Here is a 57671-nt window from a genome sequence, read left to right as displayed (position 1 = left end):
CGTCTGGAAGACAAGATCGGCACATTGCAGCCGGGCACGGATGCGGACTTTTTGGTGCTGGACTACAACGCTACGCCGCTGCTCAGCTATCGCTTGAAGCAGGCCAATAACATTGCCGAGACGTTGTTTGTGTTGATGACGCTGGGGGATGACCGGACGGTGTTGCAGACGTATGCAGCGGGTCAGTTGGTGCACCAGCGCTAATTTCAGCAACACCACAAAACAAATGTGGGAGCTGGGCTTGTGTGGGAGCTGGCTTGCCTGCGATAGCATCACCGCGGTGTACCTGATACACCTCGGTGCCTGCATCGCAGGCAAGCCAGCTCCCACACAAGCCAGTTCCCACACTTTTAGTCCCAGGCGAACCTGGAGAATTACAGTTTGACTGAAGAACGCCCTGGCTTCTTGGTCTGCAGCAAATGCGAGAACACCGCGTGCAAATCATCCGACGCGCTTTCCTCGTCGAGGTTGAGCTTGCTGTCGATGTGATCCATGTGGTGCATCATCAAATTCACTGCCAGCGTCGCGTCGCGTGCTTCGATCGCATCGATCAGTTGGGTGTGCTCATCGTAGGAACAGTGCGAGCGGTTGCCGCTTTCGTACTGGGCGATGATCAACGAGGTCTGCGACACCAGGCTGCGCTGGAAGCTGATCAGCGGTGCATTCTTCGCCGCTTCGGCGAGCTTCAAGTGGAATTCGCCGGAGAGGCGGATACCGGCACCGCGATCACCCCGTGAGAAGCTGTCGCGTTCGTCGTTGACCATCTGGCGCAACTCGGCCAGTTGCTCAGCCGTGGCGTGTTGCACCGCCAATTCAGTGATCGCCCGCTCGACCAGACGCCGGGCCAGAAACACCTGGCGCGCTTCTTCTACACTTGGGCTCGCCACTACCGCGCCACGATTGGGCCGCAGCAGTACCACGCCTTCATGGGCCAGGCGCGAGAGCGCGCGGCGGATGATGGTGCGGCTGACGCCGAAGATTTCGCCCAGTGCTTCTTCACTCAATTTGGTACCGGGCGCCAGGCGTTGTTCGAGGATCGCCTCGAAGATATGCGCGTAGACGATATCGTCCTGGGTTCCGCTGCGACCAGCCTTGCCGGCTCGCGGTTGTTTCTTGAGAGGTTGCAACTGTTCGTTCATGGGCACTCGGGGTTTGGAGAACGGCGGCGAATTAACGGTAATACGTCAACAGCGTGTTGCTGGCAAGTATCACCTAAAAACAGGGCACATTGTACACAACCCAGTGCGCCAACACACTGTACGGCTATTTGCGGCGGCGGCTGTATTGCAATGAGTGGTTACGTTTGAGTTTAGGCTTGAATTCGCTTTTTCCCAGGTAAAAGGAACACCTCTCCATGACCGACGCCACTCAAGCGCCCTTGCGCCCATTGGCCGACACTTCTGCGTCGGCCGTCGTCGCCGGCTTCATTGCCATGATGACCGGCTACACCAGTTCCCTGGTGCTGATGTTCCAGGCCGGCCAGGCAGCCGGTTTGACCACGGCGCAGATTTCTTCGTGGATCTGGGCGATCTCCATCGGCATGGCGGTGTGCAGCATCGGCCTGTCGTTGCGCTATCGCACGCCGATCACCATTGCCTGGTCCACGCCCGGCGCCGCGCTGCTGATCACAAGCCTGGGTGGTGTAAGTTACGGCGAGGCCATCGGCGCCTATATCACCTGCGCGGTGCTGGTCACGCTCTGCGGGCTGACCGGCAGCTTTGAAAAACTGGTCAAGCGCATCCCCGCCTCATTGGCGGCCGCCTTGCTGGCGGGGATTCTGTTCAAGATCGGCAGCGAGATTTTTGTCGCCGCGCAACATCGCACAGGCCTGGTGCTGGGGATGTTTTTCACCTATCTGATCATCAAGCGCCTGTCGCCGCGTTATGCAGTACTGGCCGCGCTGGTAATCGGCACCCTGTTGTCAGGGCTGATGGGTTTGCTGGACTTCAGCGGTTTCCACCTGGAAGTGGCAACACCGGTGTGGACCACGCCGCACTTCTCGCTGGCGGCGACCATCAGCATCGGTATCCCGTTGTTTGTGGTGGCAATGACCTCACAAAACATGCCCGGCGTCGCCGTGCTGCGCGCTGACGGCTATACCGTACCCGCCTCGCCGTTGATCACCGCAACAGGGCTGGCCTCGCTGGTGCTGGCGCCGTTTGGCTCCCACGGCATCAACCTGGCGGCCATCAGCGCGGCGATCTGCACCGGGCCACATGCCCATGAAGACCGCAACAAGCGCTACACCGCGGCCGTCTGGTGCGGGGTGTTCTACGGGATCGCCGGGGTGTTCGGCGCCACCTTGGCGGCGTTATTCGCAGCGTTGCCCAAGGAACTGGTGCTGTCGATTGCGGCCCTGGCGTTGTTTGGCTCGATCATCAATGGTTTGAGTATCGCCATGAATGAGCCCAAGGAGCGGGAAGCGGCGCTGATCACCTTTATGGTCACCGCGTCTGGCTTGACGCTGTTTTCCATCGGCTCGGCGTTCTGGGGGATTGTGGCGGGGGTGTTGACGCTGTTGATTCTGAATTGGCGCAAGGCATAAAAAAACGGCGACCCGAGGGTCGCCGTTTTTTTAGTATCACTTAGCCGCGTTGATCGGCTTTTCCGGATACCACACGTCCAGCAGTGGGCTGACTTCAGCGCTTTTCAGCTCGCTGCGGCCTTTGAGCCAGCTTTCAACAGCTGCGCGTTGCTCTTCGTTGACCGAGCCACGCTTCTGCAGGCAAACCAGACCGAAGTCATCGCCGCCGACATAGCCCAGACCATTGGCTTCCATGGCTTCTTTGATGAATGCTTCGAGGAAAGCATCGGTAGCTTCTTCACTCAGGTCTTCTTTGAAGTCCAGGTTCAGTTCGAAACCCAGCTCTTGAAATTCATCAACGCACAGTTTTTTGCGCAGACGCTGGGAACGGTTAGTCGCCATTGGAACAATCCTCTTAAGTAATAACGGCCGGCACTTTAGCAGTTTAAGCCGACCTTTGCCCGACTCTATGGGACGGGCGGCCATTGGTCTGCAAAAAAACCCGAAATACCCGCTATCGTTCAGCTACAACTGGATCCACCTTGGGGCATAATGCCGACACTTTCGTGACCAATGAGGGATTTTCTTCCATACCCCTCACCTTTTTCACCCTTCTCAGCAGTAGGGTTTTATTCCTTATGATCAACTCTTTTCGTTCAGTACTCTTTGCCGGTTTTCTTCTACCTCTGGCTTTTTCCGTCACCGCCGCGCCGATCAACAACAGCCTGCCGCCAAATGTTCAGCAGGCACTGCAGAAAGCCAAAATACCCAATACTTCGCTGTCGTTGGTGATGCTGCCCCTCACCGGGCCCGGCACGCCGACCGTGTTCAACGCTGATGTTTCGGTTAACCCGGCCTCCACCATGAAGCTGGTCACCACCTACGCAGCCCTGGAAATGCTCGGCCCCAACCACCAGTGGAAGACCGAGTTCTACACCGACGGCACCCTCAGCGGTGGCGTGTTACGCGGCAACCTCTACCTCAAGGGCGGCGGCGACCCCAAGCTGAATATGGAAAAACTCTGGCTGTTGATGCGCGACCTGCGCGCCAATGGCGTACAGCAAGTCACTGGCGACCTGGTGCTGGACCGCAGTTTCTTCAATCAACCGCAATTGCCTGAATTCAATGACGACGGCAACGACGAGAACAAGCCGTTCCTGGTCAAGCCGGACGCCCTGCTGGTCAACCTCAAGGCCCTGCGCTTTGTCACCCGCAATGACTCGGGCCGGGTGATCGTGTCGGTCGAGCCGCCGATTGCGAGCATCCGCATCGACAACCAGGTCAAAGTCTCCAACGCCAAGCAATGCACTGGCGATGTGCGCTACAGCCCGGTGACCGCCGCCGATGGCAGCGTGACCGTGACGGTCAGCGGCCAGTTGGGCGATGGGTGCAGCTCGCAGACCTACCTGTCGCTGCTCGACCACGCCACCTACACCGCCGGCGCCGTGCGTGCGATCTGGCAGGAGTTGGGCGGCACCATCCAGGGCCGTGATATCCAGGCACCAGTGCCCAAGGACGCTAAAGTGCTGGCTCGTGCGTTCTCGCCGGACCTGGCGGAAATCATCCGTGACATCAACAAATACAGTAACAACACCATGGCCCAGCAGTTGTTCCTGAGCCTGGGCGCGCAGTTCCGCAACGACGCCGATGGCGACGACGCCAAGGCCGCGCAACGCGTGGTGCGTCAGTGGCTGGCGAAAAAAGGCATCACCGCGCCGCACCTGGTGATGGAGAACGGCTCCGGCCTGTCCCGCGCCGAACGCGTCAGCGCCCGCGAAATGGCGGCCATGCTGCAAGCGGCGTGGAAAGGCCCGTACTCGGCGGAATACATCAGTTCGCTGCCGATTGCCGGCACCGACGGCACCATGCGCAAACGCCTGAAAACCACGGCTCTGCGCGGTGAGGCTCACGTCAAGACCGGCACCTTGAACACCGTGCGCGCCATTGCCGGGTTCAGCCGCGACAACAATGGCAACACCTGGGTGGTGGTGGCGATACTCAACGATTCGAAGCCATGGGGGGCTTCTTCGGTGCTCGATCAGGTGCTGCTGGACCTGTATCGCCAGCCGAAGCTGACAGCCGCAGCGCCCGTCTTGTAACTGATCGTTCCCATACTCCGCGTGGGAACGCAGCCTGGGACGCTCTGCGTCCCAAAGCGTGACGCAGAGCGTCACAAGAGGCATTCCCACGCAGAGCGTGGGAACGATCAGGCGCGCAAGCGCTCGGCCTCCACCCGGTCGCGGCCCGCCTGCTTGGCCACATACACCGCCGAGTCCGCGCGCAGCAGCAGCCCGTCAATCCCTTCATCGATCCGCCAACTGGCCACACCGAAACTGGCGGTCACCACGCCCACCACCTCCATCGGTTCGGTGCGCAGCGACTGCCACAACTCCATCGCCAGGCTATAAGCCTGCTCGGCATCGGTATGCGGGCACAGCACCACAAACTCTTCGCCGCCCAAACGACAAAACACATCCGTGCGGCGCAGGCGCCGGCCGATGCGTTTGCACACTTCCTGCAACACCCCATCGCCCACCGCATGCCCGTGCTGGTCATTGATGCGCTTGAAGTGATCAATATCGAGCATGATCAACGACAATGTGCCCTTGGTTCGGTTGAGCCGCAGCATCTCGGCCTTGAGGCGATCCTGAAAATAACGGCGGTTATGAATGCCCGTCAGCGAGTCGGTAATCGACAGCGCACGCAGCTCCTCTTCGACCCGCTTCAGATCGGAGATATCCGACACGTAGCCATGCCACAACGTGCCACCGCCGGTTAACTCCTCCGGCGTGGCTTCGCCGCGAATCCAGCGCAGGCCGCGTTGCGGCAACACCACCCGGTACTCTTCGCGCCAATGGCTCAACTGCAGCGCTGACAGACGAATCGACAGGCGCACACGCTCCACGTCTTGCGGATGAATGCGTTCGAACACCTTGTCCGCGTCTTGCTGCAGTACGCCCGTGTCGATTTCATAGATATCGCGCATACCATCGCTGGCATAGATGAAACGCCCCTTCCCCTTGGGTTCGAGGGTGAACTGAAAAATCCCGCCAGGCACGTGGGCACTGAGCTTTTTGAGTAGTCGGTCGCGCGCGGCCAACGCCTCGTAGGCGCGTTTTTGTTCGGTCACATCCATGTAGATCGCCAGGTGCCCGATCCACAGGCCGTAGTCGTCCAGCAATACGGTTGTGAGCATATTCACCGTCAGGTAGCGGCCATCCTCGCGCAATAATGTCCACTCGCGCGCCTCGTGCAGATTGTCCGGGCTTTCCACCAGCATCGCCTGGCTCGCCGGAATACGCTTGCCCAAGGCCACGCTCAAACTGGCCGCGCGCGCTTCGAGTTCCAGGGCCAGATGCAGGCTTTCCAAGGTCAGTCGCCCCACCACCGCCTCGGATTTGAACCCGAGCATTTTCTCGGCACCGGCATTGAAGGTGTTGATCACACCCCGCAGGTCAGTGGCAATGATCGCAACATGGGTGGCGGCGTTCAGCACACTGCGCAATTGCCCGTGGGCTGCGCGAAGCTCCTGCTCACGCAGGTGCAACTGCTGCGTGCGTTGTTCCACCAGCTTGAGCGCGCGCTGGCGCTGGCTGACCAACACATACAGCAACGCACTGAGCAGCAGACTGAGGAGCACGCCCATGGCCAGTATGGTGTGCATCGACGAGTGATTGGCCTGGTCGAACACCTGGCTGGCGCGAACGCTCAAGGCATACACATGGTCGCCGAGGGTGAGACGACGCGTGGCAACAAGGCCGCTGTCGCCCACCGCGTTGCTGGACGCGTACAGCACGCGCTGCTGCGTGTCGGAAGTGTCGACGATCTGCATCACCAGGTTGTCGCGGCTGGGCTTGGGCAAACCATCGGCGACCAGTTGGCGCATGCTGATCACTGCCATCACATAACCATGGGGCTCGGTGTCGACGGGTTTGCTCACGGGCGCCACCAACAAGACGCCGGCGGCATAAGCCGGTTCTACGCCCACCAACTGCATGGGCTGGGACACCGCAGGCCGGCCGCTTTTCTGCACCCGCTCAAGCACCGAACGGCGCAGTGGCTGGGCCAACAGGTCGAACCCCAAGGGCGACCCCAGCAAGCTTTGGGTCTGGCTGTACAGCACCGGCACATACTCGTCGCGCTCGGGCGCCGGCGCCAGTTCACCCGAAGTGTTCAATTCTCTAATGGCGAAAGGTGTACCACGCTGACGCGAGATTTCCTGTTCAAAAGCGTTGCGCTGTTCGCGAAATATACGCGGCGCCCAGGCATAGGCGCGGGCGCGCAGAAGCAAAGGCTTGGCGAAACCATCGAACTCGGCGCGGGACACGTCACTGGAATTGACGAAGAAACGCTGCAGGCTGGCCAGGCGTTGCTCCTGGTCTTCGAACCGCTCCTGAAGGCGGGTGTAGCGCTCGTTGACCAATAACTGGAAACGCTGGCGCACTTGCTGTTTGTAGAGGTCGGCGGCCGCCCAGGCGACGATGACCGTCAGCGCTCCACCTGCCAATAACACCACCAATGCCACCAGCCAAGCCGACGCCTGCTCACTGATAAAGCCTAGTATTTTCGGGCGAACGGCTTGCATCGGCATAGGCAACACTCACAACGCCAGCGTGCGGGGGGTGTCACTTTGGCTAGGCGTTAAGTTATAACCATGAGGCCGGTGTTTGACCAGTGCAAAAAAGCCGCAAGCCCGGAATATTCCGGGCTTGCGGCTTTTTGGTGCAGCTTGAGTGTGGCGATCAGCGAGCGGTGATTTTCCAGGCCCGGTGAATCTTCGCGTTACGTGCGAAGTCCGGGTCCAGGGTTTTGTCGCTGATTTCCTCGACCGCATAGCGCTCGCTGAGGTTGTCCTCCAGCACGAACTTGCGGAAGTTGTTCGAGAAGTACAGCACGCCGCCAGGGGCCAGGCGCGCCATGGCCAGGTCGAGCAACTGCACGTGGTCACGCTGTACGTCGAAGATGCCTTCCATGCGCTTGGAGTTGGAGAAGGTCGGCGGGTCGATGAAGATCAGGTCGAACTCATCGCGGCTCGCCTCCAGCCAGGCCATCACATCACCTTGCTCCAGGCGGTTCTTGTCAGAGAAACCGTTAAGGGAGAAGTTGCGACGCGCCCAGTCCAGGTAAGTCTTGGACAAGTCGACGCTGGTGGTGCTGCGCGCGCCGCCCTTGGCTGCGTGCACACTCGCGGTGGCGGTGTAGCAATACAGGTTGAGGAAACGCTTGCCGGCCGCTTCCTTCTGGATGCGCATGCGCATCGGGCGATGGTCGAGGAACAGGCCGGTGTCCAGGTAGTCGGTGAGGTTGACCAGCAGCTTCACGCCGCCTTCGCTGACTTCGGTGAACTTGCCTTGGGCGCTTTGACGTTCGTACTGCTTGGTGCCGCTCTGACGTTCGCGACGCTTGACCACCACGCGGCTTTTGTCGACGTTCAGCGCCTGGGGAATCGCGGCCAACGCATCGAACATACGCGCAGAGGCTTTTTCCGGGTCGATGGATTTAGGCGCGGCATATTCCTGCACATGCACCCAATCGTGGTACAGGTCGATCGCCATGGAGTATTCCGGCATATCGGCGTCGTACACACGGTAGCAGTCCACACCTTCGCGCTTGGCCCATTTGCCCAACTGCTTGAGGTTCTTTTGCAGGCGGTTGGCGAACATCTGCCCGCCTTCGCTCAGGCGCGCCTGCTCAACCACCGGGGCTGGAGCCGGCTTGATCGGGTTGCCGTTCTTGTTGTACTGGCGCTCGACCGGTTCGGTTGGGGCTTGATCGTAAGCGGCTTGCTCACGCTCGGCCTGACGCTGTTCCGGGGTGCGGCGCTCGCCAGTGACGAACTGGTCCGGGTTGACCTTGATCAGCAGCAACTTGCACGGCAACGCGCCGTTCCAGAATGAATACTGTTTGTGGCTGCGGATGCCCATGCGCTTGCCCAGGTCCGGCGCGCCGGTGAACACCGCCGCTTCCCAGCCCATGCAGGCCTGGCGCAAGCGCTCGCCGAGGTTCTGGTAGAGGTACAACAGGCTGGCTTCGTCACCGAGACGCTCGCCGTAGGGCGGGTTGCAGATCACCAGGCCTTTCTGGTTCTGGTCCGGGCGCGGCTCGAACGTGCCGACTTCGCCCTGGTACACCTTGATCCAGTGGCTTAAGCCTGCGCGTTCGATGTTGTTACGCGCGGGTTGGATCAGACGCGGGTCAGCCTCGTAGCCACGCACCCACAATGGCGGCTTGTTCATGCCAATGGCAGCACGCTCGGTGGCCTCGGTGTGCAGCTTCTTCCACAGCGCCGGTACGTGACCGAGCCAGGTGGTGAAGCCCCACAGCTCACGATTGAGGTTGGGCGCCATGTCGGCGGCGATCATTGCGCCTTCCACCAGGAAGGTGCCCACGCCACACATCGGGTCCGTCAGCGCGCCGCCTTCGGCCGCAATACGCGGCCAGCCGGCGCGAATCAGGATCGCGGCTGCCAGGTTTTCCTTCAACGGTGCGGCGCCCTGCTGCAGGCGATAACCGCGCTGGTGCAGGCTGTGACCGGACAGGTCCAGGGAAAGGATGGCTTCGCCACGGTCCAGGCGCAGGTGAATGCGCAGGTCCGGGTTGATCTTGTCGATGGACGGACGTTCGCCGGTCGGGGTGCGCAGTTTGTCGACAATCGCATCCTTGACCTTCAGCGCGCCGAAGTGGGTGTTGTCGATGCCCGAGCCGTGGCCACTGAATTCAACGGCCAGGGTGCCGTCCGGGACCATGTGGTCGGCCCATTCGATATCCAGCACGCCGTGGTAGAGGTCCTCGGCGTCCTTCATCGGGAAGCGCTTGAGCACCAGCAGCACGCGGTTGGCGAGGCGCGACCAGAGACACAGGCGGTAGGCGGTTTCCATGTCGGCCATGCCGCGCACGGCCGAGGTGTGCTCGCGGGCTTCCTCAAGGCCAAGCCCGACGGCTTCCTCGATCAGCAGGCCTTCGAGGCCCTTGGGGCAGGTGAGGAAGAGTTCAAAACGGTCCGACATGGGGCATTCCAGGCTTTTCAGCAATAAATGAACGGGCGACGCATCGCCGGCTCGGTTTTCAATCAAGCACTTTTCTTGAAGAGTGCTCGCGTGGCACGAATGTGCCGTTCCACCCCGGCTACCGGGCGTTTGAGCCTGAATTGCCGGGGCAGATAAATAAATCATCGCAACAAAAAGAAATATTCCGACCCTTCGTCGAATAATAACCGACTGCAACAGGCGGGCATTCTCACTAAAGGATTAAACCCATCCTCTATGCAGGGCACATCATAGCTGGGTTTGCCTATTAAATGGGGCGAAAAGCCATCCCAGCTTATGGCTATAGCATCGTTATCGTTACGTGCTTATGACAAAACGATCATTGAATCCATGTGACCTATTGGTTAGAACTCAACACAGGTTGGCGCCGTAACGACGCCGACACATAGGCTCGCCACGCCGGCAGCGAGCCCACCAACGGCAGGAAAACCCTGCCCGGCCCCACGCGGGGCCGAAGGATATCTAGACAGTCAACAAGTGAGGGAAACACCCTATGAGAAGACTTAAGCGTGATCCGTTGGAAAGAGCATTTTTACGCGGATATCAATATGGCGTTCATGGTAAATCCCGTGAGCTTTGCCCATTTACTCTACCGTCGGTACGCCAAGCCTGGATCAACGGCTGGCGAGAAGGACGCGGCGACAACTGGGACGGTATGACTGGCACTGCGGGAATCCACAGACTCAACGAACTTCACGCCGTCGGCTGACACGGGGCACTTAATCCGACAACCACCTTGAAGATTTTGTAACGACTTAACCACGCACGTCCTATCCGGGCGGCGGGCTTCGGCCCAGGGGGCTCCTTTTGGAGCCCTTTTTAATGCTCAGGAATTGGCTGATCTACTGATCGTTCCCACGCTCTGCGTGGGAATGCCGCCCAGGACGCTCCGCGTCCCGTTTTGAAGTTGTGACGCAGAGCGTCACTTGATGCATTCCCACGCAGAGCGTGGGAACGATCTAAAGAGCGTGGGAACGATCTATTGGCTGATCTATCAGCGCAAAGCCGCGATGGCATCCACCGACTCGCGAATCAACGCCGGGCCTTTGTAGATAAAGCCGGAATAGAGTTGCACCAGGCTGGCGCCGGCAGCGATCTTCTCGGCTGCGTGCTTGCCTTCGGTGATGCCGCCCACGGCGATGATCGGCAAGCGCCCCGCCAGTTCAGCGGCCAGTACCTTGACGATATGGGTGCTCTGGTCCCGCACCGGCGCGCCCGACAGGCCGCCCGCTTCGTCACCATGCGCCAGCCCTTCAACGCCGACGCGGCTTAAGGTGGTGTTGGTAGCGATCACCGCATCCATGCCCGAATCCACCAGGGCCTGGGCGACCAGCACGGTTTCTTCATCGCTCATGTCCGGGGCAATCTTGATGGCCAACGGCACGCGCTTGCCATGGCGCACGGCCAGGTCTTCCTGGCGCTGGCGCAAGGCTTCGAGCAATTGCTTGAGGGAATCACCAAACTGCAGGCTGCGCAGGCCTGGCGTGTTGGGCGAACTGACGTTGACCGTGACGTAGCTGGCGTGGGCGTAGACCTTGTCCAGGCAGATCAGGTAATCATCCACGGCGCGCTCGACCGGCGTGTCGAAGTTCTTGCCGATATTGATGCCGAGAATGCCTTTGTACTTCGCGGCTTGAACCCGCGACAGCAAGTTATCAACGCCCAGGTTGTTGAAGCCCATGCGGTTGATGATTGCCTCGGCTTCGGGCAAACGGAAGATACGCGGCTTCGGGTTACCCGGTTGTGGTCGTGGCGTGACGGTGCCGATCTCGACAAAGCCGAAACCCAGTTGCGCAAAACCGTCGATGGCCGCGCCGTTCTTGTCCAGACCCGCAGCCAGCCCGACCGGGTTGGGAAAATCGAGCCCCATCACCGAAACCGGCATTTTTGCCGGTGCCTTGCATACCAGACCATTGAGCCCCAGGCGGCCACCGGCACCGATCAAGTCCAGGGACAGATCGTGGGAGGTTTCCGGGGAGAGTTTGAACAACAGCTGGCGGGCCAGGGTATACATGGGCGGGCTAGACTCGGATGGCGGCGAAAGGTGGCGCGATTATAGCCGGGGTGGCACGCCGGGTGCGAGGCGTGCCGTCCATTCGTCACTGGCGATGTGCAACCAACGCTTCATACTGCGCCCAGATTTTTTCTGCATAACGCAGGCGCAATGCCTCACGCTCGGGTGCCGGCCCGGCATTATAGGACCCCACGGCTGTCCAGTTGTAACCGAAGCGCTGGATGAAGTCGGCCAGGATCGAAGCCCCCACCTCGATCGATAAACACGGCTCAGTCAGCAACCTTTCCTCGGTAATCCCCTGCTTGGCCAGACGAGGCAAGTGCATGCTGTTGATCTGCATCAGGCCAATGTCTCGCGAACCATCGCTATTACCCGGGTTCATCGCGCCCGCGCGTGCGCCCGACTCCACCACAGCAATGGCTTTCAACAGCTCCGGCTCAATGTCATACCGGCCGGCGACTTCCTCCCAACAACTGGCCCAGGCCGGGTAGCTGCCCATCAGCAGGCACAGCAGCAAGCCTTTGCGCAAACGCTTAATCATGGTTCACCTGGCCACAGGCCGAACAGATGCGAGGCACACACGCCTGCCCGGGCAGCCGTTGGGTGTGTTGCCGAACGGTGACAGCACAGGTAAAGCGATACCCCCTGCCATAGATCGTCTTGATAAAGCCTTTGTCTTCTCTCAAGTGCTTGCGCAATTCATAGATACAACGGGTGAGCGACTCTTCCGCAACCTCGCCACGGGACCAGGCCTGCTCGAGTAAAAGGTCCTTGGTCATCAGCACACCACCGGATGCCAACAGCAACCGCAGCACCTGCCACTCCTTGGGTGGCAGCTGAATATCCACACCCTCACCCGTTAACCGGCCATCAACATGCAAGGTCCATCCGGCAAAAAACCACGAGGCTGCCAGTTCTTCATTCGCGAGGGTCATATTCACCTCTGTACCTGATCTACTGACATTGATTACCTTGTTTCCAGAAACGGTCGATACGCCAACCCCGCGACTATAGAAAGTCGGCCCCTGAACAACGCTAGGGAAAAGCCCATGTAATCGAGGCTTTGTGTGCGTATCGCGTAGGACTTTTCGCCATTACCGGCAACGAACACTCAGGAAAGCGTTGATAGGCGTTCAGAAAGTTATTGGATGTCAGAGGTTTCGCGGTTTTCGCGCACAAATGCGCGTTGCACACGCTCATATTGACTTTGCGTCAGCGGCGGCGGCCCGATAGCACCCGCCAGCATCCGCGGCTCTGCACCAACCGCCCGGGCCTGGATCACAAACAGCCGTACCTCGGCGCGCCGACCGGAACCCACGCCGCCCTCACGTTCAAACGCGCCCAGCCACAGTCGCTTGCCCTGAGGCACGCGCACCACCGTGTTGATTCCCACCCGCCCTACTGCCCCGACCGAGCCTGGCTCGAGTTTGCTGTCCAGTTGACGGCCATCCTCAAGGGTCAGCTGCATTTCAATCTGATTCGCTGCCGCAAAGCGTGGTAGCACGCTGGCTTCGGTGCCATACCCAACGGGCTCCCACTTGCCGCTGTCAGCACCAGGCTTGGGCAGGTAAAAAGTATGCTTGTCCTGGAAAACCGCTGGAACATTCTCTTGGGTAAGCAGCACGGGGAACGCGGTGATCCTGGCTTTGCGTCGCCGCTCAAGAACACCGAGCTGTGCCATCAAACGGCTGTCATCCAAGGGCTCCAGCACCCGCGTCACGGAGGCTCCGGTGCCGGTTTCCTGAGCCCAGGCCACGCCCATCTTGTCGAGTTCTCTACGGTCTACATCGATCTGCCACAGCGACACTTCGATTGGTCGCTTGGGCTTGTCCAACTCCGCCACCAGTTCCTCTATCACCTTGACCTGATCAGGCTTGCCCTTGATCAGCAAGCTGTTGGAGTCCGGGTAGGCCATCACCAACAGGCTCTTGTCAGCCAGCAAACCCGGAGGGCGCTGCCTGGCATCCTTCTGCTCGATAGCCAGCAGGTTCTCGATCATCGTGGCCATGCCCGGTACATTGACCTTGTCGTCACCCATGACGTACTGACGGTCTGCCACATGGGTGTTGAATACCTGCACCACACCGAAGGCCTGTTTACCGACACGCACTTCGGTGCGCGGCCTGTCCATCAGTTGGGCCAGGTGCAACACCTGGTTCACATAATTAGGTGGCCCGGACACATAGAACGTGCGCGCGCCGCTCTCTCTGAGCGGATAACGTGATTCATCAAGCCCCGAACGGCGCATGAACCCGCGCAACCTGTCGACCGGAATGTGCCGCAGCGCAACCGCCGAGCTTTTTGCTTCGCTGGCGTCATACAGGTAAAGCACCTGCCCGTCGCTGTACCAGATCAGGCCCTGCTGCTCGGCGACGGTTGCGAGGGTCTGCTGCGCAGCCTCCAGATCGAAGGTGCCGCAAATGCGTTTACGCGCCGCTTCGCGGCTGACAACGACGGGCACCCCCAAAGAATGCGACAACGCACTGAAAAAGGTATGCAGGCTTTCATCCCGGGCTTCGTAGCTTGCGCCCCAGGCGCAGGCATTGGCCCACAGCAACGCACCGCACAGCAGCCAGCGGCATAGCCAGGGAGAGCTCATCGGTGATAGCTCATCAGGGTCGGTGAATCGATAGGCAACTTGGGTGTTCCTGGCAGTCGGGCGCAAAGAAGCGGCCATACTGAAAGGCACTCGAGTTTCAATCTTGATGGAAAGGTGACGGCAGGCTCCATCCGCCGCCCCGTGGCATGTGCCTTGCTACGGACTCTGCATCAAAGCCCGCGCCAACGTCGGAGCAGGCTTACAGACAAAGGCGTCGTTACCCGGCAATGGCTTGTACTGCCATGCGAAGGAGCGATGCTTTTTTTTTGACAGAAAAGGTAGGTGTTGATGAACGACTCGGTCGGCAACAGCCCGGTGAACACCCCACTGGCGTGGGTCAACGGCAGTGACGCCCCGGAAAAGAGCAGCCTGGACCTGGGTTTCATGGCACTCACCGACTGCGCTTCATTGGTGGTCGCCGCCACCCAGGGATTTGCCCAACCCTACGGCCTGACGCTGAACCTCAAGCGCCAATCCTCCTGGGCCAGCCTGCGCGACAAACTGGTCAGCGGTGAACTGGACGCCGCCCACAGCCTGTACGGGTTGATCTATGCCGTACACCTGGGCATTGGCGGTGTGGCGCCCACCGACATGGCGGTACTGATGGGGCTCAACCAGAACGGCCAGAGCATCAACCTGTCCCACGGCCTGCAACAGCAGGGCGTGACCACTCCTGAGGCACTCGACCGCCACGTGCACCAAAGCCGAACAAAGCTGACGTTCGCCCAGACATTTCCCACAGGCACCCACGCCATGTGGCTGTATTACTGGCTGGCGAGCCAAGGCATTCACCCGTTGCAAGATGTAGACAGTGTGGTGGTGCCGCCACCGCAGATGATCGCGCACCTGCAAGCCGGGCGCATCGACGGTTTTTGTGTCGGTGAGCCTTGGTGCGCCAGCGCGGTCAAGCAAAACCAGGGGTTCACCCTGGCCACTACCCAGTCGATCTGGCCAAACCACCCAGAAAAAGTGCTCGGCTGCACCCAGGCTTTCGTCGATCACTACCCAAACACCGCCCGCGTACTGGTTATGGCGATCCTCGAGGCCAGCCGTTTTATCGAACAAAGCCAGGAAAACCGCCGCTCCACCGCACAACTGCTCAGCGCTCGCGAGTACCTCGATGCCCCGCTCGACTGCATCGAACCCCGCTTGCTGGGGGCTTATGACGACGGCCTCGGCAACCAGTGGCAAGACCCGCACGCCCTGCGCTTTTTTGCTGATGGCGAGGTGAACCTGCCGTACCTCTGCGATGGCATGTGGTTCATGACCCAGTTTCGACGTTGGGGCCTGCTGCGCGAAGACCCGGACTACCTGGGCGTGGCTCGCCAGGTGCAGCAACTGGACCTGTATCGCCAGGCCGCGACTGCCGTTGGCGTCCCGGCCAACGCCCAAGACATGCGCAGCAGCCTATTGATCGACGGCAAGATCTGGGACGGCTCCGACCCCGCCGCCTACGCCCGCAGCTTCCGCCTGCATGCCCTGGCGGACCTTACCAGCCGCCAGGCACTGCGCTGACAGGACCACGACTATGTTACGAATCCTGTTGATCAACGACACCCCGCGCAAGGTCGGGCGCCTCAAAGCCGCTTTGACCGAGGCCGGTTTCGAGGTGATCGATGAGTCCGGCTTGACCATCGACTTGCCGGCGCGCGTCGAAACGGTGCGCCCGGACGTGATCCTGATCGATACCGAGTCACCCGGTCGCGATGTGATGGAGCAAGTGGTGCTGGTCAGCCGCGACCAGCCGCGACCCATCGTGATGTTCACCGATGAGCACGACCCCAATGTGATGCGCCAGGCGATCAAGTCAGGGGTCAGCGCCTACATCGTCGAAGGCATTCAGGCCCAGCGCCTGCAGCCGATTCTCGACGTGGCCATGGCCCGCTTTGAAAGCGACCAGGCCTTGCGCGCCCAGCTCCAGGCCCGTGACCAACAGTTGGCCGAGCGCAAGCGCATCGAGTTGGCCAAGGGCATGCTGATGAAAATGAAGCACTGCAATGAGGAAGAGGCCTACACCCTGATGCGCCGCCAGGCCATGAGCCGCCAGCAGAAATTGATCCAGGTGGCCGAGCAGATCATCGCCATGAGTGAGCTGCTCGGCTGAACTGGCGCAGCTCTTGCTAAGCACTTATTACAGGTAGCCAACGGCGGTTGCCCCTTTTACGACAAAGACGTCGCTCATCCGGTTTGCACTCGCGAACTCGATGGCGGCGTTTTTTTTCGTTTTGGCCCCGGCGATTGGGGCCAACAGGCCTTCTGACAAGACCCCCAACCGTTGAGGTGCGTGATGAAATCAAGCTTCTGGAAATCCGGGCACACCCCGACCCTGTTTGCCGCGTTCCTGTATTTCGACCTGAGCTTCATGGTCTGGTACCTGCTGGGGCCACTGGCGGTGCAGATTGCCGCCGACCTGCACCTGACCACCCAGCAACGCGGCCTGGTGGTGGCCACGCCAATCCTGGCAGGCGCGGTGCTGCGCTTTTTGATGGGCATGCTGGCCGACAAGCTGTCACCCAAGACCGCCGGGCTGATCGGCCAGGTGATTGTGATCGCCGCCCTGTTCGGCGCCTGGAAACTCGGCATCCATACCTACGAGCAAGCGCTGTTGCTGGGCGTGTTCCTGGGCATGGCCGGTGCATCCTTTGCAGTCGCCCTGCCCTTGGCTTCCCAGTGGTATCCGGCTGAGCACCAAGGCAAGGCCATGGGTATTGCCGGCGCCGGCAACTCCGGCACCGTATTTGCCGCCTTGCTGGCGCCGGTATTGGCCGCCGCATTTGGCTGGAGCAATGTGTTCGGCTTCGCGCTGATCCCGCTGGTGCTGACACTGATCGTGTTCGCGTGGCTCGCGCGCAATGCGCCCGAGCGCCCGAAAGCCAAGTCCATGGCCGACTATTTCAAAGCCTTGGGCGACCGCGACAGCTGGTGGTTCATGTTCTTCTACAGCGTGACGTTCGGCGGCTTTATCGGGCTGGCCAGCGCTTTGCCCGGCTACTTCAACGACCAGTACGGCCTGAGCCCGGTGACCGCCGGCTACTACACCGCCGCCTGTGTGTTTGGCGGCAGCTTGATGCGCCCATTGGGCGGCGCGCTGGCCGACCGCTTCGGTGGGATTCGCACCCTGCTCGGCATGTACGGCGTGGCAGCGATTTGCATCGCCGCCGTGGGTTTCAACCTGCCAAGTTCCTACGCCGCACTGGCGCTTTTCGTCTGCACCATGCTCGGCCTCGGTGCAGGTAATGGCGCGGTGTTCCAACTGGTGCCCCAGCGTTTTCGCCGCGAAATAGGCGTGATGACCGGCCTGATCGGCATGGCGGGCGGCATTGGCGGCTTTGCCCTGGCGGCAGGCATGGGCGCGATCAAACAGAACACCGGCAGTTATCAGTTGGCCTTGTGGTTATTTGCCAGTCTTGGCGTGTTGGCCTGGTTCGGCCTGCACGGCGTCAAGCGTCGCTGGAGAACCACGTGGGGCTCGGCCGCCGTGACCGCCGCACGCGTCTGATGAGCCTGCAACTGAGCGTCGCCCAGGCCAGCGCCATCGGCCCGCGGGCAGAAAACCAGGATGCCCTGCGGGTGGTCACGCCCATGCCGGAACTGGCCGCAAGCAAGGGTTACCTGTGCGCCATCGCCGATGGCGTCAGCCAATGCGCCGACGGTGGTCTGGCTGCCCGTTCAACCTTGCAGGCGCTGGCCCTGGACTACTACGCCACGCCGCAAACCTGGGGTGTGGCCCAGGCACTGGAGCGACTGTTACTGGCACAGAACCGCTGGTTGCAGGCCAACGGCGGTGGCCAGCCGCTGCTGACCACCCTCAGCGCCCTGGTATTTCGCGGCCAACGCTTCACCCTGGCGCATGTGGGGGATTGCCGGGTGTATCGCTGGCTGGACGGCGAGTTGCAGCGCATCACGCAAGACCATGTGTGGGAACAACCGGGCATGCAGCATGTGCTCAAGCGCGCGCTCGGCCTGGATCAGCACCTGGTGCTGGACTTTCTCGACGCTGAACTGCGCGAAGGCGAGTGCTTCCTGCTGCTCAGCGATGGCGTGTGGGCCACGTTGGGCGACCACAGCATCAGCGCGATCCTGCGCGAACAAACCAATCTCGATGTGGCGGTGAACACGCTCGTCAGTGCCGCACACCTGGCCGCCAGCCAGGACAATGCCAGCGCGCTGCTGGTGCGTATCGACCAGCTAGGCGCCGCGACCCTGGGCGATGCGCTGGTGCAGTTGCAGCAATGGCCGCTGCCACCGCCCCTGAAGGCCGGGCAACGCTTTGAAGGCTGGCAGGTTGAAAGCCTGCTGGCGCAAAGCCGACAGTCATTGCTGTACCGCGTGCGCGATGCCCAGCAACAAGCTTGGCTGTTGAAAACCTTGCCGCTCAACCGCGACGATGACAACGACGCCGGCCAAGCCTTGCTGTCGGAAGAATGGTTTCTGCGACGAGTGGCCGGGCGCGCGTTTCCTGAAGTGCATGCGGCCAGTGGGCGTCAGCATTTGTACTACGTGATGCGTGAATATTCGGGGCAGACCCTCGCGCAGCTGTTCCAGCAACAAGGCCCGCTGCCCTTGGCGCAATGGCAGTCCATTGCCGAGCGTTTGCTGCGGGCAGTGGGCCTTCTGCATCGACGGCAGATCCTGCACCGTGACATCAAGCCGGAAAACCTGCTGCTGGGCGATGATGGCGAATTACGCGTGCTGGATTTCGGCCTGGCCTACTGCCCGGGGCTTTCCGAGGACCGCGCCCATTTGCTGCCCGGCACCCCAAGTTTTATCGCGCCCGAAGCCTTCAGTGGCGAACGTCCTACGCCGCAACAGGATTTATACAGTATCGGTGTCACGCTCTATTACCTGCTGACCGGGCATTACCCCTACGGTGAAATCGAAGCTTTCCAGCGGCCACGTTTCACCCAGCCCGTCAGCGCCAGTCGTTACCGCCCCGATTTACCGGACTGGTTGCCGTTGAGCCTGGAACGCGCTGTGGCCGCACAGCCCGCAGAACGTTATGAAACCGCCGAGGAATGGTTGCTGGTGCTGGAACAGGCCGACCGCCGTGAATTGAGCGTACGACCCAAACCGTTGCTGGAGCGCGAGCCGCTCAAGGTCTGGCAAACCCTGGCGACCGTCTCGCTGCTGGTCAATCTGGTGCTGCTGTACTGGCTGCTGCACCACTAGGGGGCGAATTCCCACGCAATATCGATGGGAATCCCAATAAAACGGGCGTCCGGCGACTTGGCACAACCGCTGCATTAGCTTCATCAACAACTCACATATAGCCGCCCCTTCAACGTCGAAGGGTCGAGCTTCCCGAGAGAACGGGACCGGACAAAGGTGTCCTCGCCAGGTAACTGGTGGGGGCGCCTTTTTTTGTTTGCGCACGATTTGTCGAGCCATTGCGGAGAACGACATGAAGAAACTCAAACTGGTGATGATCGGCAACGGCATGGCCGGGGTTCGCACCCTTGAAGAATTGCTCAAGCTGCGCAGCGAACTGTACGACATCACGGTGTTCGGCGCCGAGCCCCACACCAACTACAACCGCATCCTGCTGTCACCGGTGCTGGCCGGCGAGCAGACCTTCGAAGAGATCGTGCTCAACGACCTCGACTGGTACCTGGACAACCACATCAAGCTGTTGCTCAACCGCAAAGTGGTGCAGATCGACCGTGTAAGACGCATCGTCATCGCTGAGGACGGCAGCGAGGCCGAGTACGATCGTCTGTTGATTGCCACCGGCTCGACGCCTTTTATCCTGCCAATCCCCGGCAATACCTTGCAGGGTGTGATCGGCTACCGCGACATCGCCGACACCCAGGCCATGATCGACACCGCCAGGACCCACAAGCACGCGGTGGTCATCGGCGGCGGCCTACTCGGCCTGGAAGCCGCCAACGGCCTGATGTTGCGCGGCATGCACGTGACCGTGGTGCACATCGGCGAATGGCTGCTGGAACGCCAGCTGGACAAGACCAGCGGCCAGTTGCTGCAAACCGAACTGGAAAGCCGTGGCCTGGTGTTTCGCCTGTGCGAGCAAACCCAGGCCCTGCACGACGCCGGCAATGGTCGTGTCGGCTCGGTGCAGTTCAAGAATGGCGACATCATCCCCGCCGACTTGGTGGTGATGGCCGCCGGCATCCGCCCCAACACCGAACTGGCAGAGAAATCCGGCATCCCCTGCAACCGTGGGATTCTGGTCAATGACACTCTGCAAACCTACGACCCGCGCATCTATGCCATCGGCGAGTGCGCCAGCCACCGTGGGATCGCCTACGGCCTGGTGGCGCCGCTGTTCGAACAGGCCAAGGTCTGCGCCAATCACCTGGCCCAGTTGGGCTTTGCCACTTACAAAGGCTCGGTGACCTCGACCAAGCTGAAGGTCACCGGTATCGACCTGTTTTCCGCCGGGGATTTCATGGGTGGCGAAGGCACTGAGACCATCACCCTCTCCGACCCGATTGGCGGCGTGTACAAGAAGCTGGTGATCAAGGACGACATCCTGGTTGGCGCGTGCCTGTACGGCGATACCGCCGACGGTGGTTGGTATTTCCGCCAGATCCGTGAGAACCACGCGATTGGCGAGATTCGTGATCACCTGATGTTTGGCGAAAATGCTTTAGGCGATGTCGGCCACCAAGGCCAGGACAAAGCCATGAGCATGGCCGACAACGCCGAAGTCTGCGGCTGCAACGGCGTGTGCAAAGGCACCATCGTCAAGGCGATCCAGGAACACGGGTTGTTCAGCGTTGACGATGTGAAGAAGCACACCAAAGCCGCCAGCTCCTGCGGATCCTGCGCCGGGCTGGTGGAACAGATCCTGATCAACACCGTGGGCGGCGCCGCCGACGTCAAACCCAAAAGCGAAAAAGCCATCTGCGGCTGCAGCGACCTCAACCATGGGCAAATCCGCCAGGCGATCCGCGACCAGCACCTGCTGACCATCGCCGGCACCATGAGCTACCTGAACTGGCGCACCCCCAACGGCTGCGCGACCTGCCGCCCGGCCCTGAACTATTACCTGATGTCCACCTGGCCCGGCGAGGCCAAGGACGACCCGCAATCGCGCCTGATCAACGAACGCGCCCACGCCAATATTCAGAAAGACGGCACCTACTCCGTAGTCCCACGGATGTGGGGCGGTGTGACCAATCCGTCGGAGTTGCGGCGCATTGCCGATGTGGCCGACAAGTACAACGTGCCAATGGTCAAGGTCACCGGTGGCCAGCGTATCGACCTGCTGGGCATCAAGAAACAGGATTTGCCCGGTGTGTGGAAGGACCTCGACATGCCCTCCGGCCACGCCTATGGCAAATCCATCCGCACCGTAAAGACCTGCGTAGGCAGCGAGTTCTGTCGCTTTGGCACGCAGAACTCCACGCAGTTGGGCATCGAGCTGGAGCACGACCTGTTCAATATGTGGTCGCCGCACAAGGTCAAGCTGGCGGTGTCCGGTTGCCCACGCAATTGCTCTGAAGCGGGCATCAAGGACGTCGGCATTATCGGCGTCGACTCCGGGTGGGAGATGTACATCGGCGGCAACGGCGGGATCAAGACCGAAGTCGCGGAGTTTTTCGTCAAGCTGAAAACTGCCGAAGAGGTGCGTGAATACAACGGCGCGTTCCTGCAGCTGTATCGCGAAGAGGCTTTCTACCTCGAGCGCACCGTGCATTACCTGCAACGGGTAGGCATGGAACACATCAAGAAAGCCGTACTGGAAGACCCGGCCCGGCGCCAGGCCCTCAACGAGCGCCTGCAATTCTCGCTGTCATTCGAACAAGACCCGTGGAAAGAACGCCTGGAACAGCCGCTGCTGAAAAAGGAATTCGAGGTCATCCCCGTCAAACAGCTGGAGGTGTCGGCATGAACTGGCTGGATATCTGCGCCCTCGATGAAATCAACGCCCTGGGCTCGCGCATCATCAATGGGCCAAAAGGCGATATTGCGATTTTTCGTACCAGTGACGATGAGGTTTTCGCTCTTGATGACCGCTGCCCACACAAAGGCGGGCCGCTGTCCCAAGGCTTGATCTACGGCAAGCGCGTGGCCTGCCCGCTGCACAATTGGCAGATCGACCTGGCGTCGGGTGAAGCCCAGGCGCCGGACATCGGCTGCGCCCATCATCACCCCGCCCGCGTAGAAAACGGCCGGGTGATGCTGGCCCTGCGGGACGCCGGTTGATGAACCGCCAGACCACCGCGTCCACCTGCTGTTACTGCGGCGTGGGTTGCGGCGTGCTGATCGAGCATGACGGCGTGCAGATCCTGGGTGTGCAAGGCGACCCGAACCACCCGGCCAACTTCGGCAAGTTGTGCAGCAAGGGTTCGAGCCTGCACCTGACCGGCGACCTGACCGCCCGTGCCTTGTACCCGGAACTGCGCCTGGGCAAAGGCCTGTCCCGCGCCCGCACCGACTGGGACACCGCCCTGAACCACGCGGCCAACGTGTTCGCCGACACCCTTGCCGAACATGGACCGGACAGCGTGGCGTTTTACATCTCTGGCCAGTTGCTGACCGAGGACTACTACAGCTTCAACAAGCTGGCCCGCGCGCTGGTGGGCACCAACAATATCGATAGCAATTCGCGGCTGTGCATGTCTTCGGCAGTGGTCGGCTACAAGCGCAGCCTGGGCGCCGATGCGCCGCCGTGCAGCTATGAAGACCTGGAGGCAAGTGATTGCGTGATGATCGTCGGCAGCAACATGGCCTACGCCCATCCGGTATTGTTCCGACGTCTTGAGGAAGCCAAGGCGCGGCGCCCGCAGATGAAAGTGCTGGTGATCGACCCACGGCGCACAGACACTTGCGATTTGGCCGACCTGCACCTGGCGATCCTGCCGGGCACCGATGTGGCGCTGTTCCATGGGATCTTGCACCTGTTGCTGTGGGAAGACTGGATCGACCGCGACTTTATCCAGGCGCATACCGATGGATTGCTCGAGTTGAAGCGACTGGTGCATGACTACACGCCGCAGATGGTCACGCAGTTGTGCGGCATCAGCGTCGAGCAGTTGCGCGTGTGTGCAGAGTGGGTCGGCACCTCCGGCAGTTTTCTCTCGCTGTGGTGCATGGGGCTCAACCAGTCCACCGCCGGCAGCGCCAAAAACAGTGCGCTGATCAACCTGCACCTGGCCACCGGCACCATTGGTCGGCCGGGTTGCGGGCCGTTTTCCCTGACCGGCCAACCGAATGCCATGGGCGGGCGCGAAACCGGCAGTTTGTCGAACCTGCTGCCGGGGCATCGCGAGGCGGCCAACCCTGAGCACAGGGCTGAAGTCGCGGCCTATTGGGGCGTTGAATCGTTGCCGGCGCCTACCGGGCTGACGGCTATCGAACTGTTCGAACAGATCCAGGCCGGCAAGATCAAGGCCGTGTGGATTGCCTGTACCAACCCCGCGCAATCCTTGCCGGACCAGAACAGCGTGCGTGCGGCATTAGCGGCCTGCCCGTTCGTGGTGTTGCAGGAGGCTTTTCGCACCACCGAAACCGCCGCCTACGCCGACCTGCTGTTACCCGCCGCCAGTTGGGGCGAGAAAGAAGGCACGGTAACCAATTCCGAACGGCGGATTTCCCACGTACGCCGCGCCATCGACCCACCCGGGGAAGCACGGCCGGACTGGGCGATTACCGTGGATTTCGCACAGCGCCTTGAGCGACGCTTGCGTCCGGGGTTGCCGAGTTTGTTCGCCTTCGAGCAACCGGCGCAGATCTTTGATGAGTACAAGATGTTGACCCGTAACCGCGACCTCGACCTGTCGGGTATCAGCCATGCCCTGCTCGACCAGCTCGGCCCGCAGCAATGGCCATTTCCCGTGGGCGCACAAGCGGGCACGCCGCGCCTGTACACCGAGGGTGTGTTCCCGACAGACAGCGGCCGCGCGCACTTTATCGCCGACCCTTACCGCGCCGCCAAAGAACAACGTGACGCGCGCTTCCCACTGACCCTGATCACCGGGCGCCTGCGCGATCAATGGCACGGCATGAGCCGCACCGGCACAGCCGCGCAGTTGTTCGGGCACGTCAATGAAGCACTGCTGAGCCTGCACCCGGATGAGCTGCGTCGGCACCGTTTCAAAGAGGGCGATCTGGTCAGCCTGAAAAGCCGTCGTGGCAGCGTGATTATCGCCGTCAGCAGCGATGACAGCGTGCGCCCGGGCCAGGCATTCCTGCCGATGCATTGGGGTGATCGCTTTCTCAAGGGCGGTGTTAATGCCCTTACCCAGCCGGCGTTCGACCCCTTGTCAAAACAGCCCGAACTCAAACACAGCGGCGTGCGCCTGGAGCCAGTGCAACTGCCGTGGCAGCTGTTCGCGCTGATCGAGGGAAATGTGCAGCAACACTTTGACGCCCTACGCCCGCTGTGTGAGGGCTTTGCCTACGTCAGCTTGAGCCTGGCCGGGCGTGAACGGCCGGCTCTTCTGGTGCGCGCAGCCCATACCGAGGCGCCCGACTTGCAACTGTTAACCCGTATCGACGAACTGCTGGGCCTCAATGACGGCCCGGTCATGGCCTATGACGATCCGCGGCGTTCGATTGGCAAGCGGGTAAAAATCGAAAAAGGCCGCATCACCGCACTGCGCCTGGCCGGCGAAACCCTGGCACGGCATTGGTTGCAGCGTTTGTGGCTGGAAGGCCGTGCCGACGATCAACTACGGCGCTGGCTGCTGGCGCCACTCAGTGCACCACCGGGCGGCGCGGCAGCCAGCAGTAAAATTTTGTGCAACTGCAAGAACGTCAGTGAAAGCGCGGTATGTGCCGGTATCGGCCGTGGCCTGGACCTGGACGGGCTTAAGCAGGAACTGGGTTGCGGCACGCAGTGCGGCTCTTGTGTACCGGAAATCAAACGTCTTTTGGCCAGCACGTCGCTGCCAATCGCAATCAGTGTGTGAGGGGATAAACATGAGCGCAAAAGTCTGGCTGGTAGGCGCAGGCCCCGGTGATCCGGAGTTGTTAACCCTCAAGGCGGTACGCGCCCTGCACGCAGCCGATGTGGTGCTGATCGATGATTTGGTCAACCCGAGGGTGCTGGAGCACTGCCCGGACGCTCGGGTGATAACCGTGGGCAAGCGCGGCGGCTGCCGTTCGACACCCCAGGATTTTATCCACCGCCTGATGCTGCGCTATGCGCGCCAAGGCAAATGCGTGGTGCGACTTAAGGGCGGCGACCCGTGTATTTTCGGCCGGGGCGGCGAAGAAGCGCTGTGGTTGCGTGAACGCGGGGTTGAGGTGGAATTGGTCAACGGGATTACCGCGGGCCTGGCAGGTGCAACGAACTGCGATATTCCCCTGACGCTGCGCGGGGTCAGCCGCGGTGTGACGCTGGTCACGGCGCATACCCAGGACGACAGCAGCCTGAACTGGCGTGCCTTGGCCGAGGGCGGTACGACATTGGTGGTGTATATGGGCGTGGCGAAGCTGGAGGAGATTCGTCAGCAATTGCTGGAGGGCGCAATGGCAGCGGATACGCCGGTGGCGATGATCGAGAACGCATCATTGCCTCAGCAACGCGAGTGCCGCAGCACTCTGGCGCACATGCATACCGATGCACAGGTATTTGCTCTGAAAAGCCCTGCAATCCTGGTGATCGGCAGTGTTGCTGGCGCAGGGCAAGCCGCCTCTATTACTGTGTCAGCCAGCGCCTGAGGTAAATTTCAGGCAAAAAAAAACCCGGCCTAAGCCGGGCTTTTTTCTACCACTCAGTAATTACTGAGCTTGAGCTTCAACCGACGCTTCTACGCGACGGTTAACAGCGCGACCAGCTTCAGTTGCGTTGTCAGCAACTGGGCGGGATTCGCCGTAACCTACCGCGGTGATGCGGCTAGGAGCAACGCCGTCTTTAACCAGGACTTGCTTAACAGCGTCAGCACGACGCTGGGACAGCTTCTGGTTGTAAGCGTCTGGACCGATGGAGTCAGTGTGACCAGCAACTTCTACGTTGGTAGCTGGGTACTGAGCCATGAAGTCGGCCAGGTTTTTCACGTCGCCGTAGCTGTTAGGCTTAACAACCGACTTGTCGAAGTCGAACTTAACGTCCAGCTCAACACGAACAACCTGAGCAACTGGAGCTTCTGGCTCTGGAGTTGGCTCTGGAGCTGGTGCTGGGGTAGGAGCTGGAGCAGCTGCGCCAGCGTTACCGCCGAAGTTCACACCCAGGCCGACCAGTGCGGAGTAGTCCCACTTGCCGTTGTCCAGTGCGTAGTCAGCTTCAACACCGGCACGAGCGTACACGTTGTTGGTGAAGTAGTACTTCACGCCAGCGCCGGCGATAGCCAGGGTGGACTGGTCGCGACCGCTGTGGCCGTCAGCTTTGACGTTGCCACGGCTTTGGTGGCCGAAACCGCCTTCTACGTATGGACGCAGGCTGTCAACGCCAGCCTGGCCGAAGTGGTACTGAGCAGTCAGGCTGCTAGTGTCGCCACCGATCTTCTGGCTGCCAGTACCGTCGTTCGAACGGGTGTGGTTGGTTTTGTCGTAGGACAGGTTCAACGACAGGTCGTCGGTCAGGAAGTAACCAATGCGAGCGCCTGGGTTGAAGCCGTCTTCGATGTGCTTAACGCTATCGTTGTACTGCTTCTTGTAGAACAGCTCGCCTTCAACTGCGCCTTGGCCTTGTGCCAGTGCGCCGAAAGAAGTAGCGGCAATAATAGAACCAATGGCAAAGCCCAAGGTGTTTTTCAGTTTCATCCGTTAAATCCCCATCTGGTGATTGTAAAGCAGTCCCACAAACCGGGGGACAACTCGGCGACAAGTCTAACAGAACTTGCCTACACGTAAGAGATATTTGCCACGCACTAAGTTTCAGTCTCGCCCGCAAATTTCTCACGTAATTTATCAAGAGCACGCTTGTAACGCATTTTTGTAGCACTCAAACCCATGTGCATGATGTCAGCAATTTCCTGAAACTCCAGCTCTGCGACAAATCGTAGCACCAGAATTTCCCGGTCAATCGGATTCACATGCACCAACCAGCGATCAAGTCCGGCCTTTTCCTCGGGTACCGGCGCCTTTTCTTCAGACGCTTCCTCAAGGGGGTCCAGACTTAAAGCGTCCATCAAGCGACGCTTTCGCCGTTCCTTACGATACTGCGTGATGCACTCGTTGTACGTGATGCTATAGAGCCATGTCTTGAACTTCGATTTGCCCTCGAAGTTCTTCAGGCCGTACAGCACCTTGAGCATCACTTCCTGACAGACATCATCCGCATCTCTATCGTTCCCTAAATACCTTGAACAAACGTTGAACAGAGTGCGTTGATACCTGCGCATCAATTCTTCGTACGCGCGTGTTACGTGAAACAGCTCCGTGTGCGAGCGCGCGACCAACTCCTCATCAGAGAGCTCACGGGGGTCATAGCGCGTGGACAGCGTTTGGGCTTTATTCAAAACAAGTCGTGCCGACAGTCAGGTCAATGTCCGCTACAGCCCGGTCTCCCGGGTTTGCGGCGGCGTACATTAGCAGGATTTGCCGGGTTAGCGGCTACTGACCTGCTGCTCGAGGAGAATCCGATTGGACAGCGATACCAGCTCACCGTCATCGGTCAGCACCGTCGTCTTGACCGTGCCGATCTCCTCGATTTGCCCTTCGACCTCGCCCACACGCACCTGTTGCCCAACCTGATACAGCTCACGCACATAGATTCCCGCAAGAATCTGACCGGCAATTTCCCGGCTTCCCAAACCCATGGCCAGCGCAACTGCCAGACCAACGGTAATCAAAACAATCACAATCACGTGGTTTAGAAGGTCAGTTTTGACCTCCAGCTGGCTGATCGCGACGGAAATACTGATGATGATCACCAGCCCCTGGGCAATTCGCCCCAGGCCCGCAGCATAGTCCAACCCCACGCCTTCAGCAGCACCGCGCACCAGCCCGTTGGCCAGTTGCGCCAGTAAAACACCTACCAGCAACACCAGCGCGCCGCCGAAAACCTTCGGCAAATACAGCGCCAGCATGTCGAGCGTAGCTGAAACTCGCTCAAGTCCAAGGGATTGAGCCGCAGAAACCAGAAAAATAAGCAGAACGAACCAATAAACGATCTTACCGATGAGGGTTGAGATCGGCACTTGCAGCCCTGCACGGCCCAGCAGCTTGGTCAGGCCGGTGCCCGCCATCAAGCGATCCAGCCCCAACTTTGCGAGCAATTTGGACAGCAGGGTGTCGAGCAACTTGGCCACGACAAAGCCCAGCAACACCAAAACCAGAGCACCAAACAGGTTGGGAATGAAATTCGCCACCTTGGTCCACAATGCGGTCATCGCGGTGACCAGGCTCTGGGTCCAGAGATCAAGTTCCATATTCAATCAGCCTTATCAGCAGTGCGAGCAAGAGGTTTACGACGCGAAACCGGCGATACGTGGGCCGAACCATTGTTCAGGGCCATCATCAACGCCGGCAACCAACGACCCAGCAGACCGAACAGGTCACCCGCCCCTACCTGACGGTTGGCGGTTTTCAACACGCGGCCCAGGCATGCATCGTCATCACGGTTGGATGGCGACGCATTGAGCATGTCACGCAAAGACTGTTCGAACGGATCGTGCATAAAGACCTCTCGCAAGTGAGTTAAAAGACGAGGGTTAAATTCTTTGGGTCACATGTGCCCCTGCCTGTGTTCAGGTCATATTCAGGTCAAACCCAGCGCAATCGTCGAAATAGCCACCATTGCCCCAGTGCTACCGAGACCATCAACAAGCAGGCAATCACGAATCCATAGGGGCTGGCAGAGAACGGAATCCCGCCCACATTTATACCCAGCAAACCGGTCAGAAAACTCATCGGCAGGAAGATCCCGGTGATGATCCCGAAGCGGTACATGGTGCGATTCATGCGTACGCTCAAGCGCCGGTCTTCGGCCTCAAGTACCAGCCCCACGCGCTCCCGGGTCAGTTCGAGCTCTTCCAGGTAGCGGGTCAGGCTGTTGTTCAATTCGTTCCAGTAGTCAGCATCGTCATCACAAAACCACGCTAATTTGATCCGCGTCAGCTGCGCAAAAATATCCCGCTGCGGCGCCAGGAAACGCTTCAATCCGGCAGCCCGTCGACGGATCTGCAAGACGTTGCCGTGCTCCGGAGTATACCGTTCGTCGGCATCGAGTTTTTCTTCCTCTAAATCGACGACTTCGGACAGGTCGGTGACCAGATCCTGCACTTTATGGGTCAGGTACTGCGCCATATAAAGGATGAGTTCAGAAGCGGTTTTTGGCCCTTTGCCCTCAGCCAGTTGCACCAGCAGCTCATCGGTAGCCCGCAATGGGCGCAAGCGCAGGGAAATCACGCGACTGGCTGCCGCGAAAATACGCACCGAGACCATGTCTTCCGGCTCGGCGCCAGGGTTGAGGTTGACTCCGCGCAGAAACAACAGTAATTCGCTGTCCGGCAGCGGCAACAGGCGCGGTCGGGTGTTTTCCTCCAGCAACAAGTCGCAGGCAAATTCGCTCAAACCGCTGGATTTACGCAACCAGGTCTGGGTCTGTGGATGGCTGCGATCCCAATGCAGCCACAGGCTTTCCTGGGGCTGCAGCTGCAAATCATCGAGCTCAGTCCGGGCAATCGAACGCGCACCGCCTTTACCGTCCAGCACCAGGGCATGCACCAGCCCCCATTGCGCGTTTTCTTCCTCGAACATCCTCACCCCTTTCGGCTACTGCGGTTTATTCAGGCATTTTCAGCGGGCTTGGCGAAACGATCACGCCATTATTGTCGGCGTAGACGTACTCACCAGGGCGGAATGTCACGCCGGCAAACGTCACCACCACGTTCAGGTCGCCAATGCCGCGCTTGTCGGTCTTCATGGGGTGAGGCGCCAGCGCCTGCACACCCAGGTCTGTCTGGGCGAGGACGTCGACATCACGCACGCAACCGTAGATCACCAACCCTTCCCAACCATTTTTTGCAGCTTTCTCGGCGATCATGTCGCCCAGCAGCGCGCGACGCAGGGAACCGCCGCCATCGACCACCAGTACTTTGCCGGCGCCTGGTTGGTCGGCCTGTTCCTTGACCAGCGAATTGTCTTCGAAGCACTTGATGGTGACGATTTCACCGCCAAAGGAGTCTCGGCCACCGAAATTACTGAACATCGGCTCAACTACCTGCACCAGCTCCGGGTAGGCGTCGCACAGATCGGGCGTCACGTAATGAATCATCGGGAAACTCCTGTCATCAAAGAAGAGGTCGAACATCCCACGGTGTACATCAGAAAAACGCGTCACAACGGCTGAAGTTTAAGCGCTCACCCATCAGCGGCGGCCATGATCAGACCCACGCCATCGCAACGCAATAGCGACTGCGCGACTGAATATGACCAGAAGCGTCTGACGCGTCATATCTTAGCCGCAACCTCTCTGGAGTGAAACGCCCTTGGCAGAGCGGTTATGCTAAACCGTTGCAGCTACCTGGGGCTCTGCTGCGAATAAAGGTGTCAGTGGATCTTTCAACCATTGCGCCATCAACGGCCACACTTCGGCCTGCGCGGCCTTGCTGACCAGCATCTCGACGTGCCCGAAATCCCCGCTGAAGCCTTGCTTGCGCCCCAGGCACAGGTATTGGCGGTGTTCAGAGCCAACTTGTTCGAACAACTTGCGACAAGCCCAGTCCGGGTCCTGTTGATCGCCAGCAGCGCTGACCGCCAGCAGCGGCACGTCGACATCGGCCAGGCCTTTCCACCAGTCCTGCTTGCCATCGCCAAAACGACCGAACAGGCCGTTCCAGCGCATGGCTTCGATCATCACGCCCGCCGGCTCGTCCTCGGGGCCGCGTTTGAGCCGTACACCGGATACTTCACCAAAGCGTTTCAAGAGCAAACGGCCGGTCCACTCCAGCGGCGGAATCTTCAACGGCCAGTGGGTGCGGCTGACCTGGCAGCCAAACAGGGCTACCGACGCCACGGCTGGCGCGCCAAGGTGCTGACCGCCCAAAGCCGCTGCCAAGGCAGTGCCGCCCAGGGAGTGGCCGATCCAGTGCGGGATTTGTGCGCTTTGCTCACGGACAAACGCGCCGATCGCCGGCAAATCGTAACGCGCGTAATCGGCGACGCGGTTTCTGGCGTAATCCTGATTGCGCTTGGACAGGCCATGGCCGCGCATTTCCGGGATCCACACATCAAACCCCTGACGCGCCAGGTAAGCGCCCAGGCCGATACCTTTGGGCGAATACCAGAAGCGCCGATTGGAAAAACTGCCGTGCAATAAAATTACCGGCGTGCCCCGGTTTTCCGGGACATCTGCCAGGCCCAAACGGGTCACAGCCAGCTCAACGGTGCCGTCGGGGCTGTTGCCGGGTTTGAGGCGGTACACATCTTCACTCAGGTCGCCACGACGTTCAGCGCTGATCAAGGCGACGGGAAATAGGTTGCTGCTGCTTTGCATAATGCTCTTGCACAAAAAAGGGCGGCGTCCGGATGGAATTCCGCCCTGTACAGATAAGAATGCCGGTCACCCAGGCTGGGTGACCGGCACTTTTGACGTCACGCCCTTAAGCGGACGCTTGGCCTTCCGCCAGGAAGAACCAGGTTTCCAGCACGGAGTCGGGGTTCAGCGAGACGCTCTCGATACCCTGTTCCATCAGCCATTTGGCCAGGTCCGGGTGGTCGGAAGGGCCTTGGCCGCAGATACCGATGTACTTGCCGGCCTTGTTGCAGGCCTGAATGGCGTTGGCCAGCAGCTTCTTGACCGCAGGGTTACGCTCATCAAACAGGTGCGCGATGATCCCCGAGTCACGGTCCAGGCCCAGGGTCAACTGGGTCAGGTCGTTGGACCCGATGGAGAAGCCGTCGAAGAACTCCAGGAACTCCTCGGCCAGGATGGCGTTGGACGGCAGTTCGCACATCATGATCACGCGCAGGCCATTCTCGCCGCGGGACAAGCCGTTTTCAGCCAGCAGGTCGACGACTTGGCTCGCTTCGCCCAGGGTCCGTACAAACGGCACCATGATCTCGACGTTGGTCAGGCCCATCTCGTTGCGCACGCGCTTGAGGGCACGGCATTCGAGTTCGAAGCAGTCACGGAAGGCTTCGCTGATGTAACGCGAAGCGCCACGAAAGCCCAGCATCGGGTTTTCTTCTTCGGGCTCGTAGAGCTTGCCGCCGATCAGGTTGGCGTACTCGTTGGACTTGAAGTCCGACAGGCGCACGATGACCTTTTTCGGGTAGAACGCCGCCGCCAGGGTGCTGATGCCTTCCACCAGCTTCTCGACGTAGAAACCCACTGGATCGTTGTAGCCGGCGATGCGCTTGTCGACGCTTTCCTTGATTTCCAGCGGCAGGCCGTCGTAATTCAACAGCGCCTTAGGGTGTACGCCGATCATGCGGTTGATGATGAACTCGAGGCGGGCCAAGCCCACACCGGCGTTCGGCAACTGCGCGAAATCGAACGCACGGTCGGGGTTGCCGACGTTCATCATGATCTTGAACGGCAGGTCCGGCATCGCATCGATGGAGTTTTGCTTGATATCGAAGCCCAGTTCACCTTCAAAGATGAAGCCAGTGTCGCCTTCGGCACAGGACACGGTCACACCCTGGCCGTCTTTCAACAGTTGGGTGGCGTTGCCGCAACCGACGACTGCGGGAATCCCCAACTCACGGGCAATGATCGCCGCGTGGCAGGTACGCCCGCCACGGTTGGTGACGATGGCGCTGGCGCGCTTCATCACGGGTTCCCAGTCCGGGTCGGTCATGTCGGAGACTAGCACGTCACCGGGCTGGACTTTGTCCATTTCAGACACGTCCTTGATGATCCGCACTTTGCCGGCGCCGATGCGCTGGCCGATGGCACGGCCTTCCACCAGCACAGTGCCGGTTTCTTTCAACAGGTAGCGTTCCATCACGTTGGCCGAAGTGCGGCTCTTCACGGTTTCCGGACGCGCTTGCACGATGTACAGCTTGCCGTCATCACCGTCCTTGGCCCACTCGATGTCCATCGGGCACTTGTAGTGCTTTTCGATAATCATCGCTTGTTTGGCCAGTTCGCTGACTTCAGCGTCGGTCAGGCAGAAACGCGCGCGTTCGGCCTTGTCGACTTCAACGGTTTTCACCGAGCGACCGGCCTTGGCCTCGTCGCCGTAGATCATCTTGATGGCCTTGCTGCCCAGGTTGCGGCGCAAGATGGCCGGGCGGCCGGCCTCAAGGGTGTGTTTGTGGACGTAGAACTCGTCCGGGTTAACCGCGCCTTGTACGACGGTTTCGCCCAGGCCGTAGGCGCCGGTGATAAACACCACATCACGGAAACCGGATTCGGTGTCCAGGGTGAACATCACGCCGGCGGTGCCGGTTTCCGAACGCACCATGCGCTGCACACCGGCAGACAAGGCCACCAGCTTGTGGTCGAAACCCTGGTGTACGCGGTAGGAAATAGCGCGGTCATTGAACAGCGAGGCAAACACTTCCTTGGCGGCGCGGATCACGTTTTCGACGCCGCGGATGTTCAGGAAAGTTTCCTGCTGGCCAGCAAAAGAGGCGTCCGGCAAGTCTTCGGCGGTGGCCGAGGAGCGCACGGCAACTGCCATGTCCGGGTTGCCGGCCGACAGTACTGCGAACGCGGTACGGATTTCTTCGTTGAGCTTCTCGGGGAACTCGGCGTCCATGATCCATTGGCGGATCTGGCTGCCGGTTTTCGCCAGGGCATTGACGTCATCGACGTCCAGGGCGTCCAGCGCGGCGTGGATCTGGGCGTTGAGGCCGCTCAGCTCGAGGAAATCGCGGTAAGCCTGGGCCGTGGTGGCGAAACCACCGGGCACCGACACACCAGCGCCTGCAAGATTACTGATCATCTCGCCGAGGGATGCGTTCTTGCCCCCCACATGCTCTACATCATGGACGCCGAGCTTATCGAGGGAAACTACGTACTCTACCAAGGTGATCTCTCCACTTTCTGTGTTGGAAAAGCTCAGGACGCCGGCGGCTCAGTAGGAGCAAACGCCAGCGCTTGTGGCCTGGACCTGGAAAATAAGTGAGAATGCGGCCCACTGCGGGACGGCAAAATCGCGCCTATCATATCCAAGATTCGCCATCAGCTTAAGGCCCAGGGCTCAAATGAAACGATCTGCTTTCTTTATCTCCGACGGCACCGGCATCACAGCCGAAACATTGGGTCAGAGCCTGCTCGCGCAGTTCGAAAACATTACCTTCGCCAAATTCACGCGGCCTTACATAGACAGCGTGGATAAAGCGCGGGCCATGGTACAACAAATCAATCTGGCGGCTGAAAAAGACGGTTTTCGCCCGATCATTTTCGACACCATCGTCAATCAAGACATTCGTGAGATCCTGGCAACCTCCAATGGTTTCATGATCGACATCTTCTCTACGTTCCTGGCGCCATTGGAACAGGAGCTGAGTGAACATTCCTCCTACTCCGTGGGCAAGTCCCATTCCATTGGCCACAACTCCAACTATATGGAGCGTATCGAGGCGGTGAACTTCGCCCTCGACAACGATGACGGCGCCCGCACCCACTACTATGACAAGGCTGACTTGATCCTGGTGGGCGTGTCTCGCTGCGGCAAAACCCCGACCTGCCTGTACATGGCCATGCAATTCGGTATCCGCGCAGCCAACTACCCGCTCACCGAAGACGACATGGAGCACCTGACGCTGCCTGCCGCCCTGCGTGCGCATTCGCACAAGCTGTTCGGCCTCACCATCGACCCGGACCGTCTTACCGCCATCCGCAACGAGCGCAAGCCCAACAGCCGCTACTCCAGCTATGCCCAGTGCGAGTTCGAGGTGCGCGAAGTGGAAAATCTGTTCCGTCGCGAGAATATTGCGCACATCAATTCCACGCATTTTTCGGTGGAAGAGATTTCGGCGAAGATTCTGGTGGAAAAAGGTGTGGAGCGCCGCTTCAAATAGCGGGCGCCTGCACGGGCGCCATCGCAGGCAAGCCAGCTCCCACAAGGGAATGCATTCCAAATGGGGGAGATTCTGGTGGAGACCTGAACTGGCCCCAGCAAGCCAGCTCCCACAGGGGAATGCATTCCAAATGTGGGAGCTGGCTTGCCTGCGATGAACGATAACGCGGTAAACCTGCCTACAGCTGAAACCTGTCACCGCCCTGCCCCAGCGCGGTGGCCAGCGCATCAAAGCCCTCACGCAGCAACTGATCATCGCCTGACGTATTACAAATACTCGCCCGAATAAACTGCGGCACCGCCGTCTGCCCTACGGCAAATGCCTCAGCGGTGGCGATCAGGTAATTATTCTGCTTGAGCTCCGCCTCGATTTCCGACGCACGCCAGGGCTCCGGCACTTCAATCCAGAAGTGTGGGCTGTTGAGGTGAGTGCGGTATTCCAAACCGACCAAAAGGTCGCGCACCAGTGCTTTTCGCCGGCTGATCTCGTTGATTTGCTGGCGCAGCAGGTATTCCGCCGTGCCGTTTTCGATCCATTGCGTCGCCAGCTCCAGCGTCACCGGCGTAGCCATCCAGCAGGTCGAGCGCAAGGCCGCCGAAATCCGGCTGACCAATGCCGGTGGCGCATGCACATACCCCACCCGCAGCCCGGCAGACACCGCCTTGCTCAGGCTGCTGATCAAAATCGTACGCTCGGGCGCGAAAAAGCTCAGCGGTGGCGGGCGATCTTCCACCAACACGCCGTGGGCTTCGTCTTCCAGAATCAGCAGATTATGCTCGCGACACACCTTGGCCAGCGCTTCCCGGCGTGCGACCGACAGCACGGCCGTGGTCGGGTTCTGGATCGTCGGCGTGCAGTACAGCGCCGAAACCCGGTGATTACGACAGACTTCATCCAGCGCACCCGGCAGCACGCCTTCGTCATCCATCTCCAGGCCGATCAGCCGTACACCGAGCATACGTGCGGCGGTGATAAGCCCTGGGTAAGTCAGTTGCTCAGTGACCACCGTATCCCCCGCCCGCAGCAACGCCATCATGGCGCAGAGCAGGCCATGCTGGCCGCCGTTGACGCAGATGACCTGCTCGGGAATCGGATGAAAATCGCGCTGCACCAGCCATTGCGCACCGGCCTCGCGGTAGCGCGGCAAACCGGCGTCCGGCGTATAGGCGCTGATGTCCTGAAGGAATTTGGCGTTGGTCGACAAGGTTTGGAAGCTCTGGGCCAGAAACACCGTCTCTTGCCCGGGAATGTGCATGTTGCGGCTCATATCGAAGTACTGGCGTGGCTCTTCGCTGACGTTGCGAAAGCCTTCATCACGCTGGCGCTCCATCCCACGCTTGCGCACGAAAGTGCCGTCACCGACACGCGCCACCACTAACCCCAGGCGTTCCAGCTCGCCGTAGGCTCGGCTGATGGTGCCGATGGTCACGCCGAGGTTATCGGAAAGAACCCGATGGGGCGGCAGTTTGCGCCCCGGCTCAATCAAGCCTTCAAGGATGCCTCGCTCCATCACATCGGACAGGCGTTTGTACTTGACGCCCTGACCGCTGGACAACCCCTCACGCATAATTGACACCATGTCAATATTTGTTTTGACAGCCATCATTCGCCCTAATAGTGTGCTTTTACGGGTTCAATCACCGGATGAAACAACTTAATACACAGTCAATATAGAGTTCAATTCCGGCTCAGGGAAGCAATAAACGATGCCAATGTCCGCCGTTCTTGAAAACACTACAAAAACAAAAAATCAGAAACAGTGGTTGGCCGGTCTGGTCACCAGCGTGATGTTTCTTATCGTGTGCCTGAGTTGGGGCACCACCTGGCTGGGCATCAAGATCGCCGTCGAAAGCGTGCCGCCGCTGACGTCCGCCGGGCTGCGCTTTCTGATCGCGTTCCCGCTGTTCCTGTGTTTTGCCCTGGTGCGCCGCGAGCCGATCCTGTTCCCGCGCGAAAGCCGCTGGTTCTTCGTATTTGTGACCCTGTCGTACTTCAGCGTTCCCTATTACTTGCTCAACTACGGCGAGATGCATGTGTCGTCCGGCCTCACCGCGCTGCTGTTCAGCTGCATGCCGGTGTTCATCCTGATTTTTTCCGCGCTGTTTTTGCGCGAGCGCATCTACTTTTCCCAAGTGGTCGGCATCGGCATCGGTTTCGGCAGCCTCTACATGATCATCAAGAGCCAGGGCCTGCACCTGGACCACGCCGAATTCTTCGGCGTGCTGGCAATTCTGACCGCCGCGATCATGCATGCCTTGTGCTACGTCATCACCAAGCAAAAAGGCAGCGCCATCAGCGTGATTACCTACAACACATTGCCCATCGGCATCGCCGGGTTGATGCTGTTCGTGGCCGGCCTGTGGTTTGAAACACCGACGTTCGAAAACATCACCCTGCGTTCATGGAGTGCCTTGTTCTACTTGGGATTGGTGGCGTCGGTGGGCGGGTTTATCGTGTACTTCATGTTGCTCAAACGTTTGAGCCCGATCATTTTGTCATTCGTGTTCATCATCTTCCCGGTGTTCGCGGTGATCATCGGCGCCTGGTACGAGGGCGTGGAAATTTCCCGTGACCTGATGCTGTACTCGGCCATTCTGCTGGCCGGCTTTGCGATCACCAAGTTGCCAGTTGAAAAACTCCTGGCCAAGAAAAATTGACCCTTAAACCACAACTACAACAACGCGAGAGAAACATGGAAGTCCTCCGCCCCACCGCTCTGGAACAGATCTATGCCCATGCCAGCCGCAGCTACCCGGAAGAATGCTGCGGTTTTGTCTTCGCCGATGGCAGTGTGTACCTGGGCAACAATATCCAGAATGAGCTGCACCACAAGAACCCCGAGATGTACCCGCGCAGCGCGGCCAATGGCTATACCTTTTCGGTGGCCGACACCCTGCTGATGAACAAGGCGTTTCGCAGCGACAACCCGGTGGTGGTGATCTACCACTCCCACCCGGACGTCGGCGCCTATTTCAGTGATGAAGACCAGGACAAGGCACTGTTCCTGGGTGAGCCGATCCACCCCGTCAGCTACCTGGTGGTGGACGTGCGCCAGGGCCAGGCCCTGGGCTCAAAGCTGTTTGCCTGGGATGGCAAGCAATTCGCCCTTAAACCCTTCAACGACCTGCACACGGAGTTGTCCATGAACGCTGTCTCTTTCCCCGATATTCTGGTTCGCGTGGCCAAGCTGCCGGAATCGACCCTTGAGGGCACTGGATCGACATTGCGCGAAGTCATTGAAAGCCTCTGCAGCAGCCACCCACAGCTGCGCACGCACCTGTTTCATGAAAAGAACAACCAGCTCAAGGAACACTTCCTGTTCACCGCCGAGGAAGAACTGATCGGCGCCGATGAGCAGTTGCCGGAAAAAGCCAAAATCGAAGTGCTGCTGGCCACCTCCGGTGGCATGGACGTCGACCAACTGAGCAACGAAGAAGTGCAGCGCTACGTACGCCACATCACCCTGCCCGGCGTCGGCCGGGAAGGCCAGTTGAACCTGAAAAAAGCCAAGGTACTGATCATCGGTACCGGCGGCCTGGGTTCGCCCATCAGCCTGTACCTCGCGGCAGCCGGCATCGGCACCCTGGGCCTGGTGGATTTCGACGTGGTCGAGAGCAGCAACCTGCAACGCCAGATCGTGCACGGCAACAGCACCCTGGGCATGCCCAAGGTCGAGTCGGCCAAGCGGCGGCTGCAAGACCTCAACAGCCATATCCAGATCAACGCCCACGACACTGCACTCAACGCCGACAATGCGTTGGAGCTGGTCGGCGCCTATGACCTGGTGATCGACGGCACTGACAATTTCGACACCCGCTACCTGGTCAACGATGCCTGCGTGCAATTGGGCAAGCCACTGGTGTACGGCGCCATCTACCGCTTCGATGGGCAGATCAGCGTGCTCAACTACAAAGGCGGGCCGTGCTACCGCTGCCTGTTTCCTTCAGCACCGCCGGCCGAGTTGGCACCCAATTGCAGCGCCGGTGGCGTGATCGGTGTGCTGCCGGGTGTGGTCGGGATGATCCAGGCCACCGAAGCGATTAAATTACTCATCGGCATCGGCGAACCGCTGTCGGGCCGCCTGATGCGCTTCGACGCGCTGGCCATGAAGTTCAGCGAGATCCGCTTCAAACGCCGTGCCGACTGCCCATGCTGCTCAGACCTGCGCCACAGCGAAAGCGTCGCGCCAGCCGTTTGCGCGGACGCCCTCCCGAGCCAGCCCGCGCTGGCCGAGGAGCGCTACATCAAACCACGCGTGCTCAAGCAACTGCTCGAACACCCACGCAGCGCCGACGTGCTGCTGGATGTGCGCGACGCCAGCGAGCTGGAGGTGTGCAAATTGCCGGGCGTGGTGCATATCCCCCTGGCCGAACTGGATGGGCAGTTGGACAGCCTCAGCCGCGACAATACCCATTACCTGATCTGCTACGCCGGAACCCGCGCCGAGCAAGCGGCCGGCACCCTGCTGGCCGCCGGCTTCGCCAATACCAAAGTCCTGCAGGGCGGCATGAAACATTGGGTTCGCGACGTCGAACCCGACATGCCTTTGTACTGATCCGGGGGCTGAGCGATGTTGCATAACTCCATTCTCGACGTGATCGGCCATACGCCGATCGTGCGCCTGGCGCAGTTTTCCGAAGACCTCGGCATCGAGGTCTACGCCAAGCTCGAATCCCTCAACCCTGGCGGCAGCCACAAGGCGCGTATTGCCCTGGGCATGATCCTCGACGCAGAACGCCGAGGCGTGCTGATTCGCAACTGCGGGCAAACCATCATCGAGCCCAGCGGCGGCAATACCGGCATTGGCCTGGTGATGGCCGGCAATGTGCTGGGCTACAAAGTGGTGCTGGTGATCCCTGACAACTACAGCCCCGAAAAACAGAAACTGCTGCGTTTATACGGCGCCAAGGTGGTGCTGTCGGACAGCCGTCTGGGCAACAACTCCCACGGCGAAAAGTGCATGGAACTGCAGTTGGAAAACCCCAACTTCGTGATGCTCAACCAGCAGCGTAATGGCGCCAACCCGCAGACTCACCGCGACACCACCGCACCGGAAATCCTCCGCGCCTTCGGCGAGCAGCGGGTGGACTACTTCGTCAGCGGCATCGGCACCGGTGGCCATATCACCGGCATCGGCGAAACCCTCAAGGCAGCCTGGCCCGCGATGCGCATCATGGGTGTGGAACCGGAAGAGTGCGACCTGCTCAAGGACCAGCACGCGCCGCACCATATTCAGGGCCTGTCGATCGGCTTGATCCCGAGCATTCTTAACGTGGGTGTACTGGACGGCATGCTCAAGGTCTCACGCCTGGCGTGCCTCGACATGATGAAACGCATCATGCGCACCGACGCCATCAGCTTGGGTTTGTCTTCGGCCGCCAACATGGTTGCCATTGCCCAACTCGCTCCCGAACTCCCGCCTGAAACGGTGGTGTTGACCATGGTCTACGACAATGCCGATAGCTACCTGCCCAATTTCGAATAATCGGTTTTTCAACCATCCAGACTGTGGGGGTGCCTCCATGGGGGGCTTTATCGACATGCAACAGCTGCACGATGAGTTGCTCACTCACCTCATCCAGACCCTGACGCCTGCGCAGATGAAGCAGTTGGAGCCGCATTTGGCGCCATTGATCCAGAATGCCGCCCAGGCCGTGGCAGAGGACTTGATTGCCTATGCCTATCGCGACCCGGCGTCCCGTGGGCGTGGCGAACTGATCCTGGAATCCTACGCGTCGTTCAAGGCAGTGCTGTTCTACCGGCTGGCACACTTAGTGTGGAATTTTCCCGACCCGGCCAACGGTGTGTTTTCACGCATGGCTCTCAAGCTCAGCAACCAGGGCAAAATCCTCTCCGGCGCCGAAATCCACCCCGCAGCCCGCATTGGCCGGCGCTTTGTGCTGGATCACGGCTTCGGCACCGTGATCGGCGAAACCTGCGAGATCGGTAATGATTGCTACATCCTCTGCGGCGTGACCCTCGGCGCCCGAGGCATTGCCAACAACCCGGACGGCAAACGCCACCCGCGCCTGGGCAATAACGTCGAGGTCGGCTCCGGCGCCCGTGTGCTGGGCTATGTGCTGATTGGCGACAACGTGTTTATCAGCCCTTCGTGTGTGATCACCCAGGATGTGCCGGCGGGCACCAAGGTCAAGGTGGTCAACCAGATCCAATTACAAAAGAATGCCGAATCGGATCACAGCAATTACCTGGGGGCTTTCGCGCTGGATGAGCGTTTGCACGTGGTTGGCGAAGTCAGCGCCAGCCACAAGGTCACGGTGCTGGATGCCGACTTTCACCCTTTGCAGGGGCTGCTGCTGGAGCCCACGGTGAAGGAGCGCCATCATTTGCAGTTTCGTCTGCGTCGCCTGGATACCGGCGACCATCTGCCACGCTTGCCGCTGAACCTGAAAGTCTGTGGCCCCGAATTTGAGATCACCCTGCTCTCCCCGCCTGGCTTAAGCGCAATGGTGCGTCACCTGCTGCAAGCCAGCCCACTGATCGTCGGAGGTTGAACATGTCCGTGCATACCATGGAAACCCTGGCGCTGTTTGACAGCGCGCCCTACCAGAACGCCTTCAGCGCCCGGGTGATTGCCGTCAGTGAACAAGGCATTGCCCTGGAACACACGCTGTTCTACCCCACCGGCGGTGGGCAACCGGGCGACACCGGGCACCTGACCCTGGCCGACGGCACGCGGGTCAACGTGACCGGCACCGTGCGCGACCCGGTGTTGCGCTCGATCATCTGGCACCAGGTTGAACACTGCCCCGAGCAATTGGCGGCGGGCGTGCAGGTGGATGCCGGCCTGGATTGGGAACGGCGCTACCAGCACATGAAGATGCACACCTGCCTGCACCTGCTGTGCTCGATCATTGATGCGCCCGTCACCGGCTGCAGCATCAGCGCAGACAAAGGCCGCCTGGATTTCGATTTACCGGAAATGACCCTCGACAAGGACAGCATCACCCGCGACCTTAATGCCTTGATCGAACAAGCCCATGCCGTGAAGACCCTGTCGATGCCCGCCTCGGAATACTCGACCCTGCTGCAGATCACCCGCACCCAGGCGGTGGCGCCACCGGTCATCCAGGGCTCGGTGCGGGTAATAGAAATCGCCGGGATCGATATCCAGCCGTGCGGTGGCACCCACGTGATCAATACCGAAGAAATCGGCCGGGTGTTCTGCGAAAAAATCGAGAAGAAGAGCAAGCATAACCGCCGGGTGATCCTGCGGTTTGAGGGATAAAGTACGCGAGTCGGCCAAGCGTGGGCGCTGGAGACCCACGCTTGCCGAAGTGAAGCCAAGCCTTACTGCTTCGCCTCATCAAGGTGCTTTTTCAACACTTGAACCTGTTCCTCAAGCAATGAAATTTGTGTGCTGTAGTAGGACTTCATCTCAGCAATACCCGCTTCGATATTAGCGTTGTCCACCCTGAATTGATCAGCGGTGGGCAGTGCCTGCGTGGGTGACTCGTTGGTCGGATCTGCCGGCTCATCGCTGGTGGTCATAATGGACTTATCCGCTGGCGCCGTTGGCGCCTGGGTTTCAGGTTTGGTCATCGTCTTGACGTGCTCAGTCATACTTTTAAGCTCCTTGCCCAACGCTTCAAAGGCCTCTTTCATCTGCTGCATGAGCTCGCCGATATCATCGCGCAACTGCGTATTTAGCTTGAGCGCCTCCTCAAGCTCTTGATCCTGGGCAACTTCAGTTGTCCGAGCGTCTTGAACAACCTGCTTAACCGACTCTTGAGGTGTTTGAGGCAGCTCTACGGGGGCCTCGTCGGTGTCTTTGCATGGAGCACTCAGTTGCTCACGCAGTTCGACAATATCGTTTTTAAGATTGACGATTTTCTCCTGGCACTCGGTGATAAACGCCTTGAAGTCGATCAGGAGCTGGTTATTTTTACCCAACAACTCCAGGGTCTCAGCCTGTGGGCCGACCTTATGCAATTGCGGCTGGTTAACGAGGGTGTTGTGGCTCGAAAACTGACCGCGTTGCTCTGCCGTCACGGGCGGCCGAGGAGCCGCAGCATCGCCCTGTGTGTCGACACCCGTTGAGGTATCGACCATGTTTTTCTGACGAAGGGGCTGCGAATGTTGCGACGCCTCGTGGCCCGTTGGGTAGTTCGTTTGTGGCCGGGTATTTACGCTATTCATAGGGTGCTTTCTCAAATCCAGACAGTGCTGAGTTGTGGGTTGGCAGAGACTTGCTGCGGCAAGTGATCTGACCCATTGATTGGCATTTATCTGAAAGCGGTTCCCGGGATACAGGATGTGTGGGTAGCTAATTATGTCGACAGTAAAATCAGTCTTTTCCTGAATGTTGATCAAAGCAGGCAAAACCGGTGCTCAAGCCGCAGTTCGTACAGGAAACTGACAGCAAATTTATGTGCTTGTAACATTCAGAAACGTACAATCCCGCCAGCAACGTCTCGTTGCCCCTGACTCACGAAAACAGCGCCCGTCCTCCTCGGTGGGTCATTCGTGCAGCAGCTAAGCTCACTCCCACCACGCCCCTGAACCTGAACGCTGCAGGACTGAATGCCTATGAACAAAGTGTTCCGCGATTACCTGCCGGCATCCACCCTGCGCTTGCTGCCCAACCGCTGGGACCTGGTCGCGCTGCCGCTGGTGATCGGCTTTCTGCTGTTTTTCTCCCTTACCGCGCGGGAAACCTGGGCGCCCATCGCCACGTTGCAAAGTGAAGTCATCTCCCTCGACCCGGCCAACCTGCCGGAATACGCGATGCGCACCACGATGCGCATGCTCGCGGCCATGGTCGCGGCGCTGGTTTTTACCCTGCTGTACGGCACCCTGGCCGCCAAAAGCCGACGTGCTGAAAAGCTGCTGGTGCCGGTGCTCGATATCCTGCAATCGGTGCCAGTGCTCGGCTACATCTCATTCACGGTGACGTTCTTCCTGCTGCTGTTCCCTGGGCGCGTGCTCGGCGCCGAACTCGCGGCGATCTTTGCGATCTTCACCAGCCAGGCCTGGAACATGACGTTCAGCTTCTATCAGTCGCTGCGCATGCTGCCCCACGATTTGGTAGAGGTGTCGACCAACCTGCGGCTTTCCGGCTGGCAGAAATTCTGGAAGCTCGATGTGCCGTTCGCCATGCCGGGGCTGGTGTGGAACATGATGATGAGCATGTCCGGCGGCTGGTTCTTCGTGGTTGCCTCCGAAGCCATCACCGTCGGCGACAAGACCATTACCCTGCCGGGCGTAGGTTCGTACCTGGCCTTGGCGATCGCCCAGAAAGACCTGCACGCCGTCGGTTACGTGATTTTGGCGATGATTGTGGTGATCCTGCTGTACGACCAGTTGCTGTTCCGCCCGTTGGTGGCCTGGGCTGACAAGTTCCGCATGGAAACCACCGCGTCCCAGGGCGCTGCGCCACAATCCTGGCTGCTGAACCTGATCCAGCGCACGCGCATCGTGCAACGCAGTCTGCGCCCTATTACCCGCACCTTCAGCCGGATCGGCAACAAACGCTTCAGCCTGGCGGGCGGTGCGCTCAAGGCGTTGCCGGCAGAAACACCGGCGGCGTCAAAAGTGATCGACTGGGTGTGGGGCACGTTGATTGCGTTGCTGGCCGCGTATGCGCTGTACCACATCGTGCAATACGTCGGCACCGAAGTGACCTTCGCCGAAGTCGGCCACGTGTTTGTACTGGGCCTGATCACCTTGCTACGCGTGGCCGGGCTGATTCTGATCGCCTCGCTGATCTGGGTGCCTTTAGGCGTAATGATCGGCTTGCGCCCTGCACTGGCGGAAAAAATCCAGCCGCTGGCACAGTTTCTCGCGGCTTTCCCGGCGAACCTGCTGTTCCCGGTGTTTGTGATCGTGATCCTGCACTACAACCTCAACCCGGATATCTGGCTGAGCCCGCTGATCGTGCTGGGCACCCAGTGGTACATCCTGTTCAACGTGATTGCCGGCGCCAGTGCCTTCCCCAATGACTTCAAGGAAGCCGCCGCCAACTTCCGCATCCGTGGCTGGCTGTGGTGGCGCAAGGTGATGCTGCCGGGGATCTTCCCCTATTACGTCACCGGCGCCATTACCGCCTCGGGCGGTGCCTGGAACGCCAGCATCGTGTCCGAGTACGTGTCCTGGGGCCAGGACAATGTGGTCGCCCATGGGCTGGGCGCCTACATCGCGCAAACCACCGCGGCCGGCGACTTCCCGAAAATTGCCCTGGGCGTGGTGGTGATGTCGATCTTCGTGGTGGCGTTCAACCGCGCAGTCTGGCGGCCGATGTACGCCATCGCTGAAAACAAACTTCGTCTGAATTGATGGGATTCGCCGTGATGACTACCTACACCGAAAACACTGCCGATACCCCGCAAATCTACTCGCTGAAAAACGTCAACCGGGTGTTCGGCAAAGGTAAAGACGAGCTGCAAGTGCTCAGCGGCGTCGACCTGAGCCTGCACGAGGGTGAGATCGTCGGCATGCTTGGCCGTTCCGGCTCGGGTAAATCCACCTTGCTGCGCATCATCGCCGGGCTGATCCAGCCATCATCCGGCGAAGTTCGCTACAACGGCGCGCCGCTCAACGGCCCGGCCGAAGGTGTGGCCATGGTGTTCCAGACCTTTGCCCTGTTCCCCTGGCTTACCGTGCTGGAAAACGTCGAAGCCGGCCTGCAAGCCTTGCAAGTCGAGCGCAAGGAAACCCGCCGGCGCGCCTTGGCCGCCATCGACTTGATCGGCCTCGACGGGTTTGAAAACGCTTACCCGCGCGAACTCTCCGGCGGCATGCGCCAGCGCGTGGGGTTTGCCCGTGGCCTGGTGGTCAACCCGACGCTGTTGCTGATGGACGAGCCCTTCTCAGCCCTTGACGTGCTCACCGCCGAGACGTTGCGCACTGACTTGCTCGACCTGTGGAGCGGCAAACAGCTGCCGATCAAGTCGATCCTGATCGTGACCCACAACATCGAAGAAGCGGTGCTGATGTGCGACCGTATTCTGGTGCTGTCATCCAACCCCGGCCGCGTGGTCGCCGAGATCAAGGTGCCGTTCGCGCACCCGCGCAACCGCCTGGACCCGACGTTCCGGCAAATGGTCGACGACATCTACGCACTGATGACCGACCGACGCAGCGCCGATGCCAGCCGTGGCATACCCGAGCTGAAAATGGGCAGCCTGCTGCCGGAGGTATCCACCAACCTGATGGCCGGCCTGATCGAAACCCTGGCCGCCGAGCCTTACAACGGCCACGCCGGCTTGCCGACCGTGGCCGAACGGCGCTTGCTGGAAGTCGATGACCTGTTCCCGGTGGCCGAGATGCTCGAGCATTTGGGTTTCGCTGAACTCAAGGGCGCGGACATCACCCTCACCGACGCCGGCAAGCTGTTCGCCGACTACGGCACGCAAGAGCGCAAAACCCTGTTCGCCGAGCACTTGATCAAACACGTGCCTCTGGCCGCGCGGATTCATCAGGTATTGCTTGAACGCAGCGGGCACCGTGCGCCACGGGTGCGTTTTGAGCAGGAGCTGGAAGACTCGATGACCGAAGCCTTTGTGGAGAAAACCCTGGAAAGCGTGGTGGCGTGGGGGCGTTATGCGGAGATTTTCTGCTATGACGACCATACCGAGACATTCAGCCTGGATGATGTGGAAGGCAGTATGTAATGGACCAAGTGGGAGCGGGCTTTTTGTGGGAGCTGGCTTTTGTGGGAGCTGGCTTGCCTGCGATGCAGGCGACTCGGTGTTTCTGAAGTACCGAGGTGATGCTATCGCAGGCAAGCCAGCTCCCACACAAGCTAGCTCCCCAGTTAGCTTTTTGGTGTTTGTCAGATCACAAACAGGTCCACAAACCGATTCACCGGCGTAGCCTCAAGCCGCGCCTGATCCTTGCACAACGCAAAAATCTCGCCACTGCGCTGCGCGGTAAACCGCGTGGCCAGGTTGGCTTTGAACTTGTCCTCCAGCAATGGAATGCCATCCACCCGACGGCGGCGATGCCCAATCGGGTACTCCACCGCGACCTGCTCAGTGTGGGTACCGTCCTTGAAAAACACCTGCACGGCATTGGCGATAGAGCGCTTGTCGGCCTCCAGGTATTCCCGGCTGTAGCGCAAGTCCTCAACGACCTCCATCTTTTCGCGCAGCTCATCGATGATCGGGTGCGCCGCGTGGAATTCATCCTCGTACTGCTCGGCCACCAGATTGCCGAACGCCAACGGCACCGCAGTCATGTACTGCAGGCAGTGGTCGCGGTCGGCGGCGTTAGCCAGCTTCCCGACTTTGGAAATGATGCGAATCGCCGACTCGTGGGTGGTGATCACAATGCGTTCGATTTCATGCAGACGATCCTTGACCAACGGGTGCAAGGTCACCGCCGCTTCACAGGCTGTTTGCGCGTGAAACTCGGCCGGGAAGCTGATTTTGAACAGCACGTTTTCCATCACATAGGTGCCATAAGGCTGGGACAGGCTGAACGCGCGCTTGTCCTCAGGCTTGAGCGCCAGGTCTTTATTGGTGTGGCTGAACAGCACGTCATAAAAACCCCATTGCGGCGCGCTCAGCACACCGGGGATGCCCATCTCGCCGCGCAGCGCGATATCCGCCAGGCGTACGCCACGGCTCGATGCATCCCCGGCCGCCCAGGATTTGCGCGAGCCGGCATTCGGCGCATGGCGATAGGTGCGCAGCGCCTGTCCATCGACAAACGCGTGGGACAACGCCGACAGCAGCTGTTCACGTTTGGCGCCCATCAGCTTGGCGGTGACCGCCGTGGAGGCGACTTTCACCAGTAACACATGGTCGAGGCCGACGCGGTTGAAGGAATTTTCCAGGGCAATCACGCCCTGGATTTCGTGGGCCATGATCATCGCTTCCAGCACCGCACGCACGGTCAGTGGCGCATCGCCGCTGGCCACGCGTTTTTGCGACAGGTGATCGGCCACGGCGAGGATGCCGCCGAGGTTATCCGAAGGGTGGCCCCATTCGGCGGCGAGCCAAGTGTCGTTGTAGTCGAGCCAGCGCACGATGCAGCCGATGTCCCAGGCGGCTTTGACCGGGTCCAGACGCAATGAAGTGCCCGGCACACGCGCGCCGAACGGCACGACGGTGCCTTCCACCAGCGGCCCCAGGTGCTTGGTGCACTCGGGGAAGCGCAGGGCCAGCAGGCCGCAACCGAGGGTGTCCATCAGGCAATTGCGTGCAGTGTCCAACGCGTCGCGGGAATCGATGCGGTAATTGAGGACGTAGTCGGCAATGTCCTGCAGGACCTGGTCGTAGTCGGGGCGGTTATTCTGGTCGACGTTGACGCTCATGGCAGTACTCCAAAGTGGGTTGGGGTTAGTCCTCGGGCTTACGGTTATTGGAAAGCAGATCTTGGGTGTCTGCCTTGAAATAGAGAATCACCTGTGGGAGCCGGGCTTGCCCGCGATGGCATCACCTCGGTTCATCTGAAACACAGAGGTGATGCCATCGCAGGCAAGCCAGCTCCCACACAAGCCAGCTCCCGCAAGGGTTAGAACGCGTCGCCGGGCACGCGCACGAAGCCTTCCATCAACACCCGTGCGCTGCGGCTCATGATGGCTTTTTTCACCACCCATTCGCCGTTCACCTGGGTGGCTTCGGCACCGACGCGCAAGGTGCCGGACGGGTGCCCGAACCGCACCGCGTTGCGCTCGACACCACCGGCCGCGAGGTTGACCAGGGTGCCGGAAATCGCCGCCGCCGTGCCAATCGCCACCGCCGCCGTGCCCATCATCGCGTGGTGCAACTTGCCCATGGACAGTGCGCGCACCAGCAAATCCACATCACCGGCCTTGATTGCCTTGCCACTGGAGGCCACGTAATCCAAAGGTTTGGCCACAAACGCGACCTTCGGCGTGTGCTGGCGCTGGGCGGCTTCGTCCAAGTGTTTGATCAGGCCCATGCGCAACGCGCCATAGGCCCGCACGGTCTCGAACATTGCCAGGGCCTTCGGGTCGCTGTTGATCGCGCCTTGCAGCTCGGTGCCGGTGTAGCCGAGGTCTTGGGCGTTGATGAAAATCGTCGGGATACCGGCGTTGATCAGCGTCGCCTTGAAGGTGCCGACACCCGGTACTTCCAGGTCGTCGATCAGGTTGCCGGTGGGAAACATCGAGCCACCGCCGCCCTCTTCTTCCGCTGCCGGGTCCATGAACTCCAGCTGCACTTCGGCAGCCGGGAAGGTCACGCCGTCGAGCTCAAAGTCGCCGGTTTCCTGCACCGCGCCGTCGGTGATCGGCACGTGAGCGATGATGGTCTTGCCGATATTGGCCTGCCACACCCGCACCACCGCCACACCGTTATGCGGCACGCGGGCCGGGTCAACCAGGCCGGCGCTGATGGCAAACGAACCCACCGCCGCCGACAGGTTGCCGCAGTTGCCGCTCCAGTCGACAAACGGCTTGTCGATGGAGACCTGGCCAAACAGGTAATCCACGTCGTGATCGGCCCGGGTACTTTTGGCTAGGATCACGGTTTTGCTGGTGCTGGAGGTTGCACCGCCCATGCCGTCGATCTGCTTGTCGTAGGGGTCGGGGCTGCCGATGACCCGCAACAGCAAGGCGTCACGGGCGGCACCCGGCACCTGCGCCGACTCGGGCAGGTCCTTGAGGCTGAAAAACACGCCCTTGCTGGTGCCGCCACGCATGTAGGTGGCGGGGATCTTGATTTGCGCTGCGTGTGCCATGGTTATCCCCTTAAGCCGTCGCCGCCGATTCCAGGAAGTCCTGGGCAAACCGTTGCAACACGCCGCCCGCCTCGTAGATCGACACTTCTTCGGCGGTGTCCAGGCGGCACGTCACCGGCACTTCGACACGTTCGCCATTCTTGCGGTTGATCACCAGCGTCAGTTGCGCACGCGGGGTGCGTTGGCCGACCACGTCATAGGTTTCGCTGCCGTCAATCTTCAGTGTGTGGCGGTCGGTGCCCGGCAAAAATTCCAGCGGCAACACGCCCATGCCTACCAGGTTGGTGCGGTGGATGCGCTCAAACCCTTCGGCGGCAATCGCCTCCACACCGGCCAGGCGCACGCCCTTGGCCGCCCAGTCGCGGGACGAGCCCTGGCCGTAGTCGGCGCCGGCAATGATGATCAGCGGCTGCTTGCGCTCCATGTAGGTTTCGATGGCTTCCCACATTCGCGTGACCTGGCCTTCGGGCTCGATACGCGCCAGGGAACCCTGCTTGACCTTGCCGTTTTCCACGACCATTTCGTTGAACAGCTTCGGGTTGGCGAAGGTTGCGCGCTGCGCGGTCAAGTGGTCGCCGCGATGGGTCGCGTAAGAGTTGAAGTCGACTTCCGGCAGGCCCATTTTCGCCAGGTATTCGCCGGCGGCGCTGTCGAGCATGATCGCGTTGGACGGCGACAGGTGGTCGGTGGTGATGTTGTCCGGCAGTACCGCCAGCGGGCGCATGCCCTTGAGCGACCGCGCACCCGCCAACGCACCTTCCCAGTAGGGCGGGCGGCGGATGTAGGTGCTTTGCGGGCGCCAGTCGTACAGCGGCGCGACTTTGGGGCCGGTGTCTTCGTGGATCGCGAACATCGGGATGTAGACGGCGCGGAACTGCTCCGGTTTGACCGACGCCTTGACCACAGCGTCGATTTCTTCGTCGCTTGGCCAGATGTCTTTCAGGCGGATTTCCTTGCCGTCGGCATCCAGGCCCAGCACATCCTTTTCGATGTCGAAGCGGATGGTACCGGCAATCGCATAGGCCACCACCAACGGCGGCGAAGCCAGGAACGCTTGCTTGGCATACGGGTGAATACGCCCGTCGAAGTTGCGGTTACCCGACAGCACGGCAGTGGCGTACAGGTCGCGGTCGATGATTTCTTGCTGGATCACCGGGTCGAGTGCGCCGGACATGCCATTGCAAGTGGTGCAGGCAAAGGCCACCACGCCGAAGCCGAGTTTTTCCAGCTCATGGCCAAGGCCGGCTTCTTCCAGGTACATGGCCACGGTTTTCGAGCCCGGCGCCAGCGAGGATTTGACCCACGGTTTGCGCGTCAGCCCCAGCTGGTTGGCATTACGTGCCAGCAAGCCTGCGGCAATCACGTTGCGCGGGTTGCTGGTGTTGGTGCAACTGGTAATGGCGGCGATGATCACCGCGCCGTCGGGCATTTGCCCCGGCACTTCATCCCACTGACCGGAGATGCCTTGGGACGCCAGATCGCTGGTGGCAACACGCGCATGCGGGTTGCTCGGGCCGGCCATGTTGCGCACGACACTGGACAGGTCGAAGGTCAATCCACGCTCGTATTGCGCGCCCTTGAGGTCATCGGCCCACAGGCCGGTGTGGCGGGCGTATTGCTCGACCAACGTGACTTGTTCGTCTTCGCGGCCAGTGAGTTTCAGGTAGGCGATGGTTTGCTGGTCGATGTAGAACATCGCGGCGGTAGCGCCGTATTCCGGGGCCATGTTGGAGATGGTCGCGCGGTCGCCCAGTGTGAGTGCCGAAGCACCCTCGCCGAAGAACTCCAGCCACGCACCCACGACTTTCTGTTTACGCAGGAACTCGGTCAGCGCCAGCACCATGTCGGTGGCGGTGATGCCCGGTTGCAGCTTGCCCGTCAGCTCCACGCCGACACTTTCCGGCAGGCGCATCCACGAGGCGCGCCCCAGCATCACGCTCTCGGCTTCAAGGCCACCGACGCCGATGGCGATCACGCCCAGGGCATCCACGTGCGGGGTGTGGCTGTCGGTGCCGACGCAGGTATCGGGGAAGGCCACACCGTCACGCACCTGAATCACCGGGGACATTTTCTCCAGGTTGATCTGGTGCATGATGCCGTTGCCCGGCGGGATCACGTCGACGTTCTTGAAGGCCTTTTTGGTCCACTCGATAAAGTGAAAACGGTCTTCGTTGCGACGGTCTTCGATGGCGCGGTTTTTCTCGAATGCGTCCGGGTCAAAACCACCGGCTTCCACGGCCAGGGAGTGGTCGACGATCAGTTGGGTCGGCACCACCGGGTTGACCTGCGCCGGGTCACCGCCTTGCAGGGCGATCGCATCGCGCAGGCCGGCAAGATCCACCAACGCGGTCTGGCCGAGGATGTCATGGCACACCACACGTGCCGGGAACCAAGGGAAGTCGAGGTCGCGTTTGCGTTCGATCAGTTGGCTCAGGGAAGCGTTGAGGGTGGCCGGGTCGCAGCGGCGTACCAGGTTTTCGGCGAGCACGCGCGAGGTGTACGGCAAGGTGGCATAGGCGCCGGGCGTGATTGCCTCGACAGCCGCGCGGGCGTCGAAGAAATCCAGGCGGCTGCCGGGCAGCGGTTTGCGAAATTCAGTGTTCATCGTCAGGACTCGGTCACGGTAGGTTCACAAGGCGAACTGTCGACACTGGCCTGGCTCTCTGTGGGAGCTGGCTTGCCTGCGATGGCATCACTGCGGTGTGACAGGCACACCAGGATGATGCGATCGCAGGCAAGCCAGCTCCCACAGAAAAGCACATTGGCCAATGTGCCGGGTTCAGCCCACTCAGCGACGTTCGATTGGCACGAACTTGCGCTGCTCAACGCCGATGTACTCGGCACTTGGACGGATGATGCGGTTGTTGGCGCGCTGCTCGAACACATGCGCAGCCCAGCCGGTCAGCCGTGAGCACACGAAGATCGGCGTGAACAGCTTGGTCGGGATGCCCATGAAGTGGTACGCCGAGGCATGGTAGAAGTCAGCATTGGGGAACAGCTTTTTCTGTTCCCACATGGTCTTGTCGATGGCTTCGGAGACCGGGAACAACACTTTGTCGCCGACCTCATCCGCGAGTTGTTTCGCCCAGCCCTTGATCACTTCATTACGCGGGTCGCTGTCTTTGTAGATCGCGTGGCCAAAGCCCATGATCTTGTCTTTGCGCGCCAGCATGCCGAGGGTGCCTTCGACGGCTTCTTCGGCCGAACCGAAACGCTCGATCATCTCCATCGCGGCTTCGTTGGCGCCGCCATGCAACGGACCGCGCAGCGAGCCGATGGCGGCAGTCACGCAGGAATACAGGTCGGACAGGGTTGAAGCGCACACGCGGGCGGTGAAGGTCGAGGCGTTGAATTCGTGCTCGGCGTAGAGGATCAGCGACACGTTCATGACTTTTTCATGCAACGCGCTGGGCTTCTTGCCATGCAGCAGGTGCAGGAAGTGGCCGCCGATGCTTGGCTCGTCGGTCACGCAGTCAATCTTCTTGCCGTCGTGGCTGAAGCGATACCAGTAGCACATGATTGCCGGGAAAGCGGCGAGCAGGCGGTCGGTGACATCGTGCTGCGCGCTGAAGTCTTTCTCGGGTTCGATATTGCCCAGGAACGAGCAACCGGTGCGCATCACGTCCATCGGGTGGGCGTCGGCAGGAATGCGTTCCAGCACTTCTTTAAGCGCTTGCGGCAGGTCGCGCAGTTTGCTGAGTTTGGCGCTGTAAGCGGCCAATTCGGTTTTGCTCGGCAACTCGCCGTAGAGCAGCAGGTAGGCGACCTCTTCAAATTGCGCATCGGCGGCCAGTTCACGCACGTCATAACCGCGATAGGTCAAGCCGGCACCGGCCTGGCCGACGGTGGACAGTGCAGTCTGCCCGGCCACCTGGCCACGCAGGCCGGCACCACTCAGTACTTTTGCTTCAGCCATGGTTCTTCTCCAATTTTGTAGTTATTCAGGGAGGCGCGTTCGTTACTTTTTCGCGGCGAACAGCGCGTCGAGCTTCTGCTCGAAGGTGTGGTAGTCGATGCGATCGTAAAGCTCCATGCGGGTTTGCATGGTGTCGATGACGTTCTGTTGCGTACCGTCGCGACGAATCGCGGTGTAGACGTTCTCGGCGGCCTTGTTCATGGCGCGGAAAGCCGAGAGCGGGTACAGCACGATGGAAACATCGGCAGATTTCAGTTGATCGACTGTGTAGAGAGGGGTTGCACCGAACTCGGTGATGTTGGCCAGGATCGGAGCTTTAACCTTTGACGCGAAGAGCTTGTACATCTCCAGCTCAGTGATGGCTTCCGGGAACACCATGTCGGCACCGGCTTCGATGCAGGCGGCGGCACGCTCCAGGGCCGACTCCAAACCTTCAACCGCCAGCGCGTCGGTGCGCGCCATGATCACGAAGCTGTCATCGGTGCGCGCGTCTACGGCGGCCTTGATGCGGTCGACCATTTCCTGCTGGGACACGATTTCTTTGTTCGGGCGATGCCCGCAACGCTTGGCGCCGACCTGGTCTTCGATATGGATGGCGGCGGCGCCGAACTTGATCATCGACTTGACGGTGCGCGCCACGTTAAAGGCCGAGGAGCCGAAACCGGTGTCGACGTCGACCAGCAACGGCAGGTCGCACACGTCGGTGATGCGGCGTACGTCGGTGAGTACGTCGTCCAGGCCGGTGATGCCCAAGTCCGGCACGCCCAGGGAGCCGGCAGCTACGCCGCCGCCTGACAGATAAATCGCCTTGAAACCGGCACGCTTGGCCAGCAGCGCGTGGTTGGCATTGATTGCGCCAACCACCTGCAAGGGCTGTTCGCTGGCAACGGCGTCACGAAAACGCTGGCCTGGAGTGGTTTTATTGTTGGAACTCATGACTCACCTCGTGATGAAGGAGCGCCGTCCGGGAAATGACGGGCAATATTGCGTTTGGAAGCGCCGATATGGCGGCGCATCAACAACTCGGCCAGTTCACCGTCGCGATCGGCAATCGCGTCAAGAATGCGGTGATGCTCGGCAAAAGCCTGGCGTGGACGATTCGGGGTGGCGGAGAACTGGATGCGGTACATGCGCACCAATTGGTACAGCTCGCCGCAGAGCATTTGGGTAAGGGTGCGGTTACCGGCGCCTTGAATTATCCGGTAATGAAAATCGAAGTCGCCCTCCTGCTGGTAGTAGCCCAGGCCCGCCTGGAACGCTTCGTCGCGCTCATGGGTGTGCAACACCTGGCGCAGCTCTTCGATTTCGGCGTCGGTCATGCGCTCGGCGGCCAGGCGACAGGCCATGCCTTCCAGGGACTCGCGGATTTCATACAGTTCGATCAGCTCGGCATGGCTCAAGGACACCACTCTTGCGCCCACATGAGGCACACGCACCAGCAGGCGCTGGCCTTCGAGGCGGTGGATAGCCTCACGCAACGGGCCACGGCTGATGCCATAGGTGCGCGCCAGTTCCGGTTCGGAGATCTTGCTGCCGGGAGCGATTTCACCCTTGACGATGGCGGCCTGGATACGCCGGAAGACGTTCTCTGACATGGTCTGGGAATCGTCTTGCGACACCACCGGCGTTTCCAGCTGATCCAGCATATTGTCGACACCTTTAAAAGCAATGTCGCAAAAACTAGCCAATCAAGCCTTATTAGTCAAAGAATAAATCAACATTGTCGACAATCGTCTAATAACCCTTGACGCACCTTCGCTGGGCATGGCCGCCTGCCAGCGCTGGCGCCAGAAAAGCATCATGTTAGAATGCCCGCCGCTTTTGCCTGACATCACTTGATGAAACGGCGCACGAGGGAGTTTGCGCAGCAATGCCAGTCGCCTTGAATTAAACATCGCACTGCACCGCGTCAGGATCTATGAGACTCAAGCCCTTCCTTCTTATTTGCCTACTGTGCATACCTGGCCTTGGCGTTGCCGCCGAGAAGACCGTGTATGGCCTGAATGAATACGCCAAATTGGCCGGCATCGACCTGGAAGTCGCCGCCAAACTCGACACCGGCGCCAAGACTGCCTCGTTGAGCGCCCGCGATATCAAGCGTTTCAAGCGCGACGGCGAATCCTGGGTACGCTTTTATCTCGCCATCGACACCGCCCATTCCCACCCCATCGAACGCCCCCTGGCCCGCGTCAGCAAGATCAAGCGCCGCGCCGGTGACTACGACCCCGATGAGGACAAGAACTACACCGCCCGCCCAGTGATCTCCCTGGATATCTGCATGGGCACCGCTTTACGCAGCATCGAAGTGAACTTGACTGACCGCAGCGCCTTCCAATACCCGCTGCTGATCGGCTCCGAAGCGTTGAAACGCTTTGATGCGCTGGTCGACCCCAGTCTTAAATACGCAGCGGGCAAACCCGCCTGCGCCGCCGACGCTCATACCGCCGAGTAAACCGAATGCGCTCTCTGACCCTGCACCTGAGAATCCTGATCACCATCCTGGTGGTGTTGGGTATTTCGGTCACCGCCTATCAGATTTTCGTGCTGGGAATTCCCGTCACCGAAGACGCCACCGACGACCTGTGGAACATCGACGCCAAGGTCGAGTTCGTCGCCAACCCCAAGGACCCGGTGAAGATCTCGATGTTCGTGCCGCCCCTGAGCCGCGACTTCGTCAGTCTCAATGAAAGCTTTATTTCCAATAACTACGGCGTGAGCGTCAACCGCACCGACGGCAACCGCAAGGTCACCTGGTCGGCGCGCCGGGCCAAAGGCAAGCAGACCCTGTATTACCGCCTGGTGCTGACCAAGCGTTACAGCGGTGAAAAGGTCAAGGTCAAAGGCCCGACCTTCCGCGACAGCATCGCTGTGGAAGGCCCGGAAAAAATCGCCGCCGAAGCCCTGCTGGCGCCGATCCGCCAGCATTCGGCCGACGTCGAGACCTTTATCACCGAGGCAATCAAGCGCACCAACAACCTCAACGACGACAATGTAAAGCTATTGCTGGCGGGCGACCCGTCCACGCCACACAAAGCCAAGATCGTCGAACTGTTGCTGTCCATCGCCCATGTGCCGGTGGAAAAAGTCCACACCATCCGGCTAGTCGCCGACCAGCCGCAAACTCCGGAACTGTGGTTGCGCAGCTTCAACGGCAATGACTGGCTGTACTTCAACCCGGAAACCGGCGAGCAAGGCCTGCCGTCCGACCGGCTGCTGTGGTGGACCGGCGATGAAAACCTGATCACGGTGGATGGCGGCAAGAAGGCCGCAGTGACCTTCAGCCTCAACAACAGCGAGATGAACGCGATTCGCCTGGCCAAGCTGACGGACGAAAACACCGACGCCAATTTCCTCGAATACTCGTTGTACGGCCTGCCGCTGCAAACCCAGCAAACCTTCATGATCATGGTAATGATCCCCATCGGCGTGCTGGTGATTCTGATCCTGCGCAACCTGATCGGCCTGCAAACCCTGGGCACCTTCACCCCGGTACTGATCGCCCTGGCGTTTCGCGAGACGCAATTGGGCTTCGGCATTGCGCTGTTTACTATCATCACCGCGCTGGGCCTGTCGCTCAGATCGTACCTGGAACACTTGAAGCTGCAGATGCTGCCGAGGCTCTCGGTGGTGCTGACCTTTGTGGTGGTGCTGATTGCGGCCATCAGCCTGTTCAGCCACAAGCTGGGCCTGGAACGCGGGTTGTCGGTAGCACTGTTCCCGATGGTGATTCTGACCATGACCATCGAGCGCCTGTCGATCACCTGGGAAGAACGTGGCGCCAACCATGCGTTGAAAGTGGCCGTGGGCACACTGTTCGCCGCCGCCCTGGCGCACATCATCATGAGCGTGCCGGAGCTGGTCTACTTTGTGTTCACCTTCCCGGCCATCCTGTTGATCCTGGTGGGTTTCATGCTGGCCATGGGTCGCTATCGCGGCTATCGCCTGACCGAGCTGGTGCGTTTCAAGGCCTTCCTCAAGGCTGATTCGTAATGTTCGGCTTCTGGAAAACCTGGAAGGCCCTCGAAGCACGAGGGATCATGGGCATCAACCGGCGTAACGCCGACTACGTGCTC

Annotated in this window: 47 protein-coding genes (2 of these 47 only partly in view); 23 read left to right on the top strand and 24 right to left on the bottom strand. The window is 60.2% G+C overall.

Annotation, left to right across the window (positions count from 1 at the left end):
• Positions 1-204 carry the 3' portion of a guanine deaminase gene (gene guaD / locus AOA62_RS12565; protein ID WP_099548809.1) on the top strand. 1101 nt of this gene lie to the left of the window's left edge, so only the last 204 of its 1305 coding nucleotides appear in the window; the start codon falls outside the window, past its left edge; it ends in the stop codon at positions 202-204.
• 170 nt (positions 205-374) lie between these two features.
• Here guaD and AOA62_RS12560 read toward each other — a convergent pair whose 3' ends face one another.
• Positions 375-1139, bottom strand: a complete 765-nt coding sequence (locus AOA62_RS12560) for a GntR family transcriptional regulator (RefSeq protein WP_017134778.1) — start codon at positions 1137-1139, stop codon at positions 375-377.
• 215 nt (positions 1140-1354) lie between these two features.
• Here AOA62_RS12560 and AOA62_RS12555 point away from each other — a divergent pair, with 215 nt between their 5' ends.
• Positions 1355-2545: a benzoate/H(+) symporter BenE family transporter gene (locus AOA62_RS12555; RefSeq protein ID WP_017134777.1), complete on the top strand. Its 1191-nt coding sequence runs from the start codon at positions 1355-1357 to the stop codon at positions 2543-2545.
• Between the two features lie 36 nt (positions 2546-2581).
• Here AOA62_RS12555 and AOA62_RS12550 read toward each other — a convergent pair whose 3' ends face one another.
• On the bottom strand, positions 2582-2926 hold the full coding sequence (locus tag AOA62_RS12550) for a YggL family protein (protein ID WP_017134776.1): 345 nt from the start codon (positions 2924-2926) through the stop codon (positions 2582-2584).
• 236 nt (positions 2927-3162) lie between these two features.
• Between AOA62_RS12550 and dacB the strand changes: the two genes are divergently transcribed.
• Positions 3163-4623, top strand: a complete 1461-nt coding sequence (gene dacB, locus AOA62_RS12545) for a D-alanyl-D-alanine carboxypeptidase/D-alanyl-D-alanine-endopeptidase (protein ID WP_017134775.1) — start codon at positions 3163-3165, stop codon at positions 4621-4623.
• Between the two features lie 107 nt (positions 4624-4730).
• On the opposite strand, the gene AOA62_RS12540 is transcribed toward dacB, so the two are convergent.
• On the bottom strand, positions 4731-7115 hold the full coding sequence (locus AOA62_RS12540) for a diguanylate cyclase (protein WP_099548808.1): 2385 nt from the start codon (positions 7113-7115) through the stop codon (positions 4731-4733).
• A 151-nt stretch (positions 7116-7266) separates the two neighbouring features.
• Positions 7267-9531, bottom strand: a complete 2265-nt coding sequence (gene rlmKL, locus AOA62_RS12535; protein WP_017134773.1) for a bifunctional 23S rRNA (guanine(2069)-N(7))-methyltransferase RlmK/23S rRNA (guanine(2445)-N(2))-methyltransferase RlmL — start codon at positions 9529-9531, stop codon at positions 7267-7269.
• Between the two features lie 532 nt (positions 9532-10063).
• On the opposite strand from rlmKL, the gene AOA62_RS12530 reads away from it, so the two are divergent.
• Positions 10064-10279: a ribosome modulation factor gene (locus tag AOA62_RS12530; protein ID WP_002553055.1), complete on the top strand. Its 216-nt coding sequence runs from the start codon at positions 10064-10066 to the stop codon at positions 10277-10279.
• Positions 10280-10564: 285 nt separating this feature from the next.
• Here AOA62_RS12530 and AOA62_RS12525 read toward each other — a convergent pair whose 3' ends face one another.
• The 4 genes from AOA62_RS12525 to sctC form a co-directional block, all read right to left on the bottom strand.
• Positions 10565-11584 carry a quinone-dependent dihydroorotate dehydrogenase gene (locus AOA62_RS12525; RefSeq protein WP_099548807.1) on the bottom strand — a complete coding sequence of 340 codons (1020 nt, stop codon included), beginning with the start codon at positions 11582-11584 and terminating at the stop codon, positions 10565-10567.
• 85 nt (positions 11585-11669) lie between these two features.
• On the bottom strand, positions 11670-12125 hold the full coding sequence (locus AOA62_RS12520; RefSeq protein WP_099548806.1) for a transglycosylase SLT domain-containing protein: 456 nt from the start codon (positions 12123-12125) through the stop codon (positions 11670-11672).
• Positions 12118-12519, bottom strand: coding sequence for a winged helix-turn-helix domain-containing protein (locus AOA62_RS12515; protein WP_099548805.1), 402 nt, complete (start codon positions 12517-12519; stop codon positions 12118-12120). Before AOA62_RS12515 ends, AOA62_RS12520 begins: the two co-directional genes overlap by 8 nt.
• A gap of 206 nt (positions 12520-12725) precedes the next feature.
• Complete coding sequence (sctC, locus tag AOA62_RS12510) at positions 12726-14183, bottom strand: type III secretion system outer membrane ring subunit SctC (protein ID WP_099548804.1); 1458 nt, start codon at positions 14181-14183, stop codon at positions 12726-12728.
• Positions 14184-14471: 288 nt separating this feature from the next.
• On the opposite strand from sctC, the gene AOA62_RS12505 reads away from it, so the two are divergent.
• The 8 genes from AOA62_RS12505 to cobA all read left to right on the top strand — a co-directional run bounded on the left by AOA62_RS12505 (position 14472) and on the right by cobA (position 25814).
• Complete coding sequence (locus AOA62_RS12505) at positions 14472-15698, top strand: CmpA/NrtA family ABC transporter substrate-binding protein (RefSeq protein ID WP_099548803.1); 1227 nt, start codon at positions 14472-14474, stop codon at positions 15696-15698.
• Positions 15699-15711: 13 nt separating this feature from the next.
• Positions 15712-16287, top strand: coding sequence for an ANTAR domain-containing response regulator (locus AOA62_RS12500; RefSeq protein WP_053257467.1), 576 nt, complete (start codon positions 15712-15714; stop codon positions 16285-16287).
• Between the two features lie 183 nt (positions 16288-16470).
• Entirely contained in the window at positions 16471-17682 is a 1212-nt protein-coding gene (locus tag AOA62_RS12495; protein ID WP_099548802.1) for a NarK/NasA family nitrate transporter, read from the top strand.
• A complete protein-coding gene (locus AOA62_RS12490) occupies positions 17682-19352 on the top strand; it encodes a bifunctional protein-serine/threonine kinase/phosphatase (protein WP_099548998.1) in 1671 nt (556 codons plus the stop codon). The genes AOA62_RS12495 and AOA62_RS12490 overlap by 1 nt, the downstream gene beginning before the upstream one ends.
• Positions 19353-19584: 232 nt before the next feature.
• On the top strand, positions 19585-22038 hold the full coding sequence (gene nirB, locus AOA62_RS12485; RefSeq protein ID WP_099548801.1) for a nitrite reductase large subunit NirB: 2454 nt from the start codon (positions 19585-19587) through the stop codon (positions 22036-22038).
• The gene (gene nirD, locus AOA62_RS12480) at positions 22035-22352 is read left to right on the top strand and encodes a nitrite reductase small subunit NirD (protein WP_017134764.1); all 318 of its coding nucleotides are present in this window, start codon (positions 22035-22037) and stop codon (positions 22350-22352) included. The genes nirB and nirD overlap by 4 nt, the downstream gene beginning before the upstream one ends.
• Positions 22352-25060 carry a nitrate reductase gene (locus AOA62_RS12475; protein WP_099548800.1) on the top strand — a complete coding sequence of 903 codons (2709 nt, stop codon included), beginning with the start codon at positions 22352-22354 and terminating at the stop codon, positions 25058-25060. The genes nirD and AOA62_RS12475 overlap by 1 nt, the downstream gene beginning before the upstream one ends.
• Before the next feature lie 10 nt (positions 25061-25070).
• The gene (gene cobA / locus AOA62_RS12470; RefSeq protein ID WP_099548799.1) at positions 25071-25814 is read left to right on the top strand and encodes a uroporphyrinogen-III C-methyltransferase; all 744 of its coding nucleotides are present in this window, start codon (positions 25071-25073) and stop codon (positions 25812-25814) included.
• Positions 25815-25874: 60 nt separating this feature from the next.
• Here cobA and AOA62_RS12465 read toward each other — a convergent pair whose 3' ends face one another.
• From AOA62_RS12465 to ppsA, 8 genes are all read right to left on the bottom strand, one after another.
• Positions 25875-26855: an OmpA family protein gene (locus AOA62_RS12465; RefSeq protein ID WP_017134761.1), complete on the bottom strand. Its 981-nt coding sequence runs from the start codon at positions 26853-26855 to the stop codon at positions 25875-25877.
• A 107-nt stretch (positions 26856-26962) separates the two neighbouring features.
• Complete coding sequence (gene sigX / locus AOA62_RS12460) at positions 26963-27553, bottom strand: RNA polymerase sigma factor SigX (protein WP_017134760.1); 591 nt, start codon at positions 27551-27553, stop codon at positions 26963-26965.
• An 87-nt stretch (positions 27554-27640) separates the two neighbouring features.
• Positions 27641-28465: a mechanosensitive ion channel domain-containing protein gene (locus tag AOA62_RS12455; RefSeq protein WP_003193288.1), complete on the bottom strand. Its 825-nt coding sequence runs from the start codon at positions 28463-28465 to the stop codon at positions 27641-27643.
• 2 nt (positions 28466-28467) lie between these two features.
• Entirely contained in the window at positions 28468-28713 is a 246-nt protein-coding gene (locus tag AOA62_RS12450; RefSeq protein ID WP_005790375.1) for a hypothetical protein, read from the bottom strand.
• Positions 28714-28799: 86 nt separating this feature from the next.
• A complete protein-coding gene (locus AOA62_RS12445; protein WP_099548798.1) occupies positions 28800-29795 on the bottom strand; it encodes a zinc transporter ZntB in 996 nt (331 codons plus the stop codon).
• Between the two features lie 25 nt (positions 29796-29820).
• Positions 29821-30309: a ribonuclease E activity regulator RraA gene (rraA, locus tag AOA62_RS12440; RefSeq protein WP_169985266.1), complete on the bottom strand. Its 489-nt coding sequence runs from the start codon at positions 30307-30309 to the stop codon at positions 29821-29823.
• A 234-nt stretch (positions 30310-30543) separates the two neighbouring features.
• Positions 30544-31533 (bottom strand): alpha/beta fold hydrolase, encoded by a 990-nt coding sequence (locus AOA62_RS12435; RefSeq protein WP_017134757.1) that lies wholly within the window; start codon positions 31531-31533, stop codon positions 30544-30546.
• Positions 31534-31639: 106 nt separating this feature from the next.
• Entirely contained in the window at positions 31640-34015 is a 2376-nt protein-coding gene (gene ppsA / locus AOA62_RS12430; protein ID WP_017134756.1) for a phosphoenolpyruvate synthase, read from the bottom strand.
• A gap of 178 nt (positions 34016-34193) precedes the next feature.
• Here ppsA and AOA62_RS12425 point away from each other — a divergent pair, with 178 nt between their 5' ends.
• Complete coding sequence (locus AOA62_RS12425) at positions 34194-35012, top strand: pyruvate, water dikinase regulatory protein (RefSeq protein WP_003193298.1); 819 nt, start codon at positions 34194-34196, stop codon at positions 35010-35012.
• Positions 35013-35190: 178 nt separating this feature from the next.
• Here AOA62_RS12425 and AOA62_RS12420 read toward each other — a convergent pair whose 3' ends face one another.
• Positions 35191-36615: a PLP-dependent aminotransferase family protein gene (locus tag AOA62_RS12420; protein WP_099548997.1), complete on the bottom strand. Its 1425-nt coding sequence runs from the start codon at positions 36613-36615 to the stop codon at positions 35191-35193.
• 160 nt (positions 36616-36775) lie between these two features.
• Between AOA62_RS12420 and AOA62_RS12415 the strand changes: the two genes are divergently transcribed.
• From AOA62_RS12415 to AOA62_RS12395, 5 genes are read left to right on the top strand one after another with little or no spacing between them, the layout of a single operon-like run.
• Positions 36776-37669, top strand: a complete 894-nt coding sequence (locus tag AOA62_RS12415; protein WP_017134754.1) for a DMT family transporter — start codon at positions 36776-36778, stop codon at positions 37667-37669.
• Between the two features lie 35 nt (positions 37670-37704).
• On the top strand, positions 37705-39567 hold the full coding sequence (gene moeB, locus AOA62_RS12410; RefSeq protein ID WP_099548797.1) for a molybdopterin-synthase adenylyltransferase MoeB: 1863 nt from the start codon (positions 37705-37707) through the stop codon (positions 39565-39567).
• 15 nt (positions 39568-39582) lie between these two features.
• Positions 39583-40497: a PLP-dependent cysteine synthase family protein gene (locus AOA62_RS12405; protein WP_017134752.1), complete on the top strand. Its 915-nt coding sequence runs from the start codon at positions 39583-39585 to the stop codon at positions 40495-40497.
• 37 nt (positions 40498-40534) lie between these two features.
• Positions 40535-41527: a serine O-acetyltransferase gene (locus AOA62_RS12400; protein ID WP_017134751.1), complete on the top strand. Its 993-nt coding sequence runs from the start codon at positions 40535-40537 to the stop codon at positions 41525-41527.
• A gap of 2 nt (positions 41528-41529) precedes the next feature.
• Positions 41530-42261: an alanyl-tRNA editing protein gene (locus AOA62_RS12395; protein ID WP_099548796.1), complete on the top strand. Its 732-nt coding sequence runs from the start codon at positions 41530-41532 to the stop codon at positions 42259-42261.
• 62 nt (positions 42262-42323) lie between these two features.
• Here the strand turns inward: AOA62_RS12395 and AOA62_RS12390 are convergent, their stop codons facing one another.
• Positions 42324-43355 carry a hypothetical protein gene (locus AOA62_RS12390; protein ID WP_143521822.1) on the bottom strand — a complete coding sequence of 344 codons (1032 nt, stop codon included), beginning with the start codon at positions 43353-43355 and terminating at the stop codon, positions 42324-42326.
• A gap of 207 nt (positions 43356-43562) precedes the next feature.
• On the opposite strand from AOA62_RS12390, the gene AOA62_RS12385 reads away from it, so the two are divergent.
• Positions 43563-45308 carry an ABC transporter permease subunit gene (locus AOA62_RS12385; RefSeq protein ID WP_099548794.1) on the top strand — a complete coding sequence of 582 codons (1746 nt, stop codon included), beginning with the start codon at positions 43563-43565 and terminating at the stop codon, positions 45306-45308.
• A 14-nt stretch (positions 45309-45322) separates the two neighbouring features.
• Entirely contained in the window at positions 45323-46645 is a 1323-nt protein-coding gene (locus AOA62_RS12380) for an AAA-associated domain-containing protein (RefSeq protein ID WP_099548793.1), read from the top strand.
• A 161-nt stretch (positions 46646-46806) separates the two neighbouring features.
• Here the strand turns inward: AOA62_RS12380 and prpD are convergent, their stop codons facing one another.
• The 6 genes from prpD to AOA62_RS12350 form a co-directional block, all read right to left on the bottom strand.
• Positions 46807-48291, bottom strand: a complete 1485-nt coding sequence (prpD, locus tag AOA62_RS12375) for a 2-methylcitrate dehydratase (RefSeq protein WP_099548792.1) — start codon at positions 48289-48291, stop codon at positions 46807-46809.
• Between the two features lie 200 nt (positions 48292-48491).
• On the bottom strand, positions 48492-49682 hold the full coding sequence (gene prpF, locus AOA62_RS12370; RefSeq protein ID WP_017134745.1) for a 2-methylaconitate cis-trans isomerase PrpF: 1191 nt from the start codon (positions 49680-49682) through the stop codon (positions 48492-48494).
• A 10-nt stretch (positions 49683-49692) separates the two neighbouring features.
• The gene (gene acnD / locus AOA62_RS12365) at positions 49693-52287 is read right to left on the bottom strand and encodes a Fe/S-dependent 2-methylisocitrate dehydratase AcnD (RefSeq protein ID WP_099548791.1); all 2595 of its coding nucleotides are present in this window, start codon (positions 52285-52287) and stop codon (positions 49693-49695) included.
• A 183-nt stretch (positions 52288-52470) separates the two neighbouring features.
• A complete protein-coding gene (prpC, locus tag AOA62_RS12360) occupies positions 52471-53598 on the bottom strand; it encodes a 2-methylcitrate synthase (protein ID WP_099548790.1) in 1128 nt (375 codons plus the stop codon).
• Between the two features lie 42 nt (positions 53599-53640).
• Positions 53641-54534 (bottom strand): methylisocitrate lyase, encoded by an 894-nt coding sequence (gene prpB / locus AOA62_RS12355; RefSeq protein ID WP_017134742.1) that lies wholly within the window; start codon positions 54532-54534, stop codon positions 53641-53643.
• Positions 54531-55244 carry a GntR family transcriptional regulator gene (locus AOA62_RS12350; RefSeq protein WP_017134741.1) on the bottom strand — a complete coding sequence of 238 codons (714 nt, stop codon included), beginning with the start codon at positions 55242-55244 and terminating at the stop codon, positions 54531-54533. Before AOA62_RS12350 ends, prpB begins: the two co-directional genes overlap by 4 nt.
• 272 nt (positions 55245-55516) lie before the next feature.
• Here AOA62_RS12350 and AOA62_RS12345 point away from each other — a divergent pair, with 272 nt between their 5' ends.
• The 3 genes in view from AOA62_RS12345 to AOA62_RS12335 are tightly spaced (at most 5 nt apart) and all read left to right on the top strand, a layout consistent with a single transcriptional unit that may run on beyond the window.
• Positions 55517-56050, top strand: coding sequence for an ATP-dependent zinc protease (locus AOA62_RS12345; RefSeq protein WP_017134740.1), 534 nt, complete (start codon positions 55517-55519; stop codon positions 56048-56050).
• Positions 56051-56055: 5 nt separating this feature from the next.
• Positions 56056-57588 (top strand): inactive transglutaminase family protein, encoded by a 1533-nt coding sequence (locus AOA62_RS12340; protein ID WP_017134739.1) that lies wholly within the window; start codon positions 56056-56058, stop codon positions 57586-57588.
• Positions 57588-57671, top strand: partial view of an alpha-L-glutamate ligase-like protein gene (locus tag AOA62_RS12335; RefSeq protein ID WP_017134738.1) — the 5' portion only. 903 nt of this gene lie beyond the right edge of the window; the window shows 84 of its 987 coding nt (coding positions 1-84); the start codon lies at positions 57588-57590; the stop codon falls past the right edge of the window. Before AOA62_RS12340 ends, AOA62_RS12335 begins: the two co-directional genes overlap by 1 nt.

It is taken from the genome of Pseudomonas sp. 2995-3, assembly GCF_002742565.1.
GTDB lineage: Bacteria > Pseudomonadota > Gammaproteobacteria > Pseudomonadales > Pseudomonadaceae > Aquipseudomonas > Aquipseudomonas edaphica.
This window is presented reverse-complemented; position numbering and strand designations above follow the sequence as displayed.

Bases quoted from the DNA above. Each gene is read 5' to 3' on its own strand.
- AOA62_RS12395 (WP_099548796.1), top strand. From the start codon at position 41,530: ATGTCCGTGCATACCATGGAAACCCTGGCGCTGTTTGACAGCGCGCCC.
- prpB (WP_017134742.1), bottom strand. From the start codon at position 54,534: ATGAGTTCCAACAATAAAACCACTCCAGGCCAGCGTTTTCGTGACGCC.
- AOA62_RS12555 (WP_017134777.1), top strand. From the start codon at position 1,355: ATGACCGACGCCACTCAAGCGCCCTTGCGCCCATTGGCCGACACTTCT.
- AOA62_RS12450 (WP_005790375.1), bottom strand. From the start codon at position 28,713: ATGCACGATCCGTTCGAACAGTCTTTGCGTGACATGCTCAATGCGTCG.
- AOA62_RS12515 (WP_099548805.1), bottom strand. From the start codon at position 12,519: ATGACCCTCGCGAATGAAGAACTGGCAGCCTCGTGGTTTTTTGCCGGA.
- AOA62_RS12550 (WP_017134776.1), bottom strand. From the start codon at position 2,926: ATGGCGACTAACCGTTCCCAGCGTCTGCGCAAAAAACTGTGCGTTGAT.
- prpD (WP_099548792.1), bottom strand. From the start codon at position 48,291: ATGAGCGTCAACGTCGACCAGAATAACCGCCCCGACTACGACCAGGTC.
- AOA62_RS12350 (WP_017134741.1), bottom strand. From the start codon at position 55,244: ATGCTGGATCAGCTGGAAACGCCGGTGGTGTCGCAAGACGATTCCCAG.
- AOA62_RS12435 (WP_017134757.1), bottom strand. From the start codon at position 31,533: ATGCAAAGCAGCAGCAACCTATTTCCCGTCGCCTTGATCAGCGCTGAA.
- prpC (WP_099548790.1), bottom strand. From the start codon at position 53,598: ATGGCTGAAGCAAAAGTACTGAGTGGTGCCGGCCTGCGTGGCCAGGTG.
- moeB (WP_099548797.1), top strand. From the start codon at position 37,705: ATGGAAGTCCTCCGCCCCACCGCTCTGGAACAGATCTATGCCCATGCC.
- AOA62_RS12540 (WP_099548808.1), bottom strand. From the start codon at position 7,115: ATGCCGATGCAAGCCGTTCGCCCGAAAATACTAGGCTTTATCAGTGAG.
- AOA62_RS12505 (WP_099548803.1), top strand. From the start codon at position 14,472: ATGAACGACTCGGTCGGCAACAGCCCGGTGAACACCCCACTGGCGTGG.
- AOA62_RS12400 (WP_017134751.1), top strand. From the start codon at position 40,535: ATGGGGGGCTTTATCGACATGCAACAGCTGCACGATGAGTTGCTCACT.
- dacB (WP_017134775.1), top strand. From the start codon at position 3,163: ATGATCAACTCTTTTCGTTCAGTACTCTTTGCCGGTTTTCTTCTACCT.
- AOA62_RS12465 (WP_017134761.1), bottom strand. From the start codon at position 26,855: ATGAAACTGAAAAACACCTTGGGCTTTGCCATTGGTTCTATTATTGCC.
- AOA62_RS12405 (WP_017134752.1), top strand. From the start codon at position 39,583: ATGTTGCATAACTCCATTCTCGACGTGATCGGCCATACGCCGATCGTG.
- nirD (WP_017134764.1), top strand. From the start codon at position 22,035: ATGAACTGGCTGGATATCTGCGCCCTCGATGAAATCAACGCCCTGGGC.
- AOA62_RS12530 (WP_002553055.1), top strand. From the start codon at position 10,064: ATGAGAAGACTTAAGCGTGATCCGTTGGAAAGAGCATTTTTACGCGGA.
- AOA62_RS12520 (WP_099548806.1), bottom strand. From the start codon at position 12,125: ATGATTAAGCGTTTGCGCAAAGGCTTGCTGCTGTGCCTGCTGATGGGC.
- rlmKL (WP_017134773.1), bottom strand. From the start codon at position 9,531: ATGTCGGACCGTTTTGAACTCTTCCTCACCTGCCCCAAGGGCCTCGAA.
- AOA62_RS12560 (WP_017134778.1), bottom strand. From the start codon at position 1,139: ATGAACGAACAGTTGCAACCTCTCAAGAAACAACCGCGAGCCGGCAAG.
- AOA62_RS12445 (WP_099548798.1), bottom strand. From the start codon at position 29,795: ATGTTCGAGGAAGAAAACGCGCAATGGGGGCTGGTGCATGCCCTGGTG.
- AOA62_RS12420 (WP_099548997.1), bottom strand. From the start codon at position 36,615: ATGGCTGTCAAAACAAATATTGACATGGTGTCAATTATGCGTGAGGGG.
- AOA62_RS12495 (WP_099548802.1), top strand. From the start codon at position 16,471: ATGAAATCAAGCTTCTGGAAATCCGGGCACACCCCGACCCTGTTTGCC.
- AOA62_RS12425 (WP_003193298.1), top strand. From the start codon at position 34,194: ATGAAACGATCTGCTTTCTTTATCTCCGACGGCACCGGCATCACAGCC.
- AOA62_RS12490 (WP_099548998.1), top strand. From the start codon at position 17,682: ATGAGCCTGCAACTGAGCGTCGCCCAGGCCAGCGCCATCGGCCCGCGG.
- AOA62_RS12385 (WP_099548794.1), top strand. From the start codon at position 43,563: ATGAACAAAGTGTTCCGCGATTACCTGCCGGCATCCACCCTGCGCTTG.
- cobA (WP_099548799.1), top strand. From the start codon at position 25,071: ATGAGCGCAAAAGTCTGGCTGGTAGGCGCAGGCCCCGGTGATCCGGAG.
- AOA62_RS12340 (WP_017134739.1), top strand. From the start codon at position 56,056: ATGCGCTCTCTGACCCTGCACCTGAGAATCCTGATCACCATCCTGGTG.
- AOA62_RS12455 (WP_003193288.1), bottom strand. From the start codon at position 28,465: ATGGAACTTGATCTCTGGACCCAGAGCCTGGTCACCGCGATGACCGCA.
- acnD (WP_099548791.1), bottom strand. From the start codon at position 52,287: ATGAACACTGAATTTCGCAAACCGCTGCCCGGCAGCCGCCTGGATTTC.
- AOA62_RS12345 (WP_017134740.1), top strand. From the start codon at position 55,517: ATGAGACTCAAGCCCTTCCTTCTTATTTGCCTACTGTGCATACCTGGC.
- AOA62_RS12475 (WP_099548800.1), top strand. From the start codon at position 22,352: ATGAACCGCCAGACCACCGCGTCCACCTGCTGTTACTGCGGCGTGGGT.
- AOA62_RS12380 (WP_099548793.1), top strand. From the start codon at position 45,323: ATGACTACCTACACCGAAAACACTGCCGATACCCCGCAAATCTACTCG.
- sctC (WP_099548804.1), bottom strand. From the start codon at position 14,183: ATGAGCTCTCCCTGGCTATGCCGCTGGCTGCTGTGCGGTGCGTTGCTG.
- prpF (WP_017134745.1), bottom strand. From the start codon at position 49,682: ATGGCACACGCAGCGCAAATCAAGATCCCCGCCACCTACATGCGTGGC.
- AOA62_RS12500 (WP_053257467.1), top strand. From the start codon at position 15,712: ATGTTACGAATCCTGTTGATCAACGACACCCCGCGCAAGGTCGGGCGC.
- nirB (WP_099548801.1), top strand. From the start codon at position 19,585: ATGAAGAAACTCAAACTGGTGATGATCGGCAACGGCATGGCCGGGGTT.
- AOA62_RS12525 (WP_099548807.1), bottom strand. From the start codon at position 11,584: ATGTATACCCTGGCCCGCCAGCTGTTGTTCAAACTCTCCCCGGAAACC.